Below are 57105 nucleotides of genomic sequence, written 5' to 3' on the forward strand. Positions count from 1 at the left end.
CCGGATGCCCCCACAAAAACCGCGCCGCCGTCTGCAGCCCCGGAAACGCCTCCCCCGGCCAAAGCAACGTCACCGCCGGTAGAGCCCACGCCCGAGCCCATCTCCGCTGGCCCCGAAAAAACCCCCACGGCGGAAACAACACCCGCGGCCCCAACGGCTTCCCCCACCACCGCGCCGCCTGCCCTGGAAGACACGCCGGCCATCCCGCTTCCCTCTACCCCACGGCGGCGGCTGGTCGTCACCATCACCCCCACTGGCGACACTGTGCGCGACAAACTCCGCATTCGTCGCGTCTACGACAACATCATTGCCTACCCCGGCAACGACCGGTTTGCCTTTTACATTCTCGAGGCCGACCGCGCCTACCTCATCGAATTTGAAGAAACCACCGGCGTAGGCGATGAACTGCTGGCGCGGCTGAAAGCGATTGTGGGCGCGGAAAACCTCCGCGTGGAACCCTTGTTATAAGCCCCCGGAACAGCCCTTACACACCCCTGCGTCCCGAAGGAAACACCCATGACCAAAGTGTTAGATATTGAACGCATTGCAGTGCTCACCTCGGGCGGCGACGCGCCCGGCATGAACCCCGCCATTCGCGCCGTCGTGCGCACAGCGCTGGCGCACGACCTGGAAGTGTATGGCGTGGAAAGTGGCTACGAGGGCCTCATTCACGGCGCCTTCCAGCGGTTAGAAGCCCGCGATGTGGGCGGCATCATGCAGCGCGGCGGCACCATGCTGCTCAGCGCCCGCAGCGAAGCCTTCCGCACCGAACAAGGCCAACGGGAAGCCATTCACCAACTCAACAAACACGGCATCGACGCGCTCATCGTCATCGGCGGCGACGGCTCGCTGCGTGGCGCGCACGCCCTCGCCCAGCAGGGAGCGCACGTCGTGGGCATTCCCGCTTCCATTGACAACGACATTTGGGGCACCAACATGGCCATCGGCGTGGATACCGCGCTGAACACCATCATGGACGCGGTGGACAAACTGCGCGACACGGCTTCCTCGCACCAGCGGGCCTTCCTCATCGAAACAATGGGGCGGGAATGCGGCTACCTGGCGGTGATGGCAGGCATCATCGGCGGGGCCGAGACGGTGCTGATTCCCGAAGTGGAAACCACGATGGAAGAAATTGCCAACTCAGTGGAAGACGCCTACAAACGCGGCAAAACCCACGCCATCATTATCGTGGCCGAGGGCGCGCAAATTAAAATTCAAGACCTCGCCCGTTACCTGGACGAGGCCGATGTTGGCTTCAAAACCCGCATCACCATTTTGGGGCACATTCAGCGCGGCGGCCGCCCGACGGCTTTCGACCGGCTGCTGGCTTCCCGCATGGGGGTGCGCGCGGTGGAAGCCGCGGTCAGCGGGCAGTTCGATGTGATGGTGGGCCTGCGGGGTCGCGAAATGGTGCTCGTACCACTGCAAGATGTGGTCAGCCGCCAACGGCGGGCTAACATGGAATATTACACCATGGCCCGGATGCTGGCACGCTAACGCCGCGTGGTTCCCCAACCTACCACAACCCACGGCAGCATCGCCCACCCGCCTGCCAGCAACGGTCCGGTAAGGTGCGCTTCCCACGCTGCAAGCAGGTTGCTGCCCCCCACGAAAATGTAAAGCAACACCGCCCAGCGCAGGGGCGCAGCGGTGGTTTCCCGCAAGGCTGGCGGGCGGCTCAGCACCTCAAAAGCCCAGAGCGCGAGGGCAACCGTCAACCACCAGCCCAAAAAGTTGTGCAACGGCACCCCAAAGTAGCCGCCGGGGGCTTCCCACACCCAATGTCGATAATGCACCATCAGGGGGTCTAACACCAAATCCCAGGCCGTCATGATCACGCCGCCCAGGGCTGCCACCGCCCACGGCGGCGTTTTGCGCCACAGCACCGCCAGCACCCGGCGGCTGATGACCCACGAAGGGTAAGCCATCATAAACCACGCCAGCGGGATGACATACGGCACCAGCCCCAAAAAGCGCGGCCCCAGCCGCGAAGTATAGTGGTAGGGGCCATACACCCATCCCGTGCGCACCCCCACGACCTCCATGCCAAGACCCACCCCAAAAGTGAGGGCGAAGAACGCGACTGCGCGCTTCCACCCTACCTGCCCGGCAGCGTGGAAAAGCGCCGCAGCCATACCAAAAAGCGTCATCACCGGCGTGCCCCAGGCATACCACCCCCGCGGGGCCAGATTGCCTAACAACAACGCCCCCAACAAGGCATAAGCCGCCAGGAAGGCAGCGAGGGCCCAGCGATGCAGCCCTTTCATCATGGCTTTAGTCTTCCTCTCCATCCAGGCTTTCGCCGGGCTTCAGGCCGTAAATGGCGCCCTTGAGCACTTTGAGCGACAACAAAGCACACTTCAGCCGTACCGGCCCCAGGGTAATGCCAAGCAGGTTCAGCAAATCGTCTTTGGAAAACTGCTTGACTTCCTCAAGCGTCTTCCCTACAATGTGCTCCAGCAAAATGTCGGCGGAAGCCTGCGACAAGGCACAGCCCACGCCGTCGAAACGGGCATCGGTCACGATACCACTATCATCTACTTTGAGCTCGATGTGCACATGATCGCCGCAGGTGGGGTTGTCGTCTTCGTACGCGAAGGTGTAATCTTCCAAATGACCACGCCTGTGAGGGCTTTTGTAGTGATCGAGGATATATTCGCGGTAAAGATCTTCCATAGTACGGCTCCGAAGGAATGAGGTATGGGGGCAGGTATTGGGTAGCAGGGCATTAGGTGACTATGCGAATACCTCTTTGGCTTTGTAAAGCGCGTCGATGAGGCGGTCGGCTTCCTCGGGGGTGTTATAGAGATAAAAACTGGCCCGAGCCGTGGCAGGCACACAGAATTTGCTGTGCAACGGCTGGGCGCAGTGATGCCCGGCGCGCACGGCCACACCGTAATGGTCGAGAATTTGCGCAATGTCGTGGGGATGAATATCATCCATCCAGAACGCAAAGACTGCCCCGCGCCGCTGGGTGGAAGTGCCTAAAATGTGCAAGCCGGGCACTTCTTGCAAACGCGGCAGCACATAGGCCGTCATGGCCTGTTCGTAGGCGTGAATGGTCTCCATTCCAATGCTTTCCAGATAATCGATCGCGGCGCCCAACCCCACCACCTCGGCAATGGCGGGGGTGCCCGCCTCGAATTTATGCGGTACCGCATTGGTGGTAAAACTTGTCAGCGTCACACGCTTGATCATATCACCACCACCCAAAAACGGCGGCATCTGCTCCAACAACTTGCGGCGGGCATAAAGCACCCCCACGCCCGTGGGCCCCAACATCTTGTGCGAGGAAAACGCGAGGAAATCCGCGCCAAGGGTCTGCACATCCACGGGCGCATGGGGCACGAGTTGCGCGCCATCCACCAGCACCAGCGCGCCGGCTTCATGCGCCTGACGGGCGATTTCGGCTACATCGGGCTGGAAGCCGGTGACGTTGGACATGCCACTCACGGCCACCAGTTTCGGCTCGTGGGCCAGCAAGCCGGGGAGGGTGGTCATGTCCAGCGTGCCTTCAGGGGTCACGGGGATGAATTCCAGCCGAACGCCGCGCTCGGCGGCCAGCATTTGCCACGGAACAAGGTTCGCGTGGTGCTCCATCTCGGTGAGCAACACCACATCGCCTTCTTTCAGGTTGACGCGCCCCCACGCGTATGCCACCAGGTTGATGGCCTCGGTGGCATTGCGCACAAAGACGATTTCCTTGGGAGAAGTCGCGCCAATGAACTTCGCCACTTTGGCACGGGCTTCTTCATAGGCCGCGGTGGCTTCCTCCGCGAGCGTGTGAATGCCGCGATGGATGTTGGCGTTGTGGTGCAGGTAGAAATCGGCGATGGCTTCCACCACCTGGCGGGGCTTCTGGCTAGTGGCGGTGGAATCAAGGTAAATCAAAGGCACACCCGGGCGGGTTTCCCGGGCCAGCACGGGGAAGTCTTCCCGCAAGCGGGGGACGTCAAGGATAGAAAACGGGGCAGGGTGAGGCATAGGAACTCCTCATAGGTCATGGGAATGAGCGGCAAGTGACCGAGGTTCAGGCAGCAGAAGCAAGGCGTTGAATCTCCTGACGGATGGCCTCAATGACCTCGCGGTTGGCGATGCGTTTCTGGCGCCCTTCTTTCACGGAAAAGACTACAAAAACTTTCCCGCCATATTTGGCAGTAAATTTCTGATGCGTCTTTTCCATCCAGGCGCGCCAGCGATGGGCTTCGTTCATCTGCTGGTAAGTCACAGGTTTGATTTGCAGGCCAATCAGGGCTTTGCCGACACGGATGACGAAATCCACATTGAATAGCCGGCCCAAGCGGTCCGAGGCTGGCTCAATAGTAACACCTAATTGCTGTTGTAACTGCCCATACACCGTCTCGATTTCGCGTTGATACCCTTCAAAGGTGCGATGGATGACTAAATTACGACAATGCAATCCGCCAGCGTCACCTCGTCGATCTCAGCACGGACAACCTCGGTCACTTTGACAAACAGGCGCTCGCCCAACGTACGAAGGTACGCTTCGGGTTCAAGGTCAACGCCCCGTTCGCGCAACATGGCAGCAAGGCGCTCGCGATAAGCCTGCTCCCACTCACCCTCATCGCGCGGCATGGCTTCCCGAATCCATTCCGAGACCGGGCCCACGCTGCGCTTTTTGTTCAGGCCCCAACGATTGGTGGCCATGTTGAGGATCCATTCTTTAGCCACGGCTTTGTGCTCCCTGGTGCTCTTGCCACCACGCAGCAAAGCGTTGAGCCAAGCGATGAGGCTCTTTGGTAGGGCGAGCGATGCCTGCCTTCAGCAAATAGGCGTTGACGAAGATCTTGTTTTTCAGGTACATATAAGCCCTGACCCGGGTGTCGTTTTCCACACTCTGCTCTGGATGGTCAAATCTGAGAAACACTTGCTTGCCGCGCAAGTAACGTTGGGCATAAGCCACAAAGGCCTGAGGCTGTATCACTTCTACGCCCAGCAGGCTGACCTGCAAGCCGGTATCCAAAGTGAGTACACCATCCTCGGTCGCCGAACGGACCCGATACAGGGCCTGGGGGCCAAAACGCAACTTTTCCGGGGCGATTTTGGGCTGTGCATCCTGGATAGTGGGGGTGTAACCATCCACCGGGGCGAGCACCACGGGCGTTTTCCGGCTCTCAAAGGTAATTTGCGGGCCATACATGGGGGAAGTTACCCGATTCAGACGTTCCCGGATCAGGCGCACAAATTGCGGGCTAACCTCATACCCGATGGCATTGCGCCCCAATTGCACCGCCTCCGCCAGGGTGGTGCCGCTACCAGCAAAGGGATCAAGCACGGTTTCACCCACAAACGAGAACATGCGAATCAGACGGCGGGGCAACTCCGCTGGGAAGACAGCCTCATGCTCCACCTGACGGGCACCGCCAAAGACCCAATGCCCGCTGAAAAAGGTCTTCCACTCCTCTTTGCTCATCCGGGAGGCTTCTTTGACTTCTGCAGGCACTTTGGGGCTACGGCCGGGCTTCTTGAAGATGAGGATGTACTCGTAGTCAATCTCCACAATCCCGTTAGGCGGGAAAGGATACGAACCCATGACCGTGGCCCCGCCGGTGGTGTTCATGGTGGTGCGCTTCTGCCAGATGATTGCACCCATGTAGTCGAAGCCGATTTGTTCGGCTTGGGCGATAACCTCAGCGTGGAGGGGAATAACCTTATAGCGCCCATACACTACAGCGCGCGCGAACTGGTCCCCGATATTCACACACAACCGCCTCCCGGGACGAAGCACACGATGCACCTCCCTCCAAACGCGGTAAAGGGCGCGGAGGTAATCGTGGAGGGTCTGCCCATAGCCTATTTGCCCTTTCACGCCGTAATCCTTCAAGTGCCAGTAGGGTGGCGAGGTGATCACCAGGTCTACACTGGCGTCGGGCAATTCGGGCATCTGGCGGCTATCGGCTTGAAAGATCTTCGCCCATAACGGCATAGCGGCTCCTCAACCCTTGTAGCCGAAACAAACACACCGCCTTCCCCTCAGGCGGTGTGTAACGGTTGTTTAGCGGCGACGGCGACGACGCGCCGGCCGAATTTGCTTCGAGTTTTGCGGACACCAAAGTACCCGGTCAGGAACCATCCATCCATTGGTCAGATAGACATTGCGCTGAAACTGCACAGCGACCATTTTGTCATCGGCCTGAACAACAACCCCGGCCAGCCAACCCTGGACGCGCTCGCCCTCGTCATTATCATGGTCGCAGTAAACTTCAACACGGTCGCCCACATCAAAAATGCGGGTGTCCTGGGGTTCCTCCGAAAAGACGACTTTACCGGCCATAGGCTCTCCTGAGGTGGTGATGGGTTGCCCGGTTATCTGGTTGCTTGGTTACCCGGCCACCTGGTTGGGGAAGGAAACCAGGCAACGATGCAACGAAGTCACCAGGTAACCGCAATTACATTCTACCCCATCTTTTCGTGAATGGCGCGGGTAAATCGCGCCCGCACGCCTTCAAAAGGAATACGCTGCATGATGGGGTCGAAGAAGCCTTCCACAATCAGGCGCTCGGCTTCTGGCTCAGGAATGCCACGGGTTTCCAGATAGAACAATTGCTCGGCATCCACCTTGCCGATGGTCGCGCCGTGGGTGCAGCGCACATCGTTGGCTTTGATTTCCAGGCCGGGGATGGAATCAGCCCGGGCAGTGTCGCTAAGCAGCAGGTTGCGGTTGGCCTGATAGCCGTCGGTCTTTTGCGCTTCGGGGGCGACGAAAATCATGCCGCGCCACACCGAGCGGCTGTGATCTTTGAGCGCGCCTTTGTAAAGCAGATCGCTGGTGGTGTGCGGCGCAAGATGGTCCTGGCGGGTGTCGTGGTCGAGGTGCTGTTTGCCATCGGCAAAGTAGAAGCCGGAAACCCGCGCCGAGGAACCTTCTTCGGCCAGACGCACCTGGGTGAAACTCTTGGTGAGGTGGCTGCCTAACGAGCCGAAAATCCACTCAATGGAAGCATCGCGGCCCAGGTGGGCGCGCTCGTGGGTGAAATTCCACACATGGCGTCCCCACGATTGCAATTCCACGAAATGCAGGCGGGCAGCATCACCCACGAAAATCTCCACCAGGCCAACGTGCAGGGTCTGACCTTCCTCATCGGGCGAGGCCGACTCGTGGACATAGGTCAGCGACGCGCCTTCGTCCACCCAAATCACGAGGTGGTCAATGTGCGCCAGGCCCGCACCAGGCCCCCAGGCCAGGCTGTGCAAGGGGGCTTCGACTTCCACCCCGCGGGGCACATACACGAAAATGCCGTTCTGCGAAAAGGCCGCAGCCAGGGCTGCGAACTTGCCGTCTTCCGCGGGCACAACCTGGCCCAACACCTGCGCCAGCAGGTCAGGATGCTCGGCTGCGGCGGTGCGCAGGTCGGTAAAAATCACGCCCTGGGCGTCCAGGTCGGCCTGGGCGTCGCGCTGGAACCCGCCGGGGAGCAAGAGCATCTGCCCGCCGTGCTCGCGGTCCACCAGGGGCTGGGTAAGCGCCTCGGGCGCGGGGGGCAGGGTGCGGTAGGCTTCCGGGGCGGGCAGGCGCAGGGTTTCCCCGCGCAGGCCGCGGATGTCAGTGCGCCGCCAGGCTTCCATTTTGCGGTGCGGCATGGGCAGGCGCTGGTAGGTTTCCCACGCAGCGCGACGATATTCAGCCAGCAGTTGGGGTTCGTCTTGCGGAAGCATCTCGGCGGTGAAAGGCAGGCGCACTTCCCGCCGACGTTGAGATTGCTTTGCGGTCATCGGCTTCTCCTTACCCGACCGAGCCTTCCATCTGAAGGCGAATGAGGCGGTTCATCTCAATGGCGTATTCCATCGGCAGTTCTTTGACGAAGAATTCCATGAAGCCGGAAACCACCATCGTGGTGGCCTCTTCTTCGCTCAGGCCACGGCTCATCAGGTAGAAGAGCTGGTCTTCATCCACCTTGGAGACCGAGGCTTCGTGGCCGATGGTGACGTCGTCTTCTTCGATTTCCATGTAGGGGTAAGTATCCGTCTGAGAGGCTTCATCCAGCAACAGGGCGTCGCAGGTGACGTGCGAGCGCACATTGGAAGCCCCGCGGCGCACTTTCAGCAGGCCGCGATAGGAAGAGCGCCCCGTGCCCTTGCTGATGGATTTGGAAATGATTTTGCTGCTGGTGTTGGGCGCGAGGTGCACCATTTTGCCGCCCGCGTCCAAAATCTGGCCGTCGCGGGCGAAAGCCACCGAAAGGATTTCACCGTGCGCGCCCTCACCCACCAGGTAGCACGAGGGGTATTTCATGGTGACCTTGGAACCCATGTTCGCGTCGACCCATTCCATAGTCGCGCCTTCATACACCATTGCGCGCTGGGTCACCAGGTTATAGACATTGGTGGACCAGTTTTGAATGGTGGTATAGCGCACATACGCGCCCGGGCGGACAATGATTTCGATCACGCCGGTGTGCAGCGATTCGGTGGAATACATGGGCGCGGTGCAACCTTCCACGTAGTGAACCTTCGCGCCTTCGTCCGCGATGATCAGGGTGCGCTCGAACTGGCCGATGTTGGCGCTGTTGAGGCGGAAGTACGCCTGCAAGGGCAAGGCTACTTCCACACCCGGCGGCACGTACACAAACGAGCCGCCCGACCACACCGCGCTGTTGAGAGCGGCGAACTTGTTGTCGTTGATGGGCACCACCTTGCCGAAATACTGCCGAAACAGGTCGGGGTGCTCGCGCAGGCCGTCTTCGATGCTCTTGAAAATCACGCCCTGGCGTTCCAACTGCTCTTGAATGCGATGGTACACCATCTCGGATTCGTACTGCGCGCCCACGCCTGCAAGGAACTTCTGCTCGGCTTCGGGAATGCCCAGGCGATCGAAGGTTTCCTTGATTTCTTCGGGGATTTCATCCCACGACCGGCCAGCCTTGTCGGTGGGCCTGATGTAGTAGTAAATGTCGTCGAAATTCAATTCCGACAAATCCGGCCCCCAATTGGGCATGGGGCGCTCGATGAAATGCCGATACGCCTTGAGGCGATATTCCAGCATCCATTCTGGCTCGCCCTTGATGGCCGAGATTTGCCGCACAATGTCTTCATCCAACCCCTTGCGGGCTTTGAAGACGTAATTCTCCGGGGTGTGGAAGTCGTAACGGTCTTCGCCGCTCAGGCTTTCCAACAGTTCCGCGTCACTTTGCTTCGCCATGGTTCATCCTCTTCAAGGCGTCCGTTGCGCACCACACGCAACCTCGCTCTTCGCCATTTCGCAATTTTCTAATTCCTTACGCGCCCACCCGCTCGCGCAGCCAATCGTAGCCATGCTCTTCCAAATGCTCCGCGAGTTCAGGGCCACCCGTTTCCACAATGCGCCCGTCCATCATAATGTGCACTTTATCGGGCTGGATGTAGCGCAAAATGCGCTGGTAGTGGGTAATCACCAGCACGCCCAGGTCGGGGCCACGCAGCGCGTTCACACCCTCCGAAACGATGCGCAACGCGTCAATGTCCAGGCCAGAGTCGGTTTCGTCCAAGATCGCGATTTCCGGCTCCAGCATCGCCATCTGCAAAATTTCGGCGCGCTTTTTCTCGCCGCCGCTGAAGCCATCGTTGAGGTAGCGCCCTGCAAACGAAGGATCCATGTTAAGCAGGCGCATTTTATCCATCAACAGTTTGCGGAATTCCGCAATCGGAATGCCCTCATCGTCAGGGTTGAGCGCCTTGCGTTTGGCATTGAGCGCAGCGCGCAGGAAATTCGCGAGGCTCACACCAGGGATCGCCACGGGGTACTGGAAAGCCAGGAAAATGCCCAGATGCGCCCGTTCTTCGGGTGGCAGTTCCAGAATATTTTGGCCCTTGAAAATCACTTCCCCTGCGGTCACTTCATAGTTGGGGTGCCCCATCAGGGTATAAGCCAGGGTAGACTTCCCCGTGCCGTTAGGGCCCATGATGGCATGGACTTCGCCCTGCGGCAGCGTTAAATTCACACCTTTCAAAATTTCCTTGCCGCCAATGTTGACGTGCAGGTTGCGGATGACCAGTTCGGACATACGAAACTCCTCATTGCGGTAAAATAGGCGGTGGAGCGTTCGCTCCGCCGCTTGAGCCGGTTGACACCGGGAAGGTTCTTTTGCGTGGGGGCATTATAGCACCGCGGCCGCCTCAAGTCAATATTCGTTATAAAAATCCAAAATATTGACTTATCTCCCTGGTCGTGCTATACTGTGGCCGACGTTTTCGCACACAGCACGCATTTCCCTTCTTCATCGGCAGGGCTTCATGCAAGAGACCCGCAAGCGCATTCTCCAAACCCTTCTCACGCGGCAGCGTTGCACCATCAACGAACTGGCCGAGGCCGTGGGCATCACCCCCATCTCCGTACGGCACCACATCAACAAGCTGGAAGCCGCCGGACTGGTCGCTTCGGAAGAGGAACGCCACGGTGTAGGCCGGCCGCGACGCCTCTATTACCTTACCGATGCCGGCTTAGAACAATTTCCCTCGCAATATGTTCGCCTGACCACCCAGCTCTTGCGGCAACTCAAAGCCACTTTGCCCGCGCCCATGGTTTCCAAAATTTTCACCGAAATGGCGCGCAACATGGCAAAGGAATTCGTCACCGAGATCGAATCCCAACACATGGGGCCGAAAGAGCGCCTGCAGTTCGTAGCAAACCTGCTCAATCAAGAAGGTTTTGTCGTCACCTGGGAAGAAGAAGACGACCACTATGTTCTCAAAGAATCGGTTTGTCCGTATTATCACGTAGGGCAAGACCACCCAGAAGTATGCGTGTTAGACCGCAACTTTGTAGCGGCCCTGCTCGACCTGCCCGCCGACAAGATTCGTCACGAGCACTGTATTTTCAACGGCGATAAACAATGCCGTTTCCTCATCCCCAAACCCAGCACGGAGAGTTAGCGCTATGAGCGAGCAAACCAACACCTCCTCCCCCAAGCCCAACCGCCCGGAGTGGGAAGCCCGCAAAACCCACCCCAAACTGGCCGAACAGGCCGAAAAAGCCCTGCGCACCGTGGTAGACCCGGAATTGGGCATGGACGTGGTGACGTTGGGGCTGATTCGTAACCTGCAAATTTTCGACGAATCGGCCAACCTGGTCATGATTCTGACCACGCCCTTCTGCCCTTACGGCCCGGCCATTCTGGAAGCCGCGCGGCGCAAGGTCGAGGAAGCCCTGCAAAAGCCTACCACCATCGAACTCGGCGAAGAAATCTGGGAACGCGACATGATGGAAGAAGGCGCAGCCGAAATGTTAGGGCTGTGGTAACCCACTTTTCTTCCCCAAAAACAAAACATCCCCGCCAAAAGCAGGCGGGGATGTTTGTATGGAGCGCTTAGCGCAGTTTGAAGAAACTGGTGAGTTTCATCGCCAGGTTGAGGTTGCCCTTCAACTTCAACTTACCCTGCATGAAAGCGGCCATGCCATCCAGTTTGCCGAGGATGACGTTCTTGTAGTCCTGCGCGTCGGCTTCTAAAGTCAGGGTGGGGTTGTCGGCCACGCCCTCTTCCACCGTGCATTGGCCGTCTTTGATGGTGATGATCCAGTCACCACCCTCTTCCCCCGTGAGGTGATATTGAATCACGGCTTCGACGCCTTTGGCTTTCTCGGGCAGGAAAGCCTTGGGCATGCGAGCCATCAGTTCCTTCACGGTGATCTCGCTCATCGTTACACTCCTTTGAAATGGGTAAACCGCAGATTTCACAGATTACGCAGAAAAATCTGTGAAATCTGCGTAATCTGTGGTTTCCCTACTGCAAATTCTCGAACACGCCGGCTGCGCCCATGCCGCCGCCAATGCACATGGTCACGATGCCGAACTGGACATCGCGGCGCTTCATTTCATAGACCAACTGGGTGGTCAGTTTCGCACCGGTGCAGCCCAGCGGGTGCCCGAGGGCAATCGCGCCGCCGTTCACATTGGTGATTTCCTCGTTCAAGCCGAGGTTGCGGATGACGGCCAGCGATTGCGAGGCAAAGGCTTCGTTGAGTTCAATCAGGCCAATGTCATCCAACGACAGCCCAGCCAGATCCAGCGCCTTGGGCACGGCATACATGGGGCCAACGCCCATGATTTCGGGGTCAACGGCAGCCACGGCGAAGGACACGAAGCGCGCCATCGGCTTCAGGCCCAGCGCCTCGGCTTTGGCGCGGGACATGATGAGCACCGCGGCCGCGCCGTCGGACATCTGCGAGGAATTGCCCGCGGTGACCGTGCCGCCAATCTTGAAGGCGGGGCGCAGGCGGGCGAGGGCTTCCATGCTGGTATCGCGGCGGGGGCCTTCGTCGCGCTTGAAGACGAACTTTTTGGTCACCACCTCGCCGTCGTCGGTGGCCTGCTTGATTTCCACCTCCAGGGGGGTGATTTCCTCGTCGAAACGGCCGGAATCCACCGCCGCGGCAGCGCGCTGGTTGCTGCGCAGGGCAAAGGCGTCCTGCTCTTCGCGGCTGATGCCAAACTGCTCGGCGACGCGCTCGGCGGTCAGGCCCATGCTGAGATACACGCCCGGCCAGTCGGTCGCCAGTTTGGGGTTGGGGGCGAACTTGTTACTGGTCATCGGCACCATGGTCATGGATTCGGTGCCGCCGGCGATGGCGATATCCAGTTGACCGGCCATGATGGCGAAGGCCGCGTGGGCAATGCTCTGCAAGCCCGAAGAGCAGAAGCGGTTGATGGTTTCACCGGGCACGCTGGTGGGCAGGCCGGCGCGCAGCGCAGCAATGCGAGCAACATTCATGCCCTGCTCGCCTTCAGGGAAGGCGCAGCCGAAAATCACGTCTTGAATGTCTTCCGGTTTGACAGCCGGGGCGCGGCGCAGCAGTTCCTGAATGACCGCGGCGGCCATCTCATCGGGACGCACCGTCACCAGGCTTCCCTTGCGGGCCTTGCCCACCGCCGTGCGGGTCGCGGCGACGATGACGGGTTCGCGGGTGGGGTCGGAAATGGTGGTTACCATGGGTGTACTCCTCAACAAAAGGGGTGGAGGCAAAAGAGGTTAGGAGGTTAGGAGGTTAGGAAAGATAGGGAGGAAGGAAGTTAGGGTTTTCGGCGGGCTGGGTGGGCATTGATAGAGCGGCTGAGCATGACAATCACTCGTTCGATGATGGGAAGTCGGTGTTCCATGACCTCATTGCCCAACAGATGCCGGGCACGGACATACCAGCCTTGCAGTTCTCGTGCTTCTCCAAGGGCGATACGAAGCACTCTCAGGCCATCGGCAGAGCCAATGCCTCGCCCGTAGGCCTCTTCCACATTGGCACACAGGCTGCCGCTGCTTCGCACCATCTGTCTGGCTACATCCCGTCCCCGCGGGTCTTGCAATAGCTTCTCGCTGTCGCTCCATACCAGGTCAAACAAATACAACGCCCAGCGATAGTATTGCGTCTGCCACAAAGGGCTGCGTTTGACCGCTCCGGGCACTTGCTGTAACCAAACCTCAAAGTCCACCGTGCCGCTCACACCTAACCGCCTGACAACCTAACCACCTATCTTCCCTAACACCTCTAATTCCTCAACGGCTTCCCAGTCCTCAAAATATGCCACATCCTCTCCTGCGTCTTCTCCTCGCCGCACAGCGAGAGGAAGGCTTCGCGTTCCAGGTCAAGGATGTACTGCTCAGAGACCCACTGCGGCTTGCTCAGGTCGCCGCCGGTGAGCACGTAGGCCAGTTTGTTGGCAATGTGGGCTTCGTATTCGGTGATGTAGCCGCTTTCGCGCATGGTGTAGATGCCAACTTGCAGCGCGGCCAGCGTGTCGCGGCCCGCGGCGTACACCTTTTCGGGAATGGGCGGGTGCCAGCCGCTATCGAGCATGTGCAGCACTTCACGCTTGGCTTCCGCAATCAGGTGGTCGCGGTTCATCACGACCCGGTCGGCAGCGGTCAGGATGCCCCACGCGCGGGCTTCCTCGGCGCTGGTGGCAACCTTCGCCATGCCGATTTGCTCAAACGCCCGCTGCATGAAAGCCAGCACCTGCGCGTCTTTGGTGCGCATGGGCGGGTTCACAATGCGGCGGATGATTTCCTTGGTGCCGCCGCCCGCGGGAATCACGCCCGCGCCGACTTCCACCAGGCCGATGTAGAGTTCCGCCGCGGCCACCGCGCGGGAAGCGTGCATGGTGATTTCACAGCCGCCGCCCAAGGCCAGCCCGGCAGGTGCAGCCACCACCGGCTTGTGGAAATAGCGCATCCGCATGTTGAGGTTCTGGAATGCCTTGATCGACTCGTCCAGTTGGTCCCACATGCCCTGCTGGGAAGCCAGCACCACGGCGAACAGGTTGGCGCCCGCGCTGAAGTTGTCGGCGTCGCTGCCAATCACGATGCCGTCATACTTGCCCTCGTCCACCAAATCCATCGCCTTGTTGAGCATGTTGAAAATGTCTTCGTCCAAGGCGTTCATCTTGGTGTGGAATTCCACGGCAATCACGCCGTCGCCCAGGTCGACGATGGCCGCGCCGGGGTTCTCGTCCATCACTTTGCCCGCAGCCTTCTCTTCCTTGATAAAAATGTTCTTCGGCGAGCGGCGGATGGGCTCATAGGTTTTCTTCGCGGGGTTGTAAACGCCCACCTTGCGGCTGCCGTCGTACTGGTAGAAGGTGGCGACGCCGGCTTCCAGCATCTCGTGCACCCATTGCGGCGCAGGGAAGCCCTCTTTTGCCATCGCTTCGGTGGTTTCGGCCACGCCCAGCATGTCCCAAATCTCGAAGGGGCCGGCCTGATGAGCAAAACCCCAGCGCATGGCGTCGTCGATGGGCTTGGGGGTGTCGGCGATTTCGGGAATCACCGACGCGGCGTAGGCAAAGCCCTGATAGAGAATGGCACGCGCCAGTTGTGCGGCGCGGTCGGTTTCCTTCACCCAGGCCCGCAGGCGCTCGCCCAGGTCTTCAATGTCCTTGATTTTGCCGATGGATTCAAACTTGGGCTTGCTGGGCGGTTCGTATTCTAAGGTTTCCAGGTTGAGGTGCAGGTAAACCTTCTTGCCGTTTTCCTTGACCCGCTTGTAAAAGCCCTGTTTGGTCTTGTTGCCCAGCCAGCCGCGCTTGATGAGCTCGGCAATCAGGTTGTTGGCGCGTTCCGAAGCGAGGTATTTCTGCGCCATTGCGTCGTGGGGGATGGCAGCGCGCAGGTTGCGGCCCACATGATCCCAAACATCGATGCCCACCAGGTCGATCAGGCGGAAAGTGGCGGTCTTGGGGCGGCCCAGCAGCGGGCCGGTGATGGCATCCACTTCTTCCACGGTGTAGCCGTGTTCCAGCACATAGTCGAGCACGAACGCGCCGCTGCCGAAGGCGATGCGGTTGCCGATGAAGTTGGGGGTGTCTTTGCAGAGCACCACGCCCTTGCCCAGGCGGTTTTCGCCGAATTCGCGGATGAATTCCACCACCTCGGGCAGGGTGTCTTCGCCGGGGATGACTTCCAGCAGTTTGAGGTAGCGGGGCGGGTTGAAGAAGTGGGTGCCCAAAAAGTGCTTGCGGAAGCCTTCGGAGCGCCCGGCGGCAATGTCTTTGATGGGAATGCCGGAGGTGTTGGTGCTCACGATGGTGTGTTCGGGGCGGATGGCATCAATGCGCTCCATTAGTTGCTGCTTGATGTCCAGCCGCTCGACCACCACCTCGATAATCCAGTCGGAATGCTTGACGGCCTCTTCCAGATCGTCTTCCAGGTTGCCGAGGGAAACCAGCGCGGCGTGGTCTTTGGTGAAGAACGACGCCGGTTTGGATTTGAGAGCCCGCTCGAAGCCCTGCCGCACGATGCGGTTGCGGACTTCGCGGTCTTGCAAAGTGAGGCCTTTCTTTTCTTCGTCGGGGGTCAATTCCCGCGGCACGATATCTAACAGGGTAACGGGCACACCGGCGTTGGCGAGGTGAGCGGCAATGGCCGCCCCCATCGTCCCCGCGCCGATGACCGTCGCACGGCGGATTTGGTATTTCATAGGAGAACCTCCTGAAAAAAGGGTAGACGCAGAGAAAACAGAGGCGCAGAGGGCACAGAGTAGGGAGGCAGGGGCTAATGAGCAGGCGTTGGAGCGGTGAGGCAGAATCAAGCTCCGTTGTGGGAGAGAATCACGCGACGGATACCGCCATCTTTCAAACGGGCAACGCCAAAGTTGAGAATCAATCCCAATGGGTAACCGCCAGCCTGCAAATAGGTTAGCAGTTGGGCAACATGAGCATCAATGATTCGCCTGACAACCTTAAGTTCCACCACAACAGTCTCATCCACCAACAAATCAATGCTGCCCTTGCCAACTTGAACGCCCTTATACATCACCTGAACAGGAACTTGTCGTTGGAACGGGATGTCTTGTCGTTCCAGCTCTACACCCAGAGCATTTTCATACACACGCTCCAATAACCCGGCTCCCAGCGCCTGGTGAACCGCCATTGCCGCTCCAATTATTTTGTAGGTTAACTCGTTCAGCCTCTCAGGGAGTTCAGGCCAAGATTTCATGCCCGCCACCATGCTCCTCTGTACCTTCCTCTGCGCCTCTGCGATTCTCTGTGCCTTTGCGTTACCTCTCTGCGTCTCTGTGATTCTCTGCGCCTCTGCGTTATCTCAACTGCGACCCGCGGAAGCCCAAAATCTGGCGGGCGACCACCAGGCGGTTGATCTGGCCGGTGCCTTCGAAGATGTCGTTGATCTTCGCGTCGCGGAACCACTTTTCCAACAGGAAGTCGCGGCTGTAACCCAGCGGGCCCATCAGTTCTACCGCGCGCTGCGTGATCTTGGTCACCACCTCACCGGCTTTGACCTTGCTCATGGACGACACCAGCGCGTTGGGCTGCTGCTGGTCAGCCTGCCACACAGCCTTGAGCACCAACAGCCAGGCTTCCCGCAGCATGGCTTCCATTTCAATGATTTCGCGCTCAATGTTGGTCATCTTGGAACGCGGCAGGCCGTAGCGAATTTCCACGCCTTCCTTGGCGAGCATCTCTTTGAGCAATTCCAGGGTGGCGCGCGCCACGCCCAGCGCGGAGGCCGACACCAGCGGGCGGGTGGCGTTGAACGTGCTCATCGCGCCTTTGAAGCCCTTGGTGGTCTTGGTGTCTTTGATAACCTCGGGGCTGCCCAAGATATTCTCGTAAGGCACACGCGCGTTCTGCAACACGATGGCGGCAGTATCGCTGACGCGAATGCCGAGTTTGTGCTCCAGTTTCGTGACCTTCACGCCCGGCGTACCGGCTTCCACCACAAACGAGCGAATGCCCGCGCGGCCTGCGCTCGGGTCAATCGTCGCCCATACAACGATGAAGCCCGGCTCCAGTTTCTCGTAATTGGTGATGGATTTGTCGCCGGCGGTCACGAAAATCTTTTCGCCGTTCAGCACCCACTCGTTGGTTTCCTTATCCAGCACCGCGGTCGTGCGAATCGCGGCAGTGTCGGAACCGCAGCACGGCTCGGTCATCGCCATGGCGGCAAAAGCGGGCTTGTCTTTCTTGAAACGGCTGAGGAAACGGCGCTTCTGCTCCGGCGTACCGGCGGCTTCCACCGCGGCCGCGCCCAAACCGCCACCCGGCGTGACCAGGTACATACCGGCATCGCCCCACGAAAGCATTTCAATCATGAAAGCCAGCATCTGATAGCCGATGCGGGGGCGGTCTTTCTTTTCCTTCTTTTCACCGCTGTCGCTGGGGGCCAGGGAACCCGCACCGCTGGCCTTCATCGCGGTGTGCATGAATTCAATGTAATCCCACGGAATTTCGTGCTCATGCTCGTCGAAATACCGCGACACCGAGCGCATCATGTTCTCGGCGACGGTCTGGAGCATGTACTGTTGCTTGGCAATGACTTCGGGCATTTCAAAATCAATCATGGCAAAACCTCCGGGGAGGGGGAAGTGGTTACTTCGTTGCTTCGTTGCTTCGTTGCTTCGTTACCTAGTTACATGGTTGCGGAGCCGTATCCTAACTTCCTATCATCCTAACTTCCCTAACTTTCCTGCTCCGCAACTCGCAATTCGCCACTCGCAATCTCTACACCATCGCGAGACCGGCAAACGTCGCAAAGCCGCGACCGTTGCGCATCCACAATTCCACCGGATGCTCACGGATGTAACCATGACCGCCCAGCACCTGCACCGCGCGGTCGGTGACCATCATCGCCATATCGGAAGCCGCCACATGGGCAAGATAGGCATGCTTGTAGAGATCATCCTTGCCTTTGTCCAACTTCCACGCGGCTTCCCACACCAGCAGACGGACGCCTTCGATTTCGGTCGCCATCTCGGCCAGCATGAAGGCAATGGCCTGTTTCTGACCGATCTTCACGCCGAAAGCCTCACGGTCTTTGGCGTAGTCAATGGCGTATTCCAGCGCTGCGCGGGACATACCCACCGCGAGTGCGGCATTCGCAACCCACATGGAAGCCTGCAACAGCGCAAAATCGTGGCCTTCCGGCCCGCCCAGGCGGTTTTCTTTGGGAATGCGCACGCCTTCGAACTTTACACGATAAAGCGGCAGCGCGTGCACGCCCAGCAGTTTGTGCCGCTCGACCACGCTCACCCCCTCAGCACCCTTGGGCACAATAAAGCCCTGGGTTTTGCCGTCCAGTTTGGCATACACAATCATGCCCTCATAACCCTCGGCAAAAGGCACGTAAACCTTCTCGCCAGTGATGACATACGCGTCCCCGTCTTCCTCAGCCACAGTCTGCAAATCGTTGGCGTCGAAATCGAACTTCCATTCAATGAGCGCTGAGGTGTAAGGCTTCCACTCAGCCTCGATGACCGGCGGGATGAGTTCCTGCTTCTGCTCCTCGGAACCCACCATCAAAATCGGCAACACATACAGGCTGGGCGCCATCACGGCCAGGGAAGCCGCCAAGTCGCCCCAGGCCATCTCTTCCGCCGCCAACACACTGGTTACCGCCGACCGCTCGCCAAACCCGCCGTATTCCTCAGGCACCGAGGCTTGCAGAATGCCGAGTTCCCAACCTTTTTCCACCAAATCCATCGAAAGTTGGGCTTCTTCGTCAGCATCCCGCATGGCGGGGCGCAGGTCGTTGGCGGCATACCGCTTGACGGCATCCACCAACATGCGTTGTTCTTCAGAAGGCTCAAACGAATACATAGGCCACACTCCTCTCGAAAGGTTTGGGATGCCGCCCCAGGCGGGGACAGTGGTGCTGCCCCCGCCCTGCGGGACACCCCTCCATCCATCCGAAACGGCGTCTCACATCGAAACGCCCGTTTTCACCAACCGACGATAACGAATCGGCGCTTCCGGGTCGGCTTCCACTTCCTGCAAATTGTCGATACCCAGGAAGCCCCGCTCATACAAATACTCTACGTGGGCACCGGCCTCGCTGAGCGCCAGCAAGACGTTGTAACCGCCCACCTTCCCAAACATAAACCGGGAAGCCTCGGCCACGGTATGCGGCGTTTCCAGGAAGCCCAGCAAAGCATTCAGCCGCTCCCGATGGGTTGCCCGAATGGCGGCAATGCGCGCTGGAATATCCTCCACCGGGCGCTTGTGCCCCCCCAACGCCACTCGCACGCCCTCCAGCCAGCCTTCCACCCGCGCGAGCGATTCCAGATAATGCCCCAACCCGGTGGAAAGCGTGATGCTTTCCGGCGATTGGTGCGGGCTGATTTCGGAAAGGACATGATCGCCCGCAAACAACACCTCATCCAGCCGGATGACCACATGGCCGGGGCAATGGCCGGGCGTGTGCAACATCTCCAGGGGGCCAAGGCGCATGCCCACGGCTTCGTAAGTAAAATCTACCGGCACCGAGCGGAAAAACATTTTGGGCATGGTATACATTGCCAGCAGTTCCTGCCGCCGCTCGGCCCGCACGCCGGCCTGCGCCAGGAAGCGTTCCAGGCGGCTGGAAGCCACCGCGAGCCGCTCCTCGTAATTGGTCAGCGTGCGGCGGGCCAATTCGTGCACGCCCACTTTGGCATCGGTGCGGGTTTTCAGGAAGCCCAGCCCCCCAAAATGGTCAATGTGCCCATGCGTAATCAAAATGTGCGTCAGGTCTTCCGGCCCAAAAGACTGCCCCAACACCTCGCCAGCCCAGCGGAACCCCGCCAACAACCCCTCGTTGGCGCTATCCACCCCCGACCCGGTGTCAATCAGCACGCGCAGGTCGTCCGTCACCACCAGGTACGCACACGCCCAGAAGCCGGGGAAGGCTTCCAGGGGCAGGCGGAACACTTGCGCGCCGCTGCGGGTGCGGAAGTGCATCCGCTCACAGCGTTGGGTTGTGGGGATGGTGTCCATTGTGCCGTCCTTAGCCCGCGGCCTTGTCGGCGTTGGTGGGCATGCAATCGGGCAAAACCAGGCTTCGCAAAGCCACCCGAGCAAAATAAGTGCCGATTTCCTCGGGGGTAAGCGGCCCCGAAGGGCGGTACCAGATGACCAGCCAGTTGATCATGCCCAAAAGGGCCTTGGCCGCCAGCGAAGGATCCTCGGCCTGGAAAGTGCCCGCGCGTTGTCCTTCCAGAAGCAACTCCCGCCACAGGCGCTCATAGGCATCGCGCCGCTTGACATGCTGGGCGCGCACCTCGGGCTCCAAAAAGCGAAACTCTAAAAGCAAAACTGCGGCCAGGTCTCGGTTCTCGGCGAGCACACGGGTATAGCCGAGCACAGCCTGCCGCAGTTTCTCTTCGGGCGGGGCTTCCATAGCCAAAACGCCCTGCATTTGCTCGATGAGCAAATCCAGGGCGCGATCAAGCAAAGCCACAAGGATTTCCTGCTTGCTGGCCACGTGATGATAAAGGCTGGCCTTTTGTAAGTGGACGGCATGGGCAATATCCTGCATCGAGGCCGCGTGATACCCCTTGCGGCGGAAAATACGCGCCGCAGCCTCGAGGATATCTTCGCGAGTGACAGGCGTACGAGGTGCCAAAGAAGCATCAACCATCAGCGCATTCCTCAGAGAACCAACCCTCGCCCTACCGACCGGTTGGTTGGTGTCTTGAGTATAACGAAAAGGCAGAGAAATGTCAAGCGCCACCGCCCTTCCATTGCACCTATAACCAAACTGGCATAAAATTCAAGCGGTTGTCGTGGCTTTGTGAGGGCATCTCAATATAGCCCAAAGCGCACCCTTCCTACGCTGCTTGTGCTTGCGCCTTCAACTCAAAGTAGGTGAAAGGAGACACCACCATGACGATCCATCATCGCAAACTGTGGGGAATTCTCGCACTGGTTATCGGCTTCTTCCCGGCGCTCAGCGGCTTGCTGATCCTGTTGGGCCACGGAAACGGCAGCAGCGCGCTGATCACAGGAGGGCTGGTAATTCTCTTCGGCATCGCGCTGCTCACACAGCCTTACTTCGAAGTACACGACCACAACATCATCTTATACAGCCTGGTTGGCACCAAAGAGGTGATAGAATTCAACTCGCTGCAGGATGTAGAAATCAAGAACAACAAAGTCTACGTCCGCCTTCCCAATGGCAAAGTCAAGCGCGTGCAGGCATCCAGGTTCATGGCCGCCAAGCGCGATTGGGAAACCTTCGTGCAAAAGGTGCAACAAGCCCATTCCGCATGACGTTGCACGCCTTCCCCATAAAGCCCCGGCGCCCCCTACCTCCCCCACATTCCAGCAAGATACGCTATAATCTCGGCACGCCTTCCTCTTGCAATCGCGCCGTAGCCGCGGCATTCCCCTTCCCCTTCAACCATGATTCCTCGCACCCTCACCCTCTCCGGCTTCCTTTCCTATCGCGAACCCGTCACGGTCGATTTCACCCCTATCACCTTAGCCTGCATCAGCGGCCCCAACGGGGCAGGCAAATCGACCCTGCTCGACGCGATCACCTGGGCGCTCTTCGGCCAGGCGCGCCAGCGCGGCGACGGCGTGATCAACACCGCTGCCGAAAAGGCTACCGCCTCGGTTTCCTTTGAATTTTCCTACGAAGAAAACATCTATCGCGTGCAGCGCACCCGCGCGCGGGGTAAAAGCACCACGCTGGAATTCCAACTGCGGCTACCCGACGGTGCCTGGAAACCCCTTACCGCTGGCAGCGTGCGAGAAACCCAGACCCGCATCGAAGAAACGCTGCGCATGGACTACGACACCTTCATCCATGCCTCGTTCTTCTTACAAGGCGAAGCCGACAAATTTTCGCGGGAACGCCCGGGCAAACGCAAAGAGGTGTTGGGGCGCATTTTAGGGCTGGGGGTGTGGGAGACCTACCGCGAAGCCACCGCCGAGCGCCGCCGCGCTGCCGAAGCCGAAATCAACCGCCTCGATGGCCGAATGGCCGAAATGCGCGCGGAAATTGCCCACGAAGCCGCCATCGCGGCCCAACTTCGCGAGGTAGAAGCCGACATCGCCCGCCTGAGCGAAGCCGCCGAGGCCCAGGAAGCCCTGTTGCGGGAATACGCCCGCGCCCAGGCGGCCTTGGAGCAACAACGCCTGCTGGTAGGCGAACTGGAAGCCCAGATCGGACGACTGAAAACCAGCCTTACCGACCTCACCGCCCGCCTCGCCGAGCGAGAAACCGAACACGAAAAACTTCAAGCCTTGCTGGCGCGCGAAGACGCCATTCGCGCGGCCTATCAGGCATGGCAACGCGCCCGCGAGGAACTGAGCCGCTGGGAAACCCAGGCCGAGAAATTCCGTGCGTTGGATGAGGAACGCCAGCCACTGCTGCGCGCCATCCAGGCCGAAGAAGCCAGACACCGTGAAACGCTGGCCCACCTGGAGCAACAAGCCCGGCAAGCCGCCGAGGCCCGCCAAAACCTCACCGCAGTAGAAAAAGACCTGGCCGAAGCCGAAGCCGCACTGAGCGAAATCGAAAAAGCCATCGAAGCCGCCAAAGCCGCCGAGAGCCGCCGCGACGAACTCACCCAACGCCTCAGCGAACTGGCGGCCCGCCGCGACCGTCTCAAACAAGAAGGTAACGACTTCAAAGCCCGCATCGCCCGGCTGGAAAGCGTCACCACCCCCTCTTGCCCCCTCTGCGGCCAGCCGCTCACCGAGGCCCACAAAGCCGACATCCTCGCCCAGTGGCAGGCGCAAGTCGACGCCCTGCGCGCCGATTATCAGGCCGTCAACGACGAAATCAAAGCCCTGCGCGCCGAGCACGCCGCGGCCCAGAGCGAACTCGCCCGGCTGCCGGGGCTGCAAAAGCAGGCCCGCGCCCTGGCTGAGCATCGCGGCAGCCTGCTCAACCGCCGGCAAGCCCTGCAAGAAACCCTCGAACAGTGGGAAAAAGAAGGCCAGACGCGGCTGGAAACCTTGCGCCGCACGCTGGAAAGGGGCGATTTTGCCCGCGAAGCCCGCACCCGCCTCAAAGCCCTGGACGACCGCCTGCGGGAACTGGGCTACGACCCCGCCGCCCATGCCGAAGCCCGTCGCGCCGAAGAAGCCGCCCGCACCGCCGAAGCCGAATGGCAGGCGCTGGAAAGCGCGCGCGCGGTGCTGCAACACCTCGACCGGGAAACCGCCGACCTGCGCGCTCAAATTCAAACCCTCGAGGCCCAACTCAAACCCCTACGCGCCCGCCACACCAAGGCTTACCGCCAACTGCAAGCCGCCGAAAGCCAAAGTCCCGACACCGCCACGGCCGAGCGCAAACTGGCCGACCTGCGCGAGCGCATCGCCGAACTGCAAAAAGCCCGCGGCGGCCTGCAACAACAGGCCCACCTCATTGCCAAGTACAAGCACAACCTCGAAGAACTCAACGCCCGCCGCGAGGCCATCGCCCGCGACGTGGGGCGCTTCAAGACCCTGGAAACCGCCTTCGGACGCAACGGCATTCCCAGCCTGCTGATTGAGCAAGCCCTCCCGCTGCTGGAAGAGGAAGCCAACCGCATTCTGGAGCGGCTGACCGACGGCCAAATGCACGTCCACTTCCGCACCCAGGCGCCTTACAAAGACGTCAAACGCAAAGACATGAAAGAGACGCTGGACATCATCATCAGCGATGCCTACGGCCAGCGCGATTACGAAAGTTATTCCGGCGGCGAGGCTTTCCGGGTCGATTTTGCCATTCGGGTGGCATTAGCCCGCCTCCTGGCCCATCGCGCCGGCGCGCGGCTGCAAACGCTGGTCATCGACGAAGGTTTCGGCAGCCAGGATGCCGAAGGCCGCCAGCGCCTGCTGGAAGCCATCCGTGCCGTGCAAGACGACTTCGCCAAGATTTTGGTCATCACCCACATTGAGGAATTGAAAGAAGCCTTCCCTGCCCGCATCGAAGTGCGCAAAACCCCGCGCGGTTCACAAGTGGAAGTGGTGCTGGTATAACGCCCCCCCTCAGCCCATGCTCAGCCTTCAGCGCAAATAAATCGGGTTGCTAAAAATCCACCCCCGGCGGCGCCCCCAGGCATGCAGGTAAGCCTCAATCCGGTAAGCCCCCGGGCTCGTCACAGTGGCAGTGCAAATTTCGCGCCCTTTCCAGCGTTGCACGACCTCACCGTGACGGACGAGGCGGCATTCTGCCTTGCGCGGCAGGCGAATTTTCAAAGTGACGCCGCCATTGAGCGGCAAGGTTTCGCCCATGGTGGCTTCCCTGCGCTCACCGGTCGCCGTAAAGCGGAACCCCCGCGTGCTGGCGGGCAGGTCGTAACCCACAAAGCCGCGGCCTTCGTGCAGGGCCGCATAAATCACCCGCCGGTCGTGTTCCAGCCGCCCATTCAGCGGTTCGGCAAGGAGCAAATGGGTGGTGATGGCGCGAAAGTGCTTTTCGTAAGGGAACAACCTCAAGCGCAGCGGCCCCAGCCGGTAAACATTGGCATGGGCATCGGCCCCACCCACCGCGGCCACGTGCTTTCCCGCCGCGAGCAGGCTATCCCAACGGGCCAGGGCTTCCCGATAAGGCCCCACCGCCACTTGATGGAAAAAGAGGCTGTAAAAGAGAATGTGCACGGGGGTTTTGAGGTGTCCTTTGAACTCGCTCAACGCGTTCCAGATTTCCAGACCGGTATAGCCCTCGGCGTCCCAGGCTTCCCACGAGATGTCAGGCTCCCCCACCAGCGGAGCAGCGGGGTCCACCGGGTGGGCAATGAAGGCCATTCCCCCCGCCTGGGCCACGGCCTGAAACAGCCGGGCCGGATCATGGGCATAAGGCGCCATTTCGCGCCCCGCGCCGAAGACCAGGGTGTGGTTTTTCTGCGGTTCGCGGGTCGGGTCGTGCACTTCTTCCCCCACCAGCAACACCACGCGCCGGCCGTCACGAACATAGACTTTCTCAGCGCCTTCCACCCAAACGTTATGGTCGGTGACAATCACCGCATCGACCCCGGCCCGCAGCGCAGCCTCGGCAATTTCGCGATGGGTGCCCGCCCCATCGGAGAAGCGGGTGTGCATGTGCAAAGCGATAATGGCTTCGTGCCAGGCAGAAGGCATGTTTGACGATTCCTTGGGGGGAAGGTATAATCGGGTGGCCTGAAAACAGGCGATGTCACGCAGCGAGGAGGACGCTTTGGAAACCTATCTGGATATTGCCCTGATTATAACCTCAATTGCCCTGATCGCCATCGTGGTGCTGCAAAGCAAAGGCGCCGGGCTGGGTGGGCTGACCGGCTCGGATATGGGCACCGTGTTCAGCGCCCGCCGCGGGCTGGAAAAGACCTTCTTCCACCTCACCATCGCGTTGAGCGTGTTGTTCTTCGCGCTGACCCTGGCGGTGGTGCTGGTCTCTAAGGCGGCAGGGTAGGCGCCGACTTCACCATGACCCCACAAAGCAGTTTCTTCCGCCGCTTTCGCTGGCAGTTGCTGTTGGCACTGATGGCAGCGATTGCGGTGGCTTTTTTGCTTTTAGGGCAAAAGCCCCCCGCGACGACACCCGGCAGCGTCGCCCCGGCACCCAAGCGCGGCGGCGTGTACACCGAGGCGTTGATCGGCACCATCAGCCGCCTGAACCCGCTGCTGGATAGCGGTAACCAGCCCGACCGCGATGTCGACCGCTTGCTCTATTGCAGCCTGATTGTGTTCGACGCGCGCGGCCTGCCGCAGCCCGGCATTGCCGAATCGTGGGGCATTTCGCACGACGGCACCACCTACAACTTCGCCCTGCGCAAAGACGCCAAATGGCACGATGGGCAGCCCGTCACGGTCGATGACGTCATTTTCACCATCCAGTTGATGAGCAACGACGCCATCCCCCTGCCGCCCGACATTCGCGCCCTCTGGAAAGCCGTCAAATACAAAGCCTTAGACGCCCACACCCTGCAACTGCGTCTGCCGGAAGCCTTTGCCCCCTTCCTGGATTACCTCACCTTTGGCATTCTGCCCAAGCACGTTTGGGAAAACATCCCGCCGGAGCAAATGGTCAACGCGCCCCAAAACCTGGAACCCGTGGGCTGCGGGCCTTACCGTTTCGACCACCTGGTGGTAGAAAACGGCAAGATCAAGGGCATCGCGCTGCGCGCTTTCGACGACTACTTCGGAGGCCGGCCTTACATTGACCGCATGGTCTTCCGCTATTACTCCACGGCCCAAGAAGCCCTGCAAGCCTATCGCGACGGCGAAGTGCTGGGCATTCAACGCATCACCCCCGACATCCTGGCCGACGCGCTGCGGGAACGCAACTTGAACTTCTACACCACCCGCCTGCCGCGGATGACCCTTGTGTTGTTCAACCTGGGCAACAAGGAAGTCGGCTTCCTGCAAGACAAGACCGTGCGTCACGCCCTCTACCTCGGCCTGAACCGCCGCTGGATGATCGACCACGTCCTCGACGGGCAAGCCTTCGAGGCCACCGGGCCGATTTTCCCCGGCACATGGGCCTATTACGACAAACTGCAACCCACGCCCTACAACCCCGACAAAGCCATCAGCCTGCTGAAAGACGACAAATTCGTCATCCCGGCAGGCGGCGGCAATGTGCGTGAAAAGAACGGCCAACCCCTGGCCTTCACCCTGGTTTACCCCGACGACGCCCACCATGCCGCGCTGGCCCAGGCCATCCAGCACGATTGGGCGGCGTTGGGCGTCAAGGTGACGCTGAAAGGCGTGCCTTACGAAAAACTGATTGCCAACTACCTCGACCCGCGCACCTACGAAGTGGCGCTGGTCGACCTCGACCTGACCCGCTCGCCCGACCCCGACCCCTACCCCTTCTGGCATCAAAGCCAGGCCACCAACGGCCAAAACTACACCATGTGGGATAACCGCCGGGCGAGCGAATATCTGGAACAGGCGCGCATCACCCCCGACATCGCCCAACGCCAAAAACTCTACTACAACTTCCAGGTACTCTTCCAGAAAGAACTCCCCGCCCTCCCCCTGTTCTACCCGGTCTACACCTACGCCGTCGATGAGCAGGTGGGCGGCATCCGCATCGGGCCGGTGTTCGACCTGAGCGACCGCTTCCGCAACGTGACGCAGTGGTTCCTGGTGGCGCAAGGCAAAGCCGTACCCGTCACAGCCAACCCTACCACCACCCCTGCACCATAGCCTGCACCGTTCCCCCCTGCACTCCCGCCGCCGACCGCCTTCCGGTCGGCGGTTTTGGCTTCCCGGCACCCCGCGGTACAATTACCGCATGGACGGCGACATTTTTTCACCCGTGATGGCACAGGACGAAGAAGGCATGATGCGCCCCACCCGGGTTGTGGTCAACCTGGACGCGCTGGCGGCCAACTTCCACGCCATCCGGCAGCGGGTGGCCCCGGCGAAAGTCATGCCCATCCTCAAGGCCAACGCCTACGGGCACGGGCTGGTGCCGGTGGCGCGGCTGATGGCTTCCCTCGGCGCCGACTACCTCGGCGTGGCCGTGCTGGAAGAGGGCATTCTGCTGCGGCAGGCAGGCATCCGCACGCCCATTCTGGTGCTCGGCGGCATCTGGGGCAGCCAGATTCCCCTCTTCCTCAAATACGACCTCACACTGACGGCCTCTTCGATTGAAAAACTCGCCCAAATCGACCAGGCCGCCGAAGCGCTGAAAACCACGGCGCGGGTACACCTCAAAATCGACACCGGTATGGAGCGCATCGGCGTGCACGATTACAGCGCCGAGGCCTTCCTGCAAGCCGCTCTGCACAGCCGCCATGTGCAGGTGGAGGGCATCTTCAGCCACTTCGCCAACGCCGACGCCGCCGACCCCGCTTCCGCCCGCCTGCAACTGGAACGCTTCCACGAGGTGCTGCGCTTTTACGAGCGCCGCAGCCTGCCCCCGCCCCTGCGCCACATGGCCAATTCCGCCGCCGTGCTGCGCCTGCCGGAAGCCACTTTCGACATGGTGCGCCCCGGCATCCTGCTCTACGGCGTGTACCCCTCGCCCGAAGTGCCCCGCACGGTGGCCGTGCGCCCCGCCCTCACCTGGAAGACGCGCGTCGTGTATTTCAAAGTCACCCAACCCGGCCGCCCCGTCAGTTACGGCTGGACCTGGACGCCGAAAAAGCAGACCCGCATCGTCACCCTACCGGTGGGCTACGGCGACGGCTACTTCCGCGCCATGTCCAACAAGGCGCAGGTGCTCATCCGCGGCCGGCGCTACCCCCAGGTAGGACGCATTTGCATGGACCAGATGATGGTGAACATCGGCTGGGAAACCGCCTACAACGGCGACGAAGTGGTGCTCATCGGCGAACAGGGCCGCGAGCGCATCACGGTGGAAGACCTGGCCGCGTGGGCGGGCACGATTCCCTACGAAGTGCTGACCAACATCAACACCCGCGTACCCCGCGTGTACATCGGCAGCCCGGCCCACCGCGCCGCCGCCCTGCCCGAGGAGCAAAAGGGAACCACCGATTCCGCAGAAAAATATCCACCGATTTCACAGATTGGCACCGATTGAACGATGGGCAGAACAACACCCCGCCCCACTGCCCCACACTCCCCCCACAGCAGGGCTGAGCAACTGCAAATTTGGGAAAAGCCCCTGACTACCTGACTATCTGACTATCTGACTATCTGACTACCTGACTCCCCCATGCCCACCTTTTCCTTCCCCGGCAAGACCTTCCACATGCCGCCGCCTGCCCACCTGCAGGTGGAAAGCGTGGTCGCGCCGTCAGAAGCCGCCACCGTCCCCGAAGCCAACCGCCTGCTCTGGGGCGACAACCTCGCCCTGATGGCCGCCCTGCTGCCCCGGTGGGAAGGCCGCATCCCGCTGATTTACGCCGACCCGCCGTTCTTTACCAACCGCCGCTACCGGGCGCGCGTCGGCCGCGGGGAGGATTCCCGCAAGCCCCACACCTGGCAACTCGCCGAAGGCTACGCCGACCGCTGGCCTTCGCTGGACGCTTACCTTGCCTTCCTCTACCCCCGCCTGGTGCTGATGCACCGCCTGCTGGCCCCCACCGGCACCCTCTACCTGCACCTGGACTGGCACGCCGCCCCCTACGCCCGCCTGCTGCTCGACGAAATTTTCGGCCCCCGAAGGCTGATCAACGAAATCGTGTGGGTCTATCACGGCCCCTCGCCCATCCGCCGCGCCTTCAACCGCAAACACGACACCATCCTTGTCTATGCGAAAAGCGCAGCCTACACCTTCAACGCCGACGCGGTGCGGGTGCCCTACCACCCCAACACCGTGGCGACCTTCAAATCGTCGCCCAAAGCCGGTTTCGGCAAGGTGCCCGACCTGAAACGCGGCAAAGTGCCGGAAGACTGGTGGTACTTTCCCGTGGTGGCGCGGCTGCACAACGAGCGCACCGGCTACCCCACCCAAAAGCCGGAAGCCCTGCTGGAACGCATCCTCCTGGCTTCTTCCCACGCAGGCGACCTGGTGGCCGATTTCTTCTGCGGTTCGGGCACGCTGGCAGCAGTGGCGGCGCGGTTGGGGCGGCGCTTCCTCTGCGCCGATGCCACCCTGCGCGCCGTGCAGACGGCGCGGCTGCGGCTGATGCGGGAAGGCGTGGCCTTCACGGTGGAAGCCGACGCCGCCCTGACCTGGCCGTGGCAGCCTTTCCCCCAAGCATGGCAGCCGCGACTGGAGGCTGGACAGGTGCACCTGCCGCCCGAAGCCCTGGCCGAGGCCGAAGGCTGGGAAGTCGGCTTCATGGCCGACGGCATTTTCCACAGCACAGCGCAGGCCGTGCGGCCGCTGCGAGGCACGAACCCGCCTCGCGCGGCCCTGCCCTTAAACACCACACACCGCCCGTGGGCGGTGCGTCTCTTCTCAACAGGGGGAGAAGGATGGCTCTTTCAGGCAGCCGCTTCCCCTTCCGGCTCCGGCACTGGCTTGCCATCGGGGTGAAAACGGTACCCCACCCCGCGCAAAGTTTCCAAAAAACGCGGCCGACGGGGGTCGTCTTCCAGCGCACGCCGCAGCCAGGCCACATGCACCTGCAGCGTGCGAATATCGCCCAGGTAGGTGGTTTCCCACACCTCACGGAACAGGTCGTGATAGGGAATGACCTGATGAGGGCGCGCCATGAACACTTTGAGCAAGCGTAACATGCGGGGCGTCAGGCGGTGCTCCCGCCCGTGGCAACGCACAACCCGCCGCTGCTCATCCAACGCCACAGCCCCCACCCGGTGCCACTGCGCTTCGCTCGGCAACAGGCGGTGAATGCGGTTGAGCAACTTGCGGGTGGTGAAAGGCAACGTCAGCGTGTAAGAAACCGGCGCATTGGCCTTGGGCGGCGCCTCGGGAGAAGCGATCAACAAAAGGGGCAACGTTTCCGGGGCAACGCTGCGCAAGCCTTTGGCAATGCGATACCCACTGGTGCCAAACGACGCCGCGTAGAGCACCACCAGGTCGGGCGTAAAGGTGTGCAACCATTCGCGCGCGGCTTTGCCCGACGAGACAACGTGCAAATCGTAACCGCGCTTGCGCAGCGCGGGCACAAACTCCGGCACCCGCACGCGGCGGTTCTCGATCCACAAAATCTGATAGTCCGTCTTCCGCTTGGCAGCCATCGCAACCCTGAACAGCAGGAAATCCCCATGTGGGGTGCCTGCCATTATAACCCGGAAGCCCGCCGCTCGGCGATAGGAATTTTGGGGGAATGCCCCCTGCCGCCAGCCCCCCCCAACCGCCCAACCGCCCCCCAACTGGGCGTATAATCAAGCCACAGCCCGCTTCATCCTTCGCCAACGAGGTGCCCCATGGCTCAACAAGCAGATATGCCCACACGCATTCGGGAAAACTACACCCACGTGCTGGAACGCATCGCCGCCGCGGCCCAACGCGTCCACCGCGCGCCGGAAACGGTCCGGCTGGTGGTGGTGACCAAAGGGCAGCCAGTGGAAAAGGCCCAGGCAGCCGTGCTCGCAGGGGCGCGGGATCTGGGCGAGAACTACCCCGAAGAAGGCGTTGCCAAAATGGCCGTCATCACCCAACCCGACGTGCGCTGGCACATGATCGGGCACGTGCAGCGACGCAAAGCCCGGCTGGTGATTTCCCACTACGACATGCTGCATTCGCTGGACAGGCTGGCACTGGCCCAGCGGCTGGAAACGCTGGCAGCAGAGGCCAGGCGAGTGCTGCCTGTGCTGCTGGAGTTCAACGTTGGCGGCGAGGAAAGCAAGTTTGGCTGGCCCGCCTGGGACGAAACCCAATGGGAAGCCCTGCTACCCGATGTGGAAGCCGTCGTTGCCTTCCCCCACCTGGAAGTACGCGGCGTGATGACCGTGCCGCCGCCAGTCCCCCAGGCCGAAGCGGCCCGCCCCTATTTCCGCCGCCTGCGGGCCCTGCGCGATTTCCTCGCCCGCCGCTTCCCGCAAGCCTCGTGGGATGAACTTTCTATGGGCATGAGCGCCGACTTCGAAGTGGCGGTGGAAGAAGGTGCAACCATCGTGCGGGTGGGCACCGCCATTCTGGGCCCGCGCCCGCCGAAAAAGTAGCGACAGCAACGCTCTGCCTCCACCGAGCCTTCCCTGCTACGCGCCGGCAGCCAGGCCAAGGTCTGTTATAATTGCAGCATGGAAATCACCTGGTACGGACATTCCTGCTTTCGCCTCACCCAGCGGCGCATGACGACCATTGTCGCCGACCCGTACGATCCTGCCGCGGTGGGGCTGCCGCCGCTGAAGTTGAAAGCCGACGTCGTCACCATCAGCACCGACGCGCCCGGCCATAACAACCTCAAAGCCGTCCGTGGCGTGCGGCACGTGTTAACCGGCCCCGGCGAGTACGAAATCGGCGGGGTGTTCATCACAGCCATCCACACCAATGGAAAAGGCAAAAGCCAGGGCGAACAGCCCCGCAATACCCTTTTCCTGTTCGACTACGACGGCCTGACGGTCGCTCACCTCGGGAACATGCGCCGCGTGCCCACCCAGGCCGAAGTCGAAGCCCTGGGCACTGTGCACGTCGCCCTGGTGCCGGTGGGCGGAGGCAGCGCCTTGAGCGCTGCAAAAGCCGCCGAGGTCATCAGCGTGCTGGAGCCTTCCATCGTGGTGCCCATGCACTACCACCTCCCTGGCACAACCCCCAAACTGGAAAGCGTGACGCGCTTCCTCAAAGAAATGGGCGTGGAAGGGGTCTCGCCGGTGCCGGTGCTCAAAGTGACACGCTCCAGCATCCCCGACGAACTGCAAGTCGTGGTGCTGGAAAATGCCAATGCACCGTCGTGAGGAGGTTGATGTGGAAGTCAAGGTACTGATGACCTGGAACATCCGCATCGACAAAGACCGCGAATATTTCGAGTTTCTGATCAAGCAGTTTTTGCCCGGGATGCAACGCCTGGGCTTGCAACCCACCGATGCGTGGTTTACCGCCTACGGGGAAGGCCCGCAGGTGCTGGCCGCGGCGCTGGTGCCTTCATACGAAGCGGCGCGCTACATCCTTGCTTCGCAAGCCTGGCAACATTTGGAAAAAAAATTGCGCGACTACGTCACCGACTATCGCTACAAAATTGTGCCGGCGCGTGAAGGGTTTCAACTGTAACGCGCCCCCAGGCAACGCCCGAGCAGGGTGGGAATGCCCCACCCTGCTCGTTTTTAACCCACCAGGAACACACCCTGCGTCTCGCACAGCAAGCCCCCTGCGCGGCAATCGAAGGGGGCGAAGCCATCTCCACTTTCAGAACACGTGCACCGCTGAGGCTTTAAAGCCCAGCCAAACCGGCTTTCCTGGGCGCAAGCCAAGGTTTTCCAACGAGGGGGTGGTCACGGCAGCCACGAAAGGCAACGCTTCGCCTTCCGCCGCAGGCACAGCCACGGTCACGTACGCGAGCGCGCCTCGCCGCTCCACGTCGGTCACCTGGCCGCGAAAAACGTTTCGCACGCTGGAATCCAGCGGGTGGTGCGCCAAAACGATGTCTTCGGGGCGGATGGCAAAATGCACGGCCCCCCGCCGCGCCGCCACAGCGGCCACGGCAAGGCCATGCGTGCGTAACACCGCAGCCCGGCCATTGCCAGGCTCGGCCTCGGCGGCAAAAATGTTCCGCATGCCCACAAACTCGGCCACAAAACGGGAGGCTGGCCGGCGGAAAATTGCCTCTGCCGCGCCCATCTGCTCCACGCGGCCATCGTGCAACACAGCGATCCGGTCGCCCAACGCCACCGCCTCTTCAAAATCGTGCGTTACATGCACCACCGTGGTACCCAGTTCGGCATGCAAGCGCCGCAGTTCGCCGCGCAGCGTTTCCCGGTGCTGGGGATCGAGGGCGCTGAGGGGCTCATCCAACAACAGCAGCCGGGGACGGATGACCAGCGCCCGCGCCAGGGCCACCCGCTGGCGTTCCCCACCGCTCAGGTGCGTGGGAAAACGCTCGGCCAGGTGAGCAATATGCAGCATTTCCAACGCGGCGGTCACCTCCGGGCTGCGAACTTCGCGCCGCAGGGTGTACCGCCCCAACCACGGCATGGCTCGCCGCCAGCGCGGCTGCCGCTGCAATGCCAACCCAAAGGCCACATTCTCAGCCACCGTCATGTGGGGGAAAAGCGCATGATGCTGATACACCACCCCCACCCGCCGCGTTTCCGGCGGCGCGTCGGTCACGTCTTCCCCGCCCAGCAGCACGCGGCCTGCCTGCGGCTGATGCAGCCCTGCGATAGTTTCCAGCAGCACGGTTTTGCCCGCCCCCGTGGGGCCGAGCAAAATGAAATACTCCCCTGCCGCCACCTCCAGCGTCAGGTCGCTCAGGCGGAAATTTCCCGCCTGCACGCTCAAGTGCTCCAAGCGCAGGCTCTGACCATCAAATCCGTGCATCGCGCCCCACCCATCGCAACACGAAGAACACACCCAGCGAAATCAAAATGACCAGCGAGGCCACCGGCTGCGCGTAGGCCAGCCCGTAAGATTCAAAACGCGAAAAAATCAACACCGGCGCCACGGTGGGATGATACGCCAAAATGACCACCGCGCCAAATTCGCTTAGCCCTCGCGCCCACATCATGATGATGCCCGACAAGATGCTGCGCCAGGCCAGCGGGAAGGTAATTTGCCAGAAAGTCTCCCAGGGGGAAGCCCCCAGGGTGCGCGCGACGGCCTCCAGCCGGGTGTCAACGGCCCGGAAACCATCGCGGGCAGCGTTGACCAAAAAGGCCAGGCTGACAAAAAGCATGGCGATGATAATGCCCGGCACCGCCGAAACAAAGTGAATGCCGACAGCGCCGAACAACTTACCCAGGAAAGTTTGGCGTCCAAACACCATGAGCAAAGCAATGCCGGCGGCCGAATGCGGCACAACGACCGGAATGTCAACCACGGCTTCCACCAGAGCCTTGCCGGGGAAATCGGCGCGCGCCAGCACATAGGCCAAGGGGATGCCCAAAAGTAGCGCCAGACCCGTCGCGGCTGCCGAAGCGCCAAAAGTCAACAAGATGGCCGCGCTGACCTCGCTTTCCTGCCAGGTGCGCCACAGCACCGCCGGCGAGGAAGCCAGCAAGGTGCGCATCAACGGCCACGCAATGAAAGCCACCAGCACCGACCCCAGCAACGCAAAGGCCAGGTGCAGGCGGTTACGGGGTTTCAAGAAGTCAGGAAGGGACATGGGAAAGGAGTTGCGTAGTTGCGTAGTTGCGTAGTCGGGTAGTCAGATAGTCGGGAAGCCGGGATGTTACGGCTGAACCAGCGGGCGGAGGGAGGCAGGCAGGTTGTCGGGAGCATCGGCAACCGGGGGGGTGAGCGGTGGTTGGCCGGCTTCCCGCAAAATCGCCTGCCCCTGCGGGCCCAACACAAAAGCCAGGAATGCCGCCGCCAGGTCAGGGTGCGGCGCGTTGGTGGGGATGGTCACGCCATAGAGAATCGGCGCACCCGTTTTGGTGACGGTTTCCCCGGGCCTGGCGCCGTTGATTTGCACCTTCGCCTGCGCGTAGAAATCGGCATACTGCGGGTCGCTCAGGTTGAGTTGCGGCGGCAGTTCCACATAGCGCAAATGATGCTGCACCGCCACCGAGAGATATTCAAACGCATAATCCATATCGCCCGACTGCAACAACGCCAGCAGTTCCACTGCTTTGGGGCGCACGTTAGCCGCGGGGCAGTGGTCGTCTAACTGCTGCGCCAGGCCGGGCACCTTGTAATAGGCCTCGGCCAGTTGCCACACCATCAGCGTGCGATAGCCGCAGGGGTCGGCATTGGGGTCAGAATGCCCATACACCACCCCATCGCGCAGCAAAATGCGATACCAGTTGTCGGCGTTGATTTCGTCGGCATACTTCGAGCGGTCGGTGTAGGCAATCACCATGGCATTGGTGGCAAAGCGAATGTTCCAGTTGGCAAACCTGGGCTTGAGCAGGTTGTCAATCACGGTGTAATCGGCCACAAACACCAAATCGGCCTGCTGGCCGAGTTCGCTCACCTTGCGGGCCACCGTGCGGCTGCCACCCGAAACCGTGGCAAATTCCACCCCAGGGTGCTGCTTGTGAAAGGCAGCCGTCAACTGCTGAATGGGCACCGTCAGGCTACCGGCGTGGAAAATCGTCAACGTGCCGGAAAGTGTATCACCGGCGGCAGGGGTGGGTTGCGCACGGCCGCAGGCCGCCAACAACCCGGCAAAAACCAAAGCAAAGGCAACAAAACGCTTGCGCACAGGGCAACCTCCATCGTTTCAAGAATAAAATTGCGAACCATCCTTGCCCCTGAAAGCCGGCACAGGGGGGAAAGGCAGCCCTCACGCCACCACTGTGCCCGCCGGGGCGAGGTCGTAACCGGGCAAATCGCCAGCCAGGCGGCGGAACTCGGCCGCAGGCAGGGCTTCCAGCAAAGGCAGCAGGGGGCGCGTGGCCTCTTCCGGGAAAATCAGGTCGAAGCGCTCGGTAAACAACGGCAGGAAATCCAACCCCGCCGCCCGGGCAGCGGCTTCCAACCCCAGGGCCACATCGGCTTCCCCGGCAGCCACCGCACGCGCCGCAGCCGTGTGGGTAGCCACTTCTCGCGCGTAACCGCGCACTGCAACCGGGGCAATGCCCCGTTCCCGCAGGCGCGCATCGAGCCACACCCGCGTCCCTGAGCCACGGTTGCGGTTGACAAAGCGCAGGTCGGGGCGGGTCAAATCGTCCAGGCCACGAATGCCATGCGGGTTGCCGAAGGCAAACATCAGCCCCTGCACCCGCCGCGCCAGGGTGACCACCCGCACCCCCCCGCCCGGGAAGAGCCGCCGCACCGTCGGCAGGTTGTACGAGCCGTCTTCATCGAGCAAATGCGCACCGCTGAGATGGCACAACCCCTGCCGCAAATTGACCAGGCCATCCAGGCTGCCTACCGGGTAAAGCACAAGATCCAGATGGGGCACAAGACGGTTAGCAAGGCGTTCCAACGCCAGATCGTGGCTTCCAGCAAACACAGCCGTAGGGCGCGTGCTCTCGGGCAACACCAGGCGCTGCAACACAAAAGCCCCTGCCGTCGCCCGATAGGTTCGCGGACGCCCCCGCCCTGCCGGGCCTTCGGCCTGCACCAACCCGGCGCGTTCCAGCCGCCGCAAATGATGCTGCACCCATGCCGGCGACTGCCCCACCATCCGCGCAAGTTGGGAAAGCGTGGCCGGGCGCGCCATCAGCAAGCGCAGCAGGCGCAGGCGGCGCGGGTCCGAGAGCAAACGGGTCTGTTCCCAGGTGGCGAGTGGCAGGGCTTGTTTCATGGCAAAACTTGTTTAAGGGGAAACTTAAACCAAGTTTACCACAAAAACGGGCGCCGCCCCGCAAGATGCCATCCCCGCCAAAGCGCGGCTTCCCTCACCCCAGAATGTGGTATAGTTTGAGAAAACCCAAAACGGTGTCGACGAAGATGGAGGAAAGTATGCCACACCTGTTACTCATCGAAGACGACGAAGGCATCGTGCGCTTCTTGAGCCGGGCGCTGACCTATGAAGGTTACCAGGTCGATGTGGCAACCGATGGGGAAGCCGGGCTGGCCCTGGCCCGCGCCAACATGCCCGACCTGGTCATTCTGGACTGGATGCTCCCCGGCATGGACGGGCTCGAAGTTGCACGACGGCTACGCGCCATGGGCGACGTGCTCATCCTCATGCTCACGGCCAAAACCAGCGTGGCCGACCGGGTGCAGGGGTTAGACATGGGCGCCGACGATTACATGGTCAAGCCCTTCAACATGGACGAACTGCTGGCGCGCATCCGCGCGCTGCTGCGCCGCTCGCGGCAGGAAGAGCCGAAAGTCTATCGCTTTGCCGACCTGGAACTGGATACCGGTACCCACGAAGCCCGCCGGGGCGAGCGCGTCATTCCCCTCACGGCCAAGGAATACGAACTGCTGGAACTCTTTATGCGCCATCCCCGCCAAGTGCTCACCCGCGAGCAAATTTACGAGCAGGTGTGGCAATACGATTTCGGGGCGGCCAGCAACCTGCTGGAAGTGTACATCCGCTACCTGCGCCGCAAGTTAGAAGAAGGCGGCGAACCGCGCCTGATTCACACCCTGCGGGGCGTGGGCTATGTCCTGCGCGAACACGCCGAGGAGTAGCCTTCCCCCATGCGTACTCTGCGTGCCCGCCTGACTTTGCTTTACGTCCTGGTCACAGGCGGGATGTTCTTGCTGTTTGGCGCGGCGGTGTACAGCGTGGTGGGAGTCTTGCTGATGCGGCAGGTGGACCGCACGCTCATCCAAACCGGCGCCGCGCTGGTCATGCAGGTCAAAGTCAGGGATATCCAGCGCCCTGAAGTTTCCATGCCGCCCGACCTGGTGATCACCGCGGGGGTGGTCGTGCAGGTGTGGGACCGGGAAGGGCGGCTGGTGCCCTTACCCGGGGGCTGGAGCCAACGCAGCCCGCTTTCGGCGCGCGGGTTTTCGGTAGACCGCCCTACCCTGCTCACCGAGCGCCACGCCCACCAACCCTGGCGCGTGCTGGCCGAGCCTATTTTCTTCACCGGCCGGCGGGTGGGCACGCTTGAAGTCGGTATGCCGCTGACGCCGGTCAAACAAGCCCGCCAGGCCGTGCTGGTCGCGCTGGTCAGCGTGACCCTGCTCGCCATGCTGCTGGCCGCGCTGGTGGTGTATTTCAGCGTGGGCGTCGCGCTGGAACCCCTGGCCCACGCTACAGCCCTCGCGGACCAGATCACCCACGCCGACGACCTCTCCCGCCGCATTCCGGTGCCGCGCGGCGCAGGCGACGAAGTGTGGACCCTGGTTCAGGCCTTCAATGCCACCCTTGCCCGCCTGGAGGCCCTCTTCCAGGCGCAGCGGCGTTTCATTGCCGACGTCGGCCACGAATTGCGCACCCCCCTTACCGTCATCAAAGGCAACGCCCAGTGGATGCGGCGCATCGGCCAGCTGGACCCCGAAGCGTTAGACAGCATCGAAGAGGAAACCGACCGCCTCGGCCGTCTGGTAGAAGACCTGCTGCTGCTGGCACGCGCCGAAGCGGGAAAACTTCCGCTACGCCGCGAAGCCGTGCCCCTCGACGCCGTGTTTGCCGATGTGCTGCGGGAAATGCAGGTCGTGGCGCGGCAAAAAGGCGTGACGCTGAAAGTGCACATCGACCAGCCCGTGCAAGTGGAAGGCGACCCCGACCGCCTGAAACAAGTGTTCATCAACCTGGTGGGCAACGCGGTGAAATACACCCCCGGCGGCGGCCAAGTGACCCTCACCCTCAGCGAAGACGACGGCTGGGCCATCTGCCAGGTCAGCGACACCGGGCCGGGCATTCCCCCTGAAGACCTGCCCCATGTTTTCGAGCGGTTCTACCGTGCCGACAAGGCCCGCAGCCGCGGCCAGGGCTTTGGGCTGGGGCTTTCCATCGCTTACTGGATCGTGAAACACCACGGGGGAAGCATCGAAGCGGCTTCTCGGCTGGGGGAAGGCACCACCTTTACGGTGCGTTTGCCGCTCCTCAAGGAAGCCCCCGACCCCGCGGAGGACGCCGCGTAAAGCCAGATACACGCCGCCCCCAGGTTTTCGTTCCCTGGGGGCGTTCCCATTTCAACCCAGCAAATCCTTCAACTTATCCAAAAAACTGCGTTCCTGGGGCTTGACTTCGGTGCCCAGGCTCTGTGCCAGTTCATGGAACAGGGCGCGCTGCTGCTCGTCGAGGCGGGTGGGAATTTCCACATTGACTACCACAATCTGGTCGCCGCGACCGCCGCGTTGCAAATGCGGCACCCCTTTGCCCCGCAGGCGGAAAGTTTGGCCAGGCTGGGTGCCCGCCGGAATGCGGAGCGTGTGAGGGCCATCGACCGTCGGCACCTCAACTTCGGCGCCCAGGGCTGCCTGTGCCACGTTGATGTTGAGATGCAGGATGATATCGTCGCCGCGGCGCTGGAAGAAGCGGTGTGACTTGACCTTGACCTTGATGTAAAGGTCACCGGGGGGACCGCCGTTTTCGCCTGGCTCACCTTCGCCAGCCAGCCGAATTTGCGTGCCGCTATCCACACCCGGCGGCACAGCCACCACCTTTTGCACAGTGCGGCGCTCGACCCCGCGGCCACGGCACGTCGGGCAAGGTTGCGGAATGACCTTGCCCTGCCCGCGGCAGGTCGGGCACAGGGTTTCCTGCACCATCGTGCCAAAGAACGTCGTGCGCGTTTGGCGCACCCGCCCACTGCCGTGACAGGTAGGGCAGGTTTGGGGCTGAGTGCCCGGCGCAGCGCCAGTGCCGCCGCAGGTGTGGCAGGTCTCGTTGCGGGTGAAACGCACTTCTTTTTCAGCGCCGAAGACGGCTTCCTCGAATTCCAGGGTGAGGCTAATTTGCACGTCGCGGCCGCGGCGTGGCCGTGGGCGGCTGGCCTGCCCCCAGGCGCGCCCAAAACCGCCGAAGCCAAAAATCTCTTCGAAAATATCGGCAAAGTCGCCCATGCCGAAATCGGCCGCACCCCGGAAGCCGCCGCCCGCGCCCCCCACCCCCGCATGGCCAAAGCGGTCATAAGCGGCGCGCTTTTGCGGGTCGGAGAGCACGGCATAGGCTTCGTTGATTTCCTTAAACCGCTCTTCGGCATCTGGCTCGGTGCTCACATCGGGGTGATACTTGCGCGCCAAACGCCGAAAGGCGGCTTTGATTTCATCCTGACTGGCATTCCGAGGAACGCCGAGAATTTCGTAGTAATCACGTGGCATGGCAAATGTTCAATCGCGTAGGGTTACAGGCGCCAGGGCGTAGAAACACGTCATCAGCGCCCTAAAAGGGAGTCTTTTCACTCATCAAGGGAATTGCGGCCTCGCCGATTGCAGGCCAAAGAAGCCGTGAGCGGCACAACCCAAACCGCTGCGCCCGACGAAGCGACGCTTTAGGCTGCCTGGGGCAACGCCTCGTGCACCGCGCGGATGGCTTCGCGAATCGCTTCCGCTGTGGCGCTTTCGTCGGCGGCAACTTCCCGCAGCGCCGCCACCGCGGTGCGAATGCGTTCCTGCTGCTCGGCGGGAATTTTCTCGCCCAGGTCGCGCAGCACTTTTTCTGCACCGTAAGCCACCTGCTCGGCCTCGTTGGCCGCTTCGATGCGCTCGCGCCGCCGACGGTCTTCAGCAGCGTGCTTTTCGGCTTCTTCCTGCATCTGGCGAATTTCGTCTTCCGTCAGCCCCGACGAGGCCGTGATGGTGATATGCTGGCTGCGCCCGGTAGCCTGGTCTTTGGCGGTCACTTTCAGGATGCCATTGGCGTCCAGGTCAAAGGTCACTTCGATTTTGGGCACACCGCGGGGCGCTGGGGGGATGCCATCCAGAATGAAACGCCCTAACGACTTGTTATCCTTGGCCAGCGGGCGCTCGCCCTGCACAACGTGGATTTCCACCTGGGTCTGGTTGTCGGAAGCCGTCGAGAACACCTGGCTTTTGCGGGTGGGGATGGTGGTGTTACGGGGGATGATGGGCGTGGCGATGCCGCCCAGGGTTTCGATGGAAAGCGTCAACGGCGTGACGTCCAGTAACAGGATGTCGGTTACCTCGCCGCCGAGCACGCCGGCCTGGATGGCCGCGCCGAGGGCGACCACCTCGTCGGGGTTGACGCCTTTGTGTGGCTCTTTGCCGAAGAATTTAGCCACGGCTTCCTGCACGGCGGGCATGCGGGTCATGCCGCCGACCAGCACGACTTCGTCGATCTGGCTGGCGGTCAGACCGGCGTCGCGCAGGGCTTCCTCCATCGGCTGCAGAGTGCGCTCGATGAGGTGGGCGGTCAACTGCTCCAGTTTGGCGCGCGTCAGCGTGGTCACCAGGTGCTTAGGGCCTTCGTTGGTAATCGTGATGTAAGGCAGGTTGATTTCGGTCTGCAGCAGGCTGGAAAGTTCTTTTTTGGCCTTTTCAGCAGCATCTTTGAGACGCTGCAAGGCGTTGCGGTCCTGGCGGAGGTCAATGCCCTCGGCTTCCTGGAATTCCTGAATGAGATAATCCATAATGGCCTGGTCGAAATCGTCGCCGCCGAGGAAAGTATCGCCGCGCGTGGCGAGCACCTGGAAGACGCCTTCGCCGACTTCCAGAATGGAAATATCGAACGTGCCGCCGCCGAGGTCGTACACTGCAATGGTTTCGTTTTGCTTGCGGTCGAGGCCGTAGGCCAGTGCCGAAGCCGTTGGTTCGTTGATGATGCGCAGCACCTCCAGCCCGGCAATGCGCCCGGCGTCTTTGGTGGCATTGCGCTGGGCGTCGTTGAAATAGGCCGGCACGGTAATCACCGCCTGCGTCACCGGCTCACCGAGGAAAGCCTCAGCATCGGCCTTGATTTTCTGCAAAATCATGGCCGAAATTTCCGGCGGGGCGTATTCCTTACCGCCCATCAGCACCCGCACGTCGCCGTTGGGCGCGGCCGTCACCTTGTAGGGGATGCGTTTGCGGGCTTCGGCCACCTCGGGGTCGTCGTATTTGCGCCCCATGAAGCGCTTGACCGAGAAAATGGTGTTCTCGGGGTTGACGATAGCCTGGTTACGGGCCACGCGCCCGACCAGCCGCTCGCCTTTTTTCACCGCCACCACCGAAGGCACCAGGCGCTCGCCTTCGGCCGAGGGAATGATGGTGGGTTCGCCGCCGGAAATCACCGCAGCGACGGAGTTGGTCGTACCCAGGTCAATGCCAATGGTTTTTCCCATGAGAATGTCCTTTCCAAAGCCAGGTCACAAAGTGACGAAGGAACGAGGGATCACGTCCACCCTTTATTGCGCGACCCGCACCAGCGCCGGGCGCAGCACCTGGTCGCCGATCATGTAGCCGCGGCGCACGACCTCGATGATTTCTTCACTGCCGTGCTCGTCGTGCGGCTCGTGGGTGATGGCCTCGTGGAAGCGCGGATCGAAAGGCATGCCCGGCCGGGTATCCATCGGCTTGACGCCCTCGGCTTCCAGCACGGCCAGCATCTTGCGGTAGATGAGTTCAATCCCTTCTGCCCAGGCCGCGCCCTCGCCTTCGGTGGGTTTGTTTTTGAGGGCCAGTTCCAGGTCATCCAGCACTTCCAGGTAACGCCTGGCGATGCTGGCGACCAGGTCGCGGCGGGCCTGCTCTTGCTGTTCTTCCACACGGCGGCGATAGTTGGCAAAGGCTGCCCGTTCGCGCTGCCAGCCATCGAGGTATTCCTGCATCTGGGCGCGCGTGTTTTCCAGTTCAGCCTTCAGGGAAGCCGCGTCGTCCGCGGGGTTAGCCTCGCCTTCAGGCGCTGCAGTTTCCTCGGGGGCCTCGGCTTCCCCCGTGGGGGGCGCCTGGACGCTTTCGGCGGCTGCCTCAGAGGTGGCTTGCGTTTCCGCATCTTCGGCCGCGACGCGGGCTTTTTCTTCCTGCGAAGCCGGAGGGGTGTGTCTCTTCTTCTTTGCCATAGTGGGTTCTCCCTATTCTGCCAAAGTTTCGGTGACCATATCACTCAATAAACGGGCGACAAAGCGCACCGTGGGGATGGCATTACTGTAAGCCATGCGGGTGGGGCCTAACACGCCTACCATGCCGGTGGCAAGGCCCGGCGCGCCATAGCGCGCCAACACGAGGGAACAGTGGCGCAGTTCTTCCCAATCTTCGCTGCCCACCAGCACCTGCACGCTGCCAATGTCGGCCTGGGAAGCCACACGTTGCAACAAGCGCTCCAGCAAGGCGCGGTTTTCCAACATGGCGAGGGCACGGCGGGCTGTTTCGGGGTGGTTAAATTCCGGCTCAGCCAGCACATGCACCAGCCCGTCGCGATAAACGGCTTCCACCAGGTGCTGCGCCGTTTCTTCCATCTCGTCCACCACCACGCGGCGGATATCGGCTTCGAGGGCATCGCTGGGGCGCGGCGCGCTGCGGATGGCTTCCAGGGTTTGCCCGGCATAGCGGGCATTGAGGTGCTCCGCGGCCGCGCTGAGGCGGGCTTGCGGCAGTGGCTCGGTCAGATGCAGCAACCGCTGCCGCACTTCGCCGCCCACCAGCACCAACACCAGCAGCACCTGCCGCCCCCGAATGCCAATCAGTTCCAGGTGCTTGTAGCGGGCCTCTTCAGGGTGCGGCGCGGTGACCAAAGAGGCTGCCCGCGCCTGTTGGGCCAACACCGATGCCGCCAGTTGCATCCACTGGTCAATATCTTCCTGCGCCTGGTAGAACTGGTGGGCAATGGTGCGCTGGGTTTCAGGCGGCAAGTCGCTCCGCTCTAACAACTGCTCCACAAAAAAGCGGTAGCCTTTCGGCGTGGGAACGCGGCCCGCGGAGGTGTGCGGTTGGGTCAGGTAGCCCTTCTCGGTCAACACCGCCATTTCGTTGCGCACGGTCGCCGGGCTGATGTTGAGATGGTAACGCTTGACCAGCCGGCTCGAGCCGACCGGCTGCGCCGTGGCGACGTGGTCGCGCACGATGAGGGTCAGCAGGAACTGCTGCCGGTCGGTGAGTTCTTCTCCGGGTAGGGGCGTGCGCTTGCGGCGGGGCGACATGATGGCCTCTCAGGGAAGCGAAAAATTAGCACTCCTGGCTTGAGAGTGCTAATTTTTGGTGCTTTTATGATACCACGGCCCCGGTAGGGCGTCAATGCATGGCCACGCAGCGAGCATTTCAGCACGCCACCGCCTTGCAGGCATGCACACCACCGCCTCAAACGTTGCGATTGTATTGCAATTTGAACAGGTTTCTGCCACAGGCTGACCCATCGTCCGCCTTTAAGGTATAATTACCCGTTGCCGAACACCGGAAACAACGGCGGGCGGCACGTTTTTTCGCGAACTTTGAACAAAGGAGTGTTGCCATGAGTGTTCAAACTGTGACTGCCCCGGATGGTACGGAGATCCAACGCAAGATGCACTTCACCGGCAAAGTCATCAAGACCACCACAGCGGGGGCTGTTGTGGACATCGGCGTGGGAAAGCCGGCCGTCGTGCATATTTCCCAACTGCGAGAAGAACCCGTCAAGAAAGTGGAAGATGTCGTCAATGTAGGCGACGAAGTGGAAGTGTGGGTGCGCCGCATCACCCCGAAAGGCATTGTCGAACTCACCATGATCAAGCCCCTCGACCTCGAATGGCGTGAAATCAAGGTCGGGATGACGGTCAAAGGCAAAGTGGAGCGGGTGGAAAAATACGGCGTGTTCGTCAACATTGGCGCCGAAGTGCCCGGCCTGGTGCACATCAGCGAAATGACCCACGGCTTCATCCGGTCGCCGCGCGACCTGGTGCAGGAAGGCGACGAAGTGGAAGCCCAGGTAATTGCCGTCAGCCGCCGCAAGCGCCAGATCAAACTGAGCATGAAGGCCCTGGAGCCGAAGCCCGAAGAAATCATGAAAGAGGTCAACCGCCCCACCCGCCGCAAGGCCAAAAAGGCGGGCAACGGCAAGAGCGACAAAGCAGCCGACCTGCAAGATTACGTTCCGACGCCGATGGAAATGGCCCTGCTGGACGCCCTCAAGCGCGCCCGCGCGGACATGGAAAAGGCCACCGGCAAGGCCCGCACCGATGCCAAAAAGCGGGTCAAGGAACTGGAGGCGCTGCTTTCCAAGCGGATGCAGGCTCACTTGAACTGAGCCGCGGCGCGTGGCAACGCTCGTTTTCCATCGCTCGCCTTCCGAGGCGGGCGATGGTGGTTTTAACCAGCCCCAGTTTCAGGGAACGTTGCTTGCCGCGTTTCGGACGAGGGAAAACCTACCTTTGCTGGCTTTCTTCTTCCACGCTCAGGTCACTTTCCCCCGCATAGAGACGGCGTTCCAAAAGGCGGTCATAGGGCGTCCAGGTTTCACCGGCTTCCCGTTGCTGCAACAACAGCCAAAAACGGTTGACCTGGGCGCTGAGGTCATCAATTTTTGCCAGCGCGATGGCTTCCAGCGTTTGGGGACGGCGCGGGGAGCCCCACTCATAGCGGTTATGGTGGGCCAGCAGCATGTGGCGCAGCCGTAACGCCAGCGCCGGGGGAAACTCAGGCAAGGATTCAATGGCAGCCGCCACCATCTCGTCGCCCAGCACGATGTGCCCCAAAAGGCGCCCTTCATCGGTGTAATCCACGTTCAACCCCCAGTGCAGTTCCCGCACTTTGCCGATATCGTGCAGCAAAATGCCCGCGCGCAGCAAATCGGCGTCAATCTGGGGGTAAATTTCCAGCACGCGGTCGGCCAGGGCGAGCATCTCGGTCAGGTGCTCCAACAGCCCGCTAAGGTAAGCATGATGCACCTTGCGGCCGGCAGGCACCCAGCGCAAGGCTTCCAACAAAGCCTCATCGCCGTAGAACCGCATCACCAGGACATGAAGGTGAGGGTTCTCAATAGCCTCGGCGGCAGCAAGCACGCTTTCCAGCATGGCTTCGGGATCATGGGGCGAAGCCGGCAACATATCACGCCAGTCGAACTCCCCCTCTGCCGCCTTACGAATGCGCAGCACCCGAACCTGCAGGCGGTCCCTGTAGGTTTCCATCTCGCCCTGAATCTTGACCACATCGCCCACATCAATTTCGGCGGCCAGGGCTTCGGCATCCTCCCACACGCGCGCCAGCCGCTGGCCGCTGCGATCGCCCAAAACCAGGGTGAGGTAATGCCCGCGGCTGGGGTCGCGGAAAGGCTCCAGTCGCTTGCGATGCACAACGTAAAAACCAATGAACCGCTCCCCCGCCGAGACAGTGCGCAAAAAAGGCCCTTTTTGGGAATGCACGGGTTGAGATGCCGGTTCCACGGGGAAGTCTCCTCACGGGGTTGGTGTGGGCGAGGAAGTCGCCGGGGACGTGGGGGTGGGCGAAGGGGTCAGCAAACGGTCGAGGGCCTGCCGGGCTTCTTCTTGCCAGGCTTCCGGCACCATACCCTCAGGCGCATTCAGCACCCGCTTCCAGTCTTCGATGGCGGCATCGGTCACATCCAGCGCACCGAGCACTTTCGCCCGCCAGTAATAAAAAGTGTACCATTGCTGTTGTTTCTTCAAAAGAGGCTGGGCATCCTGCAACTGGTGGAAGGCCTCGCCCGCGTGGCCCGCAGCCAGTTGGGCTTCGACCAGGGCCATACGGAGGTCAAAGTCGTTAGGGTGAACCCGCACGGCCGTTTCCAGGGTGCTGACGGCTTTCTCGCCTTCGTTGCGCGCCAGGTAAACCTGCGCCAGCAACCGCAGGGCATCGGCGTTGTAAGGTGCTGCCGCAACCACCTTCTTGGCCGCAGCCAAAGCGCCCTCGGTGTTCCCCTGCTGCAAATAAGCCTCGGCCAGTGCCCGATACACCGCTTCATCGCCGGGGGCATAGGTGAGATAAGTGCGGAAGTACAGCACGGCCTCGTCCAGTTTGCCAAGGTCAAAGGCGGCTTGCCCCAGCACCTTGTAGGCCGGCAGCAGGGTAATATCGAGGTCGTGGGCATTCCTGGCCTCGGTGTAAGCCTTTTGAGGCTCGTTCAACATCAGGTCAGCCTCGGCACGGTAAAGCGGCACAAGGGGCGAGCCAGGAAGGCGGCTTTCGGCTTCCTTCAAGGCGGCAAGCGCGTCGGCAGGTTGCCCGGTGCGCAAGGCAATTTCTGCTTGCACGAGGTAAGCCAGGCCATAGTCAGGGTCGTCTTTCACGGCTTGTGCAGCCCATTTGGCCGCCTCTTCGGGCTTTCCCTGCGCCAGCAGCACCTGCGCCAGGCCGGTTTCCGCAGGGGCAAAGTGCGCCTGCAACTTCAGCGCTTCTTGATAAGCCGACGCGGCTTCATCCCACTGCTTTTGATGGCGATAGACTTCGCCCATGTAGAAATAGAGGTCAGCCTTATGCTCCCCTTCAGCCTCGGCCGTCTGGCGGAAGTAACGCAAGGCATCTTGCCAGCGGCCTTCCTGCATGGCACGCAGCCCCAGGCGGTAGGCTTCCACCAGGTGAGGCGTGCTCACGGCCAGGGGGGTGGGGGTGTAAGTGGCCGGCAACAACAAAGCCAACGGCGTCGGCTTGCCGAGCGTCAGGGGGTCGATGGGCGTAGGCGTTTCGGTAGGCCGCGGCGTCGCCGTTTGGGTCGTGTAAATCAGCAACTGAGGGGTCGCGAGGTGCACCGGCCGGAAACGCTGCCACGCCCCCCAGGCGCCCCACGACAGCGCCATCAACACCAGCAGCGCCACCGCGCCTGCCACCACGCGGCGCGGCAACACGGTGCCGGTTTTCTCGGTCGGCTCTGGCACCGAGGGACGGTATTCGGCCTCCCAGGCACGGGGATGCGGCACACGCACCGGCGCAACTTCGCCCTCGGGAGGCATTTCACCGAGCAAAATCAGCCCGCGCCGCGCGGGCTCATAAGTCGGGTCGGCAGCGTAGGCCTTTTGCAGGCAATAACGCCGTTCTTTGACAGAATCCACCGCGGCGCTCAACCACACCCAGTAAACCGCATTATTGGGCGCGGCGCGTAGCAACCGGCGAAGAATTTCCTGTGCTTTGGCCGTTTCGCCCCGCTCAATGGCCTGGATGGCTTCCTGCAATGCGGCGTCCTGGTTGCTCACCTCGTGGCTCATAGGCTCCTCCACCCTTGAGTTTAGCATAGGGTGCGCGGGAGGGCAAGCGCCGCGCGACAACGGTATAATGGGAACATGCGCCAACGTTTGCTCGTTCTCTGCGGCCTCATGCTGGCTGCGCTGTGGCTGGCCGCCTGCGGGAATGCTGCCCCACCGTCGGCTGCCACCACGCCCCCTCAGGCCACCCCCACCCGTGGGTGGACCCTCACGCCCTACGCCACCCCCTCCCCTACGGCCACGCCAACGCCGCTGCCTTCCCCCACTTTACCCGCAGCAGCACACCCCAGCCCCACGCCGTGGGTTTACACCGTAGCCAAAGGCGACACCCTGCTGGGCATCGCCCTGCGCTTCGGCGTTTCGCTGAAAGCCCTCGAAGAAGCCAACCCCGGCGTGGACCCGCAGGCAATGGCCGTGGGCACGCGCCTCATCATCCCCGTAAACGCCGAAAACCCGGCAGGCCTGCCCACTCCCACTCCTTTGCCGATGGCGGTTGGCGCGCCATTTTGCGAGCCCGCTGCCGATGGCGGCGCAGTGTGCCTGGTAGAAGTTCACAACCCGGGGCCGCAGGCAGTGGAAGCCGTTGCCGCCTGGCTCACGCTGCCCAACGGCCAGGCGACGACAGCCGAAGCCCTGCTCAACCTGCTGCCCAAAGATAGCAGTACCGTGCTGGTCGCGCGCTTCACCCAGGCACCGCCCCAACCCCGCGCGGCCGTGCGCCTGTTGCGCGCGCTGGCCGTGCCTACCAAAGCCCAGGCACAACGCTACCCTCCGCTCAAAGTGCAAAATCTACACACCGCCATCGCCTCCAACAAACGGGCCGTCCAGGTCAGCGGCAGCCTGCGATTGCAAAAAAACACTGCCGTGCAAGCCGTTTGGGTCGTTGCAGCGGCATACGATGCTGAAGGGCACCCGGTCGGGGTGCGCCGATGGGAAGCCCCCTTGCCTTTCCCCCCTGGCAAGCCGCAGCCCTTCGCCTTCACAGTTTACAGCATTGGCCCGCCTATCGCGCGTGTGGTGGTGCACGCCGAAGCCCACGCGCTTTTGCCAACCCCCACCCCTTAAACCCTGGCGCCGGAGCATGGATCGCTCCGGCGCTTGCGCGCCCAGCCTGCCACAGGCCGGGCAGCCTACGCCCCCTTCGCCTCACGAGCGCGTCTTCCCTTAGCAACCGCCCTGGGCAGCAGCACACGATGACAACCACCTTTACCACATCAATGCTTACTTCGATGTGTCGGGGATTTTCAACATAGCGCTACTGGCCGCACAGGCCAGCCAGCCCTGCGCCCCCACCGCGCACACCTTAACCGCCAGTGTATGCTTGCCAGGCGCCAGTTTGGGAAGGGGGACAGTGGCTTTCCACACACCACCCGGCAGCGTTTGCTCTGCAACCAGGTTGTAGTAAAAGGGGGAAACAGTACTGCCGTGGACATCGTCGATTTGCACAGCCAACGCTTCCCACGGTGCACCACTACTGCTCACAACCCGGGCCTCGATTTGCAACCGGCGGGCATCGGGCAACGTCGCGGTGACCTGCGCCTGCCATCCCGGCAAAGTGGTGGAGGAAAGATCGTGTTCCAGGGCCTTGCCCTTGGCCTGCAAAAACTGACGGCCCACAGGCTGGGGGCTGACCTCTTGCCTCGCGGGGTTATAGCAGATTTCCATATTGGCAAAGGGCTGGCAAATCTGGCCGTTGCGCTCGAAAGGCTCCCCCACCGGTGGGCCAGCACACCGCCAGCCGCCATGCGAGCGAATCCAGGCGGCAATTTCCGGCACCACATTGTGGCCATTTTCATACACAAAACCCTCACGTCTGGCGGCCGATGGTTGCGGGGGATAGAGAGAGAACGGCTGCGCCCCGCCTTGAGGCGCATCGGCACGCCACACAAACACCATGTTGGCCGCCACACCCACCAAATTGCCCTGGAACCAAAACGGCCCTGCCAGCCACCCTCCAGCGCCGCCTGGCCCGCCACAGGCGCGCCAGGGGTCCAGGAAAGGCGACGGCGCCATGCCATTCGCCTCTCCAGCAACAGACGCGCACCCCGCCACAAGGTTCGCGGCGGTGGCGATGATTAAAATCCACAAAACCCAGCGTGCAGGCCGTTTCATAGCACAATCTTCCCGAAAATCTCACCTACCAGAGCATCCACAACCGTCCCGAAGAGGGCTCTTCTCCCCTCCCAAAGCAGCATCCAAGAAGACGACGCGCATTTTGGCCGCTCGCTTCTCTTCCTCTCCCCCTGCCCTCGGCTGCCCTGTTTCACAGTTCGGCCCAGCCAAGGGCAGAAAGTACACCCCGAGCAACAGGCTGAACACAGACAAAGCCCAAAGTCGAAAAAGCAGCAGGGGAGGGATGAAATCTTGTGCAGCGTTTCGGCGGCCGTCTTCAATGGCTTACCACTAAGTCAGAATGGTTCTCTTTCGAGTATACTACCAAAGCCCTCTTTTTTGCGGATTTTGGCATGGTTCTGGCAACGTTTTAAGGCTTTCGTCATGTTGACGAAGCACGCTTTTTCAGTAGTACAATACGCCCATGACCGTTTCCCCTGAACTTTCCCCCGAGGCCATTCGCGACCTGGGGCGTTGGGTGGCCGATTTCGTCGCCGACTACCTCGCCACCTTGAGCGAGCAGCCGATTGCCGACCCGACTGCCACCCCAGCACGCCTGCAGGCGCAGATCGACGAGCCGTTACCCCGCGCTGCGCAAGGCGTGGAAACGGCCCTCGAGGACTTCCGTCGCAAAATTGTCGCTCCCTCGGTGCGGGTAGGCCACCCCCGCTTTTTGGCCTGGATGCGCACGTCGCCGTTGGCCGGGGCGGTTTTCGCCGAAGCCTTAGCCGCGGCGCTCAACCAATCGGTGGCCGTATGGCAAGGCGCACCGGCTGCCACCGAAACCGAGCGGCTGGTGCTGCGCTGGCTGCTCGCCCTCAGCGGCTATGCCCCCGACGCCGAGGGCATTCTCACCTCCGGCGGCTCGATGGCAAACTTCGTGGGCATGCTGCTGGCACGGCAAGCGGCCTTCCCCGAAGTGCGGCAACAAGGGCTGCGCGCCATGCCACCGGCGGCCGTCTACCTCAGCCCCGAAGCCCATTATTCCCAGGTCAAGGCCGTGGAAATGATGGGGCTTGGCAAAGACGCGGTGCGCTGCATTCCCACCGACACTGCCCGCCGGATGCGCCCCGACGCCCTGCAAGAAGCCATTCGGGCGGACAAGCGCCGCGGCATTGTGCCGCTGGCAGTGGGGGCAACCATCGGCACCACCGCCACCGGCGCGTGCGACCCCATCGCCGAGATTGCGGCCATTTGCGCGGAGGAAGGCGTTTGGCTGCACGTCGATGGGGCTTATGGCGGGCTTGCGGCTTCCATTCCCACGGCGGCTGCCTGCGCTCGCGGTCTGGCCCAAGCCGATTCGTTCACCGTGGACCCGCACAAAACGCTCTTCGTGCCCTTCGAGGCTGGCGCGGTCTTCACCCGCCATCGCGGGCTGCTGCCGGCCACTTTCGGCGCGCGGGCAGCCTATTTGCCCAACGCCGAGGAAGGCTTCCAGTTCCGCGACTATGGCCCACAACTTTCGCGCAATTTCCGCGCTCTGAAAATCTACCTCACCCTGAAAATTTACGGCGCCGATGCCATTTTGAGCACCTGGGAACGCCTCCACCGTCTTGCAGCGCGCTTCGGCGCCATGCTGGAAGCCGCCCCCGACTTCCAACTGGTCACCCCCATCTCAATGGGCATTGCCGCCTTCCGCTATGCCCCGCCCGACCTGACCGACGAAACCGCGCTGAACGCCCTCAACCACGCCCTGGCGCCGGTGCTCCAACAGCAGGGGGAAGCCTTCCTTTCCCGCACCCACCTGGGCGAAACCGAAGCCTTGCGGGCCTGCTTCATTTCCTACCGCACCACGGAAGACGACCTGCCGCGCATTATGGAAGCCGTCCGCAAAGCCGGGGAAAGCGTGCGCGCCCAATGGCGCACAGCGCCAGAAGCCCTCATGGCTCCGGAGGCGCCGTCCCCGCCCGATTGCACCCCACCGACGCCTAAAACGCCCTGACCCCATGCCGCCCTCTGCCCCATCGCCCTTTGCTGCCGCCCTGCTGGCGTGGTACGCTGCCCACGGCCGCGTCCTGCCCTGGCGCGGGCTTCAAGACCCTTACGCCATCTGGATTTCCGAGGTCATGTTGCAGCAAACCCAGGTGGCGACGGTCATTCCCTATTTTCAGCGCTGGATGGCGCGTTTCCCGACGGTGGAAGCGCTGGCCGCTGCCGACGAGCAAGAAGTGCTGGCCCTGTGGGAAGGGCTGGGCTACTACCGGCGGGCGCGGGCGCTGCACCGCGCCGCTCAGGAAATCGTTGCCCACCACCACGGCCGCCTGCCCGCCGAGCCACAAGCCCTGCAACGCCTGCCCGGCGTCGGCAAATACACCGCCCACGCGGTGGCCGCGCTGGCTTTCGGGCGCGACGTGCCTGCGCTGGATGGGAACGTCAGGCGGGTGCTGGCGCGGGTTTTCGCCGTGGAAACCCCAGTCGACACCGCTGCTGGCGAAAAGGCGCTGTGGGCTTTAGCCGCCCAACACCTGCCGCCCAGCCGCGCAGCCGACTACAATCAGGCACTGATGGATTTAGGCGCCACCCTTTGCGCCCCACGCGCCCCCCGCTGCGCCCAATGCCCGGTGGCCGAGTTCTGCCAGGCCCGCCGCAGCGGCAACCCTGAAGCCTACCCCCATAAGCAACGCCGTCAGCGCCAGCCGCACTACACCGTCGTGGCAGCCGTCATCCGGCGCGACGCTCAGGTGCTCATTGCACAACGCCCCGCCGAGGGGTTGCTGGGCAGTTTATGGGAATTCCCCGGCGGCAAGGTAGAGCACGGCGAAACGCTCGAAGCCGCTCTGCAGCGCGAAATTCGCGAGGAACTGGACACCGAGATTACCGTCGAAGCCCCCTTCGGTGTGTATCGCCACGCTTACACCCATTTCAAAGTCACGCTTCACGCCTTCCTGTGCCGCCTTGCGGGGCCTGCACCGCGCCCTTTGCAAGCCCAAGACGTGCGCTGGGTCTCCCCCGCCGCCCTGAGTGACTTCCCAATGGGTAAAATCGACCGCCAAATTGCCCGCCGCGTGGTCGAAACGATGCTCTAAACTACTCCCCTTGCTCCTCTTCCTGCAACATCCCGTTCAGCGCGCCGTGCGCCCAGCGCACCACAATGTAGCCAAAAACCAAAAAGCCCACGATCACCGCGACACGCAGGCCAAGCGCAAGGTAAGCCACCTTATCCCACAGCAAATAGCCCAACAGCGTCAGGAAGGCAATCCAGGCGCTATCGGCCACCAACACAATGCCTACCACTTTACGCCACGGCACCTGCGAAATTCCGGCCGCCATCAAGGCAGGCACACTGCTGAGGGTGAATTTGGCAATGACCAGGAAAGCCACGGCGCGTTCCCGCAATTTGCGCTCCAGCGGGCGCACCAGGGGGTAACGCTTCTCGACCTTTTCCATCCAGTGCCCACGGCTGCGCAGCCAGTGCCCCACCTGAAACCAGAACGCATCCGCAGCGAGGTTGCTCGCCACAGCCGTTGCAAACACCTTCCAGGGGTCGAGCACGCCGCTGGCGGCCAGCACAGCCCCGGCAATGGTCGTCGTTGGGCCTTCCACAAAAACCAGTAACGCAAACCACGCGTAATGCCAATGCCCGGCATGATGCAAAAGCCAATGTACGGTAGGGGGTTCCATAGCAGCGCTATTGTACTCGATGAACGGCTATCGAGGTAGGACACATGGTCGGTTTTCCACCTGCACCACCCGCAAAGGCACACCATAGAGATCGCTCAGGCGCTCATCGGTCAGGGCTTCCTGCGGTGGCCCACCAAACAGCAGCCTGCCGCGACGCAAGAGCAGCACCTGGTCGGCCAGATAAGCAGCGATGTGGGGGTCGTGGGTGGTCAACACAATCGTGCGCCCCTCGGCGGCCAGACCGCGCAACAAGGCCAGAGTGTGATGCTTGTTGCCCAGATCCAGGTGGGCCGTCGGTTCATCGAGCAGCATCACCGCGGCGCCCTGCACCAGCGCCCGCGCCACCAGCACCAGTTGGTGCTCCCCCCCGCTCAGGGAAGCCACCTCGCGGCGGCGCAGGTGAGCGATGCCAAGGCGAGAAAGCGCCGCATCGACCGCTTCCAGGTCGGCTGCAGTGGGCTGAGCCAGCAGCCCCAGGTGCGGAGAACGCCCTAACAGCAAATATTCCTCAACCCGGAAAGCAAAGGGGACATGCTCGCGCTGGGGCACCAGCCCCACCGTGCGGCTCAGGCTGCGGCGGTCATAAGCCGAAAGGGGCCTGCCAAAAAAGCGAATCTCCCCTCCCCAGGGGCGATGCAGCCCCAGCAAGACATGCAGCAACGACGACTTCCCTGCCCCGTTGGGCCCCAGCACAGCCGTGATGCTGCCCGCCGCGGCGGTCAGGTTGAGGTCGTGCAGCACGGTCTGCCCCCCCCGATAGCCAAAAGACAAATGACGGACTTCTAACGCAAGGGTGTTCATTGTGAAGTTTGAGGCGTAGTGGCCAAGAGGGCGACAAAAGCCAACGCGCCCAACAGCGAGGTGAGAATGCCCAGGGGAATTTCGCCGTTGACCGCGGTGCGGGCAAGGTCATCGCACAGCAAAGTGAAGGTGCCGCCCAGCAACAGCGAAGCCGGCAAAGCCACGCGGGCATCAGCGGCAAACCACCGCCGCGCCAGGTGAGGAATCATCAGGCCAACCCACCCCACCATGCCGGCAAGGGAAACCACGGCGGCCGTCGCCGCGACGGTGAGCACCAGCAAAGCCAACCGCTCCCGCCCCGGCGCCGCCCCAAGGGAAAAAGCCGCCTCTTCGCTCAAAGTGAGCAAATTGAGCCGCCAGCGCGCCAGGTATAGCAACACCAGCACGGGCAAAGTCACGGCCAGCACCGGCAGAAAATTTGCCCAGCGCGTGGCCCACAACCCACCCAGCAGCCAAAAGACTATTTCCGGCAACTGGGTGAGCGGGTCAGCCAGATACTTAAGCAACCCAACCCCCGCCGCAAACAGCGCCGAGACCGCGATGCCCGCCAATACCATCCGCAAAATCCAGCCGCCGTAGCGCAGGCGGCGGGCAAAGGCATACGTCAACCCCAGGCCAAGAAAGCCAAAAGCCGCCGCGCTGGCCTGCACAGTCCAGGGCGAGGGGCTGAGGTAGAGAATGGCAAGGGCCGCGCCAAAAGCCGCCCCCTGCGAAACCCCCAGAAAGCCAGGTTCGACCAGGGGGTTGCGGAACACCATTTGCATGGTCAGGCCGCTGACGGCAAGCACCGCCCCGTTGAGGAAAGCCGCCAGCAGGCGCGGCAGGCGCAACGTGAGCACCAACCGCACCGCCAGCGGGTCGCTTTTCAGCAAGCGCGGCGGGAGGATCGGCGGCGTGGGGTAGCGTCCCAAAAACACCGAGAGCACCAGTAGCGCCGCCGACCCTGCCAGCAACCACCAAAAACGTCGCCGCATGAACATCGCCCCGGCTCAATAATCAGGGCAATGGGCCACGGCTGCCGTCAACGCATCCCCCTGCAGGCCGTAAACCGTCTGATAGAACGCCTTGGCCACGGTGCAAATGTCCACGTCCGCGAGCGCCTGGGGATGAACGCGCCTCACCAGCCATTCCAGCCCCAGCACCCAGCGCGTATCGGGCTGATCCCAACTCACAAAATCCTTCGGGAAGGGAAACACCTGCCCATTGTGCACCGCGGTCAGGTTGGCCGCCGTGGGGTCAGCCTGAAAATCAGCCACCGCCTGCTGCGGGTCGGCGAAGTAGTCGGTGATGAAAATCTGGTCCGGGTTCCAGGCCGCGATCTGCTCCAGATTGACCACCTGCCAGTTGCCACCCTGGGCGCTTTCGGCCCACACCGGCTCCCCACCGGCCAGTTTCACCATGGTGGTCTGCAACCAGGAAGCCGGGGGCACCTTGTAAGCCGTCGTTCCCCCTTTGACTGTGTGCTGGAGGAAAAGCACGCGCGGGTGGTCATCCGTGGGCAACGCCGCGACGGCCTGCTGCACCTTGCGGATGGTCTGGTCGTAGAAAGCGGCCAGGGTCTTCCCGCGGGCAGGGTCGCCAAACAAAATGCCCAACTGCGCCATCTCGTGGCCGTATTGCTCGGGCGTTTCCATTTGCAGGTAAAACACCGGAATGCCCAAAGCCTCGACACTGGCCCCCAGTTTGTTGGCCAGGAAACTCTTCATCACCACAACGTCGGGGTGCAGCGCAGCAATCTGCTCAGGGCCAGCATCGGAGGCCAGCACCAGTTTGGCGTCGAGGTCAGGATCGACCAGGCGCAGGAAATCAAGCGCCGCCGGTGTTTGCAGCCGCTTGGGCAATGCAATAATGCGCTGCCGGGCCTCCGGGAAAGCATAAACGGCATCGGCAACCAACAAACTGGCCTTGCCAGCCACCACAATGCGCTGAGGAGGCGCGGCAAAATGCAAGGTGCGACCGCGAGCATCAATCACTTCCAGGCGGTTGGCTGGGGAAGGCACCGCCATGGGTGCCGCCGTAACCACCGCCGCCTGCGTCGGCTGAGGCGCGCTTTGGGAAGCCGTGCCTCCGCAGGCCACCAGTCCCCCTACGAGCAAAGCCCACAAAACCCAACGAAGTTGTTTCAACATGGTCACCTCCAACGACTGCAGAATTCAGGGGACAAGCAACAGGGGAATTGTATCCCTATTTTCGGGTGTCAGGCGAATGATTTTGGGCTGGCGGGAAGCCAACATGACCGCCAGGCGTTCTGCCAGCGCGGGGCGGACAGCCACGACAGCGGTATGGTAACGGCCGTGACGTAGCACGGGGAAAGCCTCCCGCAAGCCGCCCGCCAAATCCATCTCCAGCGGGCCAATTTCGTCAACAACCACCCAATCGGCGTCCGCCGCAGCGGCCAGCAAGGCATTGCCCCACGTCAGGGTGGCTTCCAGAAAGCGCCAAATGCCCACGCTGGCCTCGGCAGGGGCCGCCACGTGCGCCAACAGGCGCCGCTTCCCCGTGGCGAGGTCTTCCAGCCACAGGGCCGAAGGGTGCGGCGGGTGCCCGTGTGGCTGAGCCAGCG

General features: G+C 61.9%; 53 protein-coding genes and 1 pseudogene (1 of these 54 only partly in view). 18 read left to right on the forward strand and 36 right to left on the reverse strand.

Annotated features, from left to right (window positions below):
- Positions 1 to 534: 534 nt before the first annotated feature.
- On the forward strand, positions 535 to 1500 hold the full coding sequence (pfkA, locus tag ENJ54_10480; GenBank protein ID HFC10257.1) for a 6-phosphofructokinase: 966 nt from the start codon (positions 535 to 537) through the stop codon (positions 1498 to 1500).
- Here pfkA and ENJ54_10485 read toward each other — a convergent pair.
- The 9 genes and pseudogenes from ENJ54_10485 to sufC all read right to left on the reverse strand — a co-directional run bounded on the left by ENJ54_10485 (position 1497) and on the right by sufC (position 10004).
- Positions 1497 to 2294, reverse strand: coding sequence for a carotenoid biosynthesis protein (locus ENJ54_10485; protein HFC10258.1), 798 nt, complete (start codon positions 2292 to 2294; stop codon positions 1497 to 1499). The genes pfkA and ENJ54_10485 overlap by 4 nt on opposite strands.
- A complete protein-coding gene (locus ENJ54_10490) occupies positions 2278 to 2679 on the reverse strand; it encodes an SUF system NifU family Fe-S cluster assembly protein (protein HFC10259.1) in 402 nt (133 codons plus the stop codon). The genes ENJ54_10485 and ENJ54_10490 overlap by 17 nt, the downstream gene beginning before the upstream one ends.
- Before the next feature lie 60 nt (positions 2680 to 2739).
- Entirely contained in the window at positions 2740 to 3987 is a 1248-nt protein-coding gene (locus ENJ54_10495) for a cysteine desulfurase (protein ID HFC10260.1), read from the reverse strand.
- Positions 3988 to 4033: 46 nt separating this feature from the next.
- Positions 4034 to 4695: pseudogene (locus ENJ54_10500) on the reverse strand (MjaI family restriction endonuclease).
- Complete coding sequence (locus ENJ54_10505) at positions 4688 to 5950, reverse strand: site-specific DNA-methyltransferase (protein HFC10261.1); 1263 nt, start codon at positions 5948 to 5950, stop codon at positions 4688 to 4690. Before ENJ54_10505 ends, ENJ54_10500 begins: the two are co-directional and overlap by 8 nt.
- A 69-nt stretch (positions 5951 to 6019) precedes the next feature.
- Positions 6020 to 6298 (reverse strand): hypothetical protein, encoded by a 279-nt coding sequence (locus tag ENJ54_10510; GenBank protein ID HFC10262.1) that lies wholly within the window; start codon positions 6296 to 6298, stop codon positions 6020 to 6022.
- 122 nt (positions 6299 to 6420) lie between these two features.
- Positions 6421 to 7737 (reverse strand): Fe-S cluster assembly protein SufD, encoded by a 1317-nt coding sequence (gene sufD / locus ENJ54_10515; GenBank protein HFC10263.1) that lies wholly within the window; start codon positions 7735 to 7737, stop codon positions 6421 to 6423.
- 10 nt (positions 7738 to 7747) lie between these two features.
- A complete protein-coding gene (sufB, locus tag ENJ54_10520; GenBank protein HFC10264.1) occupies positions 7748 to 9163 on the reverse strand; it encodes a Fe-S cluster assembly protein SufB in 1416 nt (471 codons plus the stop codon).
- Positions 9164 to 9239: 76 nt separating this feature from the next.
- Positions 9240 to 10004 (reverse strand): Fe-S cluster assembly ATPase SufC, encoded by a 765-nt coding sequence (sufC, locus tag ENJ54_10525; GenBank protein HFC10265.1) that lies wholly within the window; start codon positions 10002 to 10004, stop codon positions 9240 to 9242.
- Between the two features lie 229 nt (positions 10005 to 10233).
- Here sufC and ENJ54_10530 point away from each other — a divergent pair, with 229 nt between their 5' ends.
- On the forward strand, positions 10234 to 10872 hold the full coding sequence (locus ENJ54_10530) for a winged helix-turn-helix transcriptional regulator (protein ID HFC10266.1): 639 nt from the start codon (positions 10234 to 10236) through the stop codon (positions 10870 to 10872).
- 4 nt (positions 10873 to 10876) lie between these two features.
- Positions 10877 to 11239, forward strand: coding sequence for a DUF59 domain-containing protein (locus ENJ54_10535; protein HFC10267.1), 363 nt, complete (start codon positions 10877 to 10879; stop codon positions 11237 to 11239).
- 67 nt (positions 11240 to 11306) lie between these two features.
- Here ENJ54_10535 and ENJ54_10540 read toward each other — a convergent pair whose 3' ends face one another.
- The 9 genes from ENJ54_10540 to ENJ54_10580 form a co-directional block, all read right to left on the reverse strand.
- Positions 11307 to 11636, reverse strand: a complete 330-nt coding sequence (locus ENJ54_10540; GenBank protein HFC10268.1) for an SCP2 sterol-binding domain-containing protein — start codon at positions 11634 to 11636, stop codon at positions 11307 to 11309.
- An 85-nt stretch (positions 11637 to 11721) separates the two neighbouring features.
- On the reverse strand, positions 11722 to 12927 hold the full coding sequence (locus tag ENJ54_10545) for an acetyl-CoA C-acyltransferase (GenBank protein ID HFC10269.1): 1206 nt from the start codon (positions 12925 to 12927) through the stop codon (positions 11722 to 11724).
- An 80-nt stretch (positions 12928 to 13007) separates the two neighbouring features.
- On the reverse strand, positions 13008 to 13430 hold the full coding sequence (locus ENJ54_10550; protein ID HFC10270.1) for a four helix bundle protein: 423 nt from the start codon (positions 13428 to 13430) through the stop codon (positions 13008 to 13010).
- 44 nt (positions 13431 to 13474) lie between these two features.
- Positions 13475 to 15901, reverse strand: coding sequence for a 3-hydroxyacyl-CoA dehydrogenase/enoyl-CoA hydratase family protein (locus tag ENJ54_10555; GenBank protein ID HFC10271.1), 2427 nt, complete (start codon positions 15899 to 15901; stop codon positions 13475 to 13477).
- A 107-nt stretch (positions 15902 to 16008) separates the two neighbouring features.
- Positions 16009 to 16419 carry a GxxExxY protein gene (locus ENJ54_10560; GenBank protein ID HFC10272.1) on the reverse strand — a complete coding sequence of 137 codons (411 nt, stop codon included), beginning with the start codon at positions 16417 to 16419 and terminating at the stop codon, positions 16009 to 16011.
- A 100-nt stretch (positions 16420 to 16519) separates the two neighbouring features.
- Complete coding sequence (locus ENJ54_10565) at positions 16520 to 17782, reverse strand: acyl-CoA dehydrogenase (GenBank protein ID HFC10273.1); 1263 nt, start codon at positions 17780 to 17782, stop codon at positions 16520 to 16522.
- Positions 17783 to 17942: 160 nt separating this feature from the next.
- Positions 17943 to 19037 (reverse strand): acyl-CoA dehydrogenase, encoded by a 1095-nt coding sequence (locus ENJ54_10570; GenBank protein ID HFC10274.1) that lies wholly within the window; start codon positions 19035 to 19037, stop codon positions 17943 to 17945.
- A gap of 102 nt (positions 19038 to 19139) precedes the next feature.
- A complete protein-coding gene (locus ENJ54_10575; protein HFC10275.1) occupies positions 19140 to 20192 on the reverse strand; it encodes an MBL fold metallo-hydrolase in 1053 nt (350 codons plus the stop codon).
- 10 nt (positions 20193 to 20202) lie between these two features.
- Positions 20203 to 20835 carry a TetR/AcrR family transcriptional regulator gene (locus ENJ54_10580; GenBank protein HFC10276.1) on the reverse strand — a complete coding sequence of 211 codons (633 nt, stop codon included), beginning with the start codon at positions 20833 to 20835 and terminating at the stop codon, positions 20203 to 20205.
- Between the two features lie 245 nt (positions 20836 to 21080).
- Between ENJ54_10580 and ENJ54_10585 the strand changes: the two genes are divergently transcribed.
- Both ENJ54_10585 and ENJ54_10590 read left to right on the forward strand, forming a co-directional pair.
- Positions 21081 to 21467, forward strand: a complete 387-nt coding sequence (locus ENJ54_10585; GenBank protein HFC10277.1) for a hypothetical protein — start codon at positions 21081 to 21083, stop codon at positions 21465 to 21467.
- A gap of 132 nt (positions 21468 to 21599) precedes the next feature.
- Positions 21600 to 24170, forward strand: a complete 2571-nt coding sequence (locus ENJ54_10590; GenBank protein ID HFC10278.1) for an SMC family ATPase — start codon at positions 21600 to 21602, stop codon at positions 24168 to 24170.
- A 27-nt stretch (positions 24171 to 24197) separates the two neighbouring features.
- On the opposite strand, the gene ENJ54_10595 is transcribed toward ENJ54_10590, so the two are convergent.
- Positions 24198 to 25271, reverse strand: a complete 1074-nt coding sequence (locus ENJ54_10595; GenBank protein ID HFC10279.1) for a hypothetical protein — start codon at positions 25269 to 25271, stop codon at positions 24198 to 24200.
- A 52-nt stretch (positions 25272 to 25323) separates the two neighbouring features.
- Between ENJ54_10595 and secG the strand changes: the two genes are divergently transcribed.
- The 4 genes from secG to ENJ54_10615 all read left to right on the forward strand — a co-directional run bounded on the left by secG (position 25324) and on the right by ENJ54_10615 (position 30069).
- Positions 25324 to 25581, forward strand: a complete 258-nt coding sequence (secG, locus tag ENJ54_10600; protein ID HFC10280.1) for a preprotein translocase subunit SecG — start codon at positions 25324 to 25326, stop codon at positions 25579 to 25581.
- 14 nt (positions 25582 to 25595) lie between these two features.
- The gene (locus ENJ54_10605; GenBank protein ID HFC10281.1) at positions 25596 to 27323 is read left to right on the forward strand and encodes a hypothetical protein; all 1728 of its coding nucleotides are present in this window, start codon (positions 25596 to 25598) and stop codon (positions 27321 to 27323) included.
- An 88-nt stretch (positions 27324 to 27411) separates the two neighbouring features.
- Positions 27412 to 28665 (forward strand): alanine racemase, encoded by a 1254-nt coding sequence (alr, locus tag ENJ54_10610; protein HFC10282.1) that lies wholly within the window; start codon positions 27412 to 27414, stop codon positions 28663 to 28665.
- Positions 28666 to 28800: 135 nt separating this feature from the next.
- The gene (locus ENJ54_10615) at positions 28801 to 30069 is read left to right on the forward strand and encodes a site-specific DNA-methyltransferase (GenBank protein HFC10283.1); all 1269 of its coding nucleotides are present in this window, start codon (positions 28801 to 28803) and stop codon (positions 30067 to 30069) included.
- Here ENJ54_10615 and ENJ54_10620 read toward each other — a convergent pair.
- On the reverse strand, positions 30018 to 30779 hold the full coding sequence (locus ENJ54_10620; GenBank protein ID HFC10284.1) for a response regulator transcription factor: 762 nt from the start codon (positions 30777 to 30779) through the stop codon (positions 30018 to 30020). The genes ENJ54_10615 and ENJ54_10620 overlap by 52 nt on opposite strands.
- Positions 30780 to 30923: 144 nt before the next feature.
- On the opposite strand from ENJ54_10620, the gene ENJ54_10625 reads away from it, so the two are divergent.
- The 3 genes from ENJ54_10625 to ENJ54_10635 all read left to right on the forward strand — a co-directional run bounded on the left by ENJ54_10625 (position 30924) and on the right by ENJ54_10635 (position 32706).
- Entirely contained in the window at positions 30924 to 31661 is a 738-nt protein-coding gene (locus ENJ54_10625) for a YggS family pyridoxal phosphate-dependent enzyme (GenBank protein HFC10285.1), read from the forward strand.
- A 78-nt stretch (positions 31662 to 31739) separates the two neighbouring features.
- Positions 31740 to 32393 carry a lactamase gene (locus ENJ54_10630; GenBank protein ID HFC10286.1) on the forward strand — a complete coding sequence of 218 codons (654 nt, stop codon included), beginning with the start codon at positions 31740 to 31742 and terminating at the stop codon, positions 32391 to 32393.
- A gap of 10 nt (positions 32394 to 32403) precedes the next feature.
- A complete protein-coding gene (locus ENJ54_10635; GenBank protein ID HFC10287.1) occupies positions 32404 to 32706 on the forward strand; it encodes a hypothetical protein in 303 nt (100 codons plus the stop codon).
- A gap of 135 nt (positions 32707 to 32841) precedes the next feature.
- Here the strand turns inward: ENJ54_10635 and ENJ54_10640 are convergent, their stop codons facing one another.
- The 4 genes from ENJ54_10640 to ENJ54_10655 form a co-directional block, all read right to left on the reverse strand.
- Positions 32842 to 33972, reverse strand: a complete 1131-nt coding sequence (locus ENJ54_10640; protein ID HFC10288.1) for an ABC transporter ATP-binding protein — start codon at positions 33970 to 33972, stop codon at positions 32842 to 32844.
- Positions 33959 to 34756 (reverse strand): ABC transporter permease subunit, encoded by a 798-nt coding sequence (locus tag ENJ54_10645; protein ID HFC10289.1) that lies wholly within the window; start codon positions 34754 to 34756, stop codon positions 33959 to 33961. Before ENJ54_10645 ends, ENJ54_10640 begins: the two co-directional genes overlap by 14 nt.
- A gap of 66 nt (positions 34757 to 34822) precedes the next feature.
- Complete coding sequence (gene wtpA / locus ENJ54_10650) at positions 34823 to 35797, reverse strand: tungstate ABC transporter substrate-binding protein WtpA (protein ID HFC10290.1); 975 nt, start codon at positions 35795 to 35797, stop codon at positions 34823 to 34825.
- 81 nt (positions 35798 to 35878) lie between these two features.
- Complete coding sequence (locus ENJ54_10655; GenBank protein ID HFC10291.1) at positions 35879 to 36844, reverse strand: ArsR family transcriptional regulator; 966 nt, start codon at positions 36842 to 36844, stop codon at positions 35879 to 35881.
- 158 nt (positions 36845 to 37002) lie between these two features.
- Between ENJ54_10655 and ENJ54_10660 the strand changes: the two genes are divergently transcribed.
- Together ENJ54_10660 and ENJ54_10665 are read left to right on the forward strand one after the other, a co-directional pair.
- Positions 37003 to 37683 carry a response regulator transcription factor gene (locus ENJ54_10660; GenBank protein ID HFC10292.1) on the forward strand — a complete coding sequence of 227 codons (681 nt, stop codon included), beginning with the start codon at positions 37003 to 37005 and terminating at the stop codon, positions 37681 to 37683.
- 9 nt (positions 37684 to 37692) lie between these two features.
- Positions 37693 to 39087, forward strand: coding sequence for a HAMP domain-containing histidine kinase (locus ENJ54_10665; protein ID HFC10293.1), 1395 nt, complete (start codon positions 37693 to 37695; stop codon positions 39085 to 39087).
- A gap of 51 nt (positions 39088 to 39138) precedes the next feature.
- Here ENJ54_10665 and dnaJ read toward each other — a convergent pair whose 3' ends face one another.
- The 4 genes from dnaJ to hrcA all read right to left on the reverse strand — a co-directional run bounded on the left by dnaJ (position 39139) and on the right by hrcA (position 44021).
- Entirely contained in the window at positions 39139 to 40269 is a 1131-nt protein-coding gene (dnaJ, locus tag ENJ54_10670) for a molecular chaperone DnaJ (GenBank protein ID HFC10294.1), read from the reverse strand.
- Positions 40270 to 40439: 170 nt separating this feature from the next.
- Positions 40440 to 42227, reverse strand: a complete 1788-nt coding sequence (dnaK, locus tag ENJ54_10675; protein HFC10295.1) for a molecular chaperone DnaK — start codon at positions 42225 to 42227, stop codon at positions 40440 to 40442.
- A 63-nt stretch (positions 42228 to 42290) separates the two neighbouring features.
- Positions 42291 to 42944, reverse strand: a complete 654-nt coding sequence (gene grpE, locus ENJ54_10680) for a nucleotide exchange factor GrpE (GenBank protein HFC10296.1) — start codon at positions 42942 to 42944, stop codon at positions 42291 to 42293.
- 12 nt (positions 42945 to 42956) lie between these two features.
- Positions 42957 to 44021 (reverse strand): heat-inducible transcription repressor HrcA, encoded by a 1065-nt coding sequence (hrcA, locus tag ENJ54_10685; GenBank protein ID HFC10297.1) that lies wholly within the window; start codon positions 44019 to 44021, stop codon positions 42957 to 42959.
- A gap of 308 nt (positions 44022 to 44329) precedes the next feature.
- On the opposite strand from hrcA, the gene ENJ54_10690 reads away from it, so the two are divergent.
- Complete coding sequence (locus ENJ54_10690) at positions 44330 to 45100, forward strand: S1 RNA-binding domain-containing protein (protein ID HFC10298.1); 771 nt, start codon at positions 44330 to 44332, stop codon at positions 45098 to 45100.
- A gap of 118 nt (positions 45101 to 45218) precedes the next feature.
- Here ENJ54_10690 and ENJ54_10695 read toward each other — a convergent pair whose 3' ends face one another.
- Together ENJ54_10695 and ENJ54_10700 are read right to left on the reverse strand one after the other, a co-directional pair.
- Positions 45219 to 46235, reverse strand: coding sequence for an HD domain-containing protein (locus tag ENJ54_10695; GenBank protein HFC10299.1), 1017 nt, complete (start codon positions 46233 to 46235; stop codon positions 45219 to 45221).
- Between the two features lie 12 nt (positions 46236 to 46247).
- On the reverse strand, positions 46248 to 48038 hold the full coding sequence (locus ENJ54_10700) for a tetratricopeptide repeat protein (protein HFC10300.1): 1791 nt from the start codon (positions 48036 to 48038) through the stop codon (positions 46248 to 46250).
- Positions 48039 to 48086: 48 nt separating this feature from the next.
- Here ENJ54_10700 and ENJ54_10705 point away from each other — a divergent pair, with 48 nt between their 5' ends.
- The gene (locus ENJ54_10705) at positions 48087 to 49073 is read left to right on the forward strand and encodes a LysM domain-containing protein (GenBank protein ID HFC10301.1); all 987 of its coding nucleotides are present in this window, start codon (positions 48087 to 48089) and stop codon (positions 49071 to 49073) included.
- 156 nt (positions 49074 to 49229) lie between these two features.
- On the opposite strand, the gene ENJ54_10710 is transcribed toward ENJ54_10705, so the two are convergent.
- A complete protein-coding gene (locus ENJ54_10710) occupies positions 49230 to 50120 on the reverse strand; it encodes a hypothetical protein (GenBank protein HFC10302.1) in 891 nt (296 codons plus the stop codon).
- A gap of 424 nt (positions 50121 to 50544) precedes the next feature.
- On the opposite strand from ENJ54_10710, the gene ENJ54_10715 reads away from it, so the two are divergent.
- Together ENJ54_10715 and mutY are read left to right on the forward strand one after the other, a co-directional pair.
- Positions 50545 to 52062 carry an aminotransferase class V-fold PLP-dependent enzyme gene (locus ENJ54_10715; GenBank protein HFC10303.1) on the forward strand — a complete coding sequence of 506 codons (1518 nt, stop codon included), beginning with the start codon at positions 50545 to 50547 and terminating at the stop codon, positions 52060 to 52062.
- Between the two features lie 4 nt (positions 52063 to 52066).
- The gene (mutY, locus tag ENJ54_10720) at positions 52067 to 53146 is read left to right on the forward strand and encodes an A/G-specific adenine glycosylase (GenBank protein ID HFC10304.1); all 1080 of its coding nucleotides are present in this window, start codon (positions 52067 to 52069) and stop codon (positions 53144 to 53146) included.
- Between the two features lies 1 nt (position 53147).
- Here mutY and ENJ54_10725 read toward each other — a convergent pair whose 3' ends face one another.
- The 5 genes in view from ENJ54_10725 to ENJ54_10745 are tightly spaced (at most 27 nt apart) and all read right to left on the reverse strand, a layout consistent with a single transcriptional unit that may run on beyond the window.
- Complete coding sequence (locus tag ENJ54_10725; protein ID HFC10305.1) at positions 53148 to 53741, reverse strand: hypothetical protein; 594 nt, start codon at positions 53739 to 53741, stop codon at positions 53148 to 53150.
- Between the two features lie 27 nt (positions 53742 to 53768).
- Positions 53769 to 54542 (reverse strand): ABC transporter ATP-binding protein, encoded by a 774-nt coding sequence (locus ENJ54_10730; protein HFC10306.1) that lies wholly within the window; start codon positions 54540 to 54542, stop codon positions 53769 to 53771.
- Positions 54539 to 55516 carry an iron ABC transporter permease gene (locus tag ENJ54_10735; GenBank protein HFC10307.1) on the reverse strand — a complete coding sequence of 326 codons (978 nt, stop codon included), beginning with the start codon at positions 55514 to 55516 and terminating at the stop codon, positions 54539 to 54541. The genes ENJ54_10730 and ENJ54_10735 overlap by 4 nt, the downstream gene beginning before the upstream one ends.
- A 15-nt stretch (positions 55517 to 55531) precedes the next feature.
- Entirely contained in the window at positions 55532 to 56671 is a 1140-nt protein-coding gene (locus ENJ54_10740) for an ABC transporter substrate-binding protein (GenBank protein ID HFC10308.1), read from the reverse strand.
- Positions 56672 to 56695: 24 nt separating this feature from the next.
- Positions 56696 to 57105, reverse strand: partial view of a DUF2478 domain-containing protein gene (locus ENJ54_10745; GenBank protein HFC10309.1) — the 3' portion only. It continues 109 nt past the right edge of the window; only the last 410 of its 519 coding nucleotides appear in the window; its start codon lies off the right edge, out of view; it ends in the stop codon at positions 56696 to 56698.

This window comes from Chloroflexota bacterium, assembly GCA_011322445.1.
Taxonomy (GTDB): domain Bacteria; phylum Chloroflexota; class Anaerolineae; order Anaerolineales; family DRMV01; genus DRMV01.

Coding starts and splice junctions, on each gene's coding strand:
- ENJ54_10725 (HFC10305.1), bottom strand. CDS start 53,741: ATGGAACCCCCTACCGTACATTGGCTTTTGCATCATGCCGGGCATTGG.
- ENJ54_10560 (HFC10272.1), bottom strand. CDS start 16,419: ATGAAATCTTGGCCTGAACTCCCTGAGAGGCTGAACGAGTTAACCTAC.
- ENJ54_10575 (HFC10275.1), bottom strand. CDS start 20,192: ATGGACACCATCCCCACAACCCAACGCTGTGAGCGGATGCACTTCCGC.
- ENJ54_10630 (HFC10286.1), top strand. CDS start 31,740: ATGGAAATCACCTGGTACGGACATTCCTGCTTTCGCCTCACCCAGCGG.
- sufC (HFC10265.1), bottom strand. CDS start 10,004: ATGTCCGAACTGGTCATCCGCAACCTGCACGTCAACATTGGCGGCAAG.
- ENJ54_10605 (HFC10281.1), top strand. CDS start 25,596: ATGACCCCACAAAGCAGTTTCTTCCGCCGCTTTCGCTGGCAGTTGCTG.
- ENJ54_10735 (HFC10307.1), bottom strand. CDS start 55,516: ATGCGGCGACGTTTTTGGTGGTTGCTGGCAGGGTCGGCGGCGCTACTG.
- sufB (HFC10264.1), bottom strand. CDS start 9,163: ATGGCGAAGCAAAGTGACGCGGAACTGTTGGAAAGCCTGAGCGGCGAA.
- ENJ54_10595 (HFC10279.1), bottom strand. CDS start 25,271: ATGCCTTCTGCCTGGCACGAAGCCATTATCGCTTTGCACATGCACACC.
- ENJ54_10570 (HFC10274.1), bottom strand. CDS start 19,037: ATGTATTCGTTTGAGCCTTCTGAAGAACAACGCATGTTGGTGGATGCC.
- secG (HFC10280.1), top strand. CDS start 25,324: ATGTCACGCAGCGAGGAGGACGCTTTGGAAACCTATCTGGATATTGCC.
- ENJ54_10620 (HFC10284.1), bottom strand. CDS start 30,779: ATGGCAGGCACCCCACATGGGGATTTCCTGCTGTTCAGGGTTGCGATG.
- ENJ54_10690 (HFC10298.1), top strand. CDS start 44,330: ATGAGTGTTCAAACTGTGACTGCCCCGGATGGTACGGAGATCCAACGC.
- ENJ54_10535 (HFC10267.1), top strand. CDS start 10,877: ATGAGCGAGCAAACCAACACCTCCTCCCCCAAGCCCAACCGCCCGGAG.
- ENJ54_10490 (HFC10259.1), bottom strand. CDS start 2,679: ATGGAAGATCTTTACCGCGAATATATCCTCGATCACTACAAAAGCCCT.
- ENJ54_10640 (HFC10288.1), bottom strand. CDS start 33,972: ATGCACGGATTTGATGGTCAGAGCCTGCGCTTGGAGCACTTGAGCGTG.
- ENJ54_10730 (HFC10306.1), bottom strand. CDS start 54,542: ATGAACACCCTTGCGTTAGAAGTCCGTCATTTGTCTTTTGGCTATCGG.
- ENJ54_10540 (HFC10268.1), bottom strand. CDS start 11,636: ATGAGCGAGATCACCGTGAAGGAACTGATGGCTCGCATGCCCAAGGCT.
- ENJ54_10740 (HFC10308.1), bottom strand. CDS start 56,671: ATGTTGAAACAACTTCGTTGGGTTTTGTGGGCTTTGCTCGTAGGGGGA.
- ENJ54_10625 (HFC10285.1), top strand. CDS start 30,924: ATGGCTCAACAAGCAGATATGCCCACACGCATTCGGGAAAACTACACC.
- ENJ54_10665 (HFC10293.1), top strand. CDS start 37,693: ATGCGTACTCTGCGTGCCCGCCTGACTTTGCTTTACGTCCTGGTCACA.
- ENJ54_10655 (HFC10291.1), bottom strand. CDS start 36,844: ATGAAACAAGCCCTGCCACTCGCCACCTGGGAACAGACCCGTTTGCTC.
- ENJ54_10700 (HFC10300.1), bottom strand. CDS start 48,038: ATGCTAAACTCAAGGGTGGAGGAGCCTATGAGCCACGAGGTGAGCAAC.
- ENJ54_10645 (HFC10289.1), bottom strand. CDS start 34,756: ATGTCCCTTCCTGACTTCTTGAAACCCCGTAACCGCCTGCACCTGGCC.
- ENJ54_10585 (HFC10277.1), top strand. CDS start 21,081: ATGACGATCCATCATCGCAAACTGTGGGGAATTCTCGCACTGGTTATC.
- ENJ54_10555 (HFC10271.1), bottom strand. CDS start 15,901: ATGAAATACCAAATCCGCCGTGCGACGGTCATCGGCGCGGGGACGATG.
- ENJ54_10495 (HFC10260.1), bottom strand. CDS start 3,987: ATGCCTCACCCTGCCCCGTTTTCTATCCTTGACGTCCCCCGCTTGCGG.
- ENJ54_10565 (HFC10273.1), bottom strand. CDS start 17,782: ATGATTGATTTTGAAATGCCCGAAGTCATTGCCAAGCAACAGTACATG.
- dnaJ (HFC10294.1), bottom strand. CDS start 40,269: ATGCCACGTGATTACTACGAAATTCTCGGCGTTCCTCGGAATGCCAGT.
- ENJ54_10660 (HFC10292.1), top strand. CDS start 37,003: ATGCCACACCTGTTACTCATCGAAGACGACGAAGGCATCGTGCGCTTC.
- ENJ54_10590 (HFC10278.1), top strand. CDS start 21,600: ATGATTCCTCGCACCCTCACCCTCTCCGGCTTCCTTTCCTATCGCGAA.
- ENJ54_10505 (HFC10261.1), bottom strand. CDS start 5,950: ATGCCGTTATGGGCGAAGATCTTTCAAGCCGATAGCCGCCAGATGCCC.
- hrcA (HFC10297.1), bottom strand. CDS start 44,021: ATGTCGCCCCGCCGCAAGCGCACGCCCCTACCCGGAGAAGAACTCACC.
- ENJ54_10615 (HFC10283.1), top strand. CDS start 28,801: ATGCCCACCTTTTCCTTCCCCGGCAAGACCTTCCACATGCCGCCGCCT.
- ENJ54_10485 (HFC10258.1), bottom strand. CDS start 2,294: ATGGAGAGGAAGACTAAAGCCATGATGAAAGGGCTGCATCGCTGGGCC.
- ENJ54_10510 (HFC10262.1), bottom strand. CDS start 6,298: ATGGCCGGTAAAGTCGTCTTTTCGGAGGAACCCCAGGACACCCGCATT.
- sufD (HFC10263.1), bottom strand. CDS start 7,737: ATGACCGCAAAGCAATCTCAACGTCGGCGGGAAGTGCGCCTGCCTTTC.
- ENJ54_10710 (HFC10302.1), bottom strand. CDS start 50,120: ATGAAACGGCCTGCACGCTGGGTTTTGTGGATTTTAATCATCGCCACC.
- alr (HFC10282.1), top strand. CDS start 27,412: ATGGACGGCGACATTTTTTCACCCGTGATGGCACAGGACGAAGAAGGC.
- ENJ54_10580 (HFC10276.1), bottom strand. CDS start 20,835: ATGGTTGATGCTTCTTTGGCACCTCGTACGCCTGTCACTCGCGAAGAT.
- grpE (HFC10296.1), bottom strand. CDS start 42,944: ATGGCAAAGAAGAAGAGACACACCCCTCCGGCTTCGCAGGAAGAAAAA.
- ENJ54_10715 (HFC10303.1), top strand. CDS start 50,545: ATGACCGTTTCCCCTGAACTTTCCCCCGAGGCCATTCGCGACCTGGGG.
- mutY (HFC10304.1), top strand. CDS start 52,067: ATGCCGCCCTCTGCCCCATCGCCCTTTGCTGCCGCCCTGCTGGCGTGG.
- ENJ54_10530 (HFC10266.1), top strand. CDS start 10,234: ATGCAAGAGACCCGCAAGCGCATTCTCCAAACCCTTCTCACGCGGCAG.
- ENJ54_10705 (HFC10301.1), top strand. CDS start 48,087: ATGCGCCAACGTTTGCTCGTTCTCTGCGGCCTCATGCTGGCTGCGCTG.
- ENJ54_10545 (HFC10269.1), bottom strand. CDS start 12,927: ATGGTAACCACCATTTCCGACCCCACCCGCGAACCCGTCATCGTCGCC.
- dnaK (HFC10295.1), bottom strand. CDS start 42,227: ATGGGAAAAACCATTGGCATTGACCTGGGTACGACCAACTCCGTCGCT.